This window comes from Lolliginicoccus suaedae, from assembly GCF_008312885.1.
Taxonomy (GTDB): Bacteria; Actinomycetota; Actinomycetes; order Mycobacteriales; family Mycobacteriaceae; genus Lolliginicoccus; species Lolliginicoccus suaedae.
This window is the reverse complement of sequence record NZ_VSSO01000003.1, coordinates 171,476-228,435: the sequence shown is the minus strand read 5'-3', so window position 1 is coordinate 228,435 and position 56,960 is coordinate 171,476. Positions and strand designations below refer to the sequence as shown.

Genomic DNA, 56,960 nt, shown 5'->3' with positions numbered 1-56,960 from the left:
CTTCCTTGGCGCCGCAGTTCGCGAGCCGCTCGGAGGCCGGATCGGACAGCACCCCGTGGGTCGTGGCGATGACGACATCGCCGGCGCCGGAATCCTTGAGCAGGCCGACGGCGCCTGCGATGGTGCCACCGGTGTCGATCATGTCGTCGATCAGGATGCAGGTGCGCCCCTCGACCTCGCCGACGACACGGTTGGACTTGACCTGGTTGGGCACCAACGGATCACGGGTCTTGTGGATGAACGCCAGCGGCGCGCCGCCGAGCAGGTCGGCCCACTTCTCCGCGACGCGCACGCGCCCCGAATCGGGGGAGACCACCGTGATCTTGTCGAGCGAGTAGTTCTTCGCCACGTGGCCAGCGAGCTGGGGAGCGGCGCGCATGTGATCGACGGGGCCATCGAAGAAGCCCTGGATCTGATCAGTGTGCAGGTCAACGGTGATGATGCGGTCGGCACCAGCGGTCTTGAGCAGGTCCGCCACCAGGCGGGCGGAGATGGGCTCGCGGCCACGATGCTTCTTGTCCTGCCGCGCGTACGGGAAGAACGGCAGCACCGCGGTGATGCGCTTGGCCGAGCCGCGCTTGAGCGCATCGATCATGATCAACTGCTCCATGAGCCAGTTGTTCAGCGGATAGGGGTGCGATTGGATGACAAAGGCATCGCAGCCGCGCACCGACTCCTCGAACCGCACGAAGATCTCGCCATTGGCGAAGTCCCGCGCGGTCTGGGGGGTGACGTGGGTGTCGAGTTCCTTCGCAACCTCTTCGGCCAGCTCCGGGTGTGCTCGCCCGGAGAACAGCATCAGGTTCTTCTGGTTGTCAACGGAAAATGCGCTCACTCGATCCCGCCATCCTCGATCGGTTGTGTTGGGTTGTTCGTTTCATGCCGTGCCTTCGCCGCAGCCTTCGCCGCGCCGGTTCCCGGTCGATTCTGCTCGACCCAGCCTTCGATATTGCGCTGCCTGCCACCCGACACCGCGAGCGCCCCGGGCGGGACATCGTCCTTCACTACAGTACCGGCGCCCGTATAGGCGCCATCACCAATGCGTACCGGGGCGACGAACATCGTGTCAGACCCCGCGCGGACATGCGAGCCCACCACGGTGCGGCTCTTGCTCACGCCGTCATAGTTGACGAACACGCTCGAAGCGCCGATGTTCGTGTGCTCGCCAATGGTGGCATCACCCACGTAGGTCAGGTGCGGCACCTTCGAGTGCGCCCCGATATCCACATGCTTGGTCTCGACGTAGGCGCCGATCTTGCAATGATCCCCGATCACCGACTTCGGCCGCAGGTAGGAGAACGGCCCGACGACCGTGGCAGCGCCAACGATCGCGCGCTCCCCGTGCGAGCGGATGATCCGAGCGCCCTCGCCGACCTGCACATCAGTGAGCGTCGAGTCCGGGCCCACCTCGGCGCGATCCCCGATCACCGTGCTGCCGCGCAGCTGCACGCCAGGCTCGATCGTCACATCGCGCCCGATCCGCACCTCCACATCCACCCACGTCGTATCGGGATCGATCACATCGACGCCCGCGCGCATCCAGTCCTCGAGGATGCGCCGGTTGAGCTCCTTGCGCAGCGCAGCGAGCTGCACGCGATCATTCGCCCCCGCCACCAGGTGCGGATCGTCGAGGACCATGCCGCGGACGATGCGACCAGCGCTGCGAGCAATGGCGATCACATCGGTCAGGTACAGCTCGCCCTGCGCGTTATCGGAGCCCAGCTCGGCGAGCGCGGACCGCAGCACCTGTGCATCGAAGGCATAGACGCCCGAGTTGACCTCGGTGATGCGGCGCTGCTCCTCGGTGGCATCGGCCTCCTCGACGATCCGCGCGACCAGGCCCTCTTCGTCGCGCACGATGCGACCATAGCCCCGTGGTCGCGGCGCCTCGAACGACATCACTGTCACCGCGGCGTCCGTGCCATGCGCCGCCAGCAGATCAGCCAGCGCGGACGACGTCAGCAGCGGCACGTCCCCCGCAGTGACCAGGACCGTTCCCTGGAAATCCTGGGGCAGTGCGGCGAGGCCGCATTCCACGGCATGGCCGGTGCCGTTCTGCTCCTCCTGCACAGCGGTGGCGATCTCCCGGTCGATTTCCTCCGAGAGCCCCTTGACCTCAGCGATGACCTTGTCCCGCTGGTGGCCGACCACCGCGATGATCGACTCGGGCCGCACCCCGGCAGCCGCGTGCACCGCGTGCCCCACCATGCTGCGGCCACCAATGCGGTGCAGCACCTTCGGCAGATCCGACTTCATCCGCGTCCCTGCCCCGGCCGCGAGGACGATCACAGCGGTGCCGGCCCTCGCTTCCTGGCCCGGTGGAACGACGGACACTCGGGGGGTCTGCGGCATTGGTCTCCCTTGCTCGCTGCGAAACCGGACACGCGCGGACTGGGCCATCGAGCACCTCTCCGGCTGCCCAGGGAACCGCAGCACCCGTGCAGGCACCATTCCGGGGTGGACCAGTCGCGCCGAACGTCGATAATACGCAGGATATGCCCCAAGCTCGAACGGCGTGCCAGGAACCACGAGGATCACCGCTCGCAGGCCGTGGCCCGCCAAGCAGGAACCCAGCGGGGAACAGAGTGTCGCCAACCTGTCAATCTCCGGCTCCGCGCGCACGCTGCGGGAATAGACTGGAAGGACCAGGCACAACGCCGTCCAGCCCGCGGCAACGAACATGGAAACCCAACCGATCGGCCAAGCACGACAGCCCCAACCAGCTCAATGGCGAGGTGGATGGAAATGAACCTGCATCACTCGACCGTGCCACTCATCGCGATCGCGGCCCTCGCGCTCGGTGGCCTCGCAACTACCAGCCCGCAAGCCGGACCGCCCGGCGCGCCGGGAACCAGCGATACCGAGATCGTCCTCGCCTATCACCAGCATGAAGACGAGGACGACGACGATGACGATGACGACCTCAGCAGGACCCAGCTGCGCCGCGAGCTCCGCAAGATAGAACGCCAGCTCGAACGGATGCGTGGCAGCGACGAGGACCGCGCCCCACATGCCGTGGAGCCAGGGCCGCCGCCGGTGACGAACGAGGACATCATCCGCCAGTTCCTCGCGGAGTTCTTCGGCATCTACCTCTAGGCCGGGCCACGAAGACTGCTACCGCGCTCGGTCGCTGCTAGGACGGCGCTGGACGCTGCGCCAACGTCGTCGAGATCGCTCGCGCAGCACCATCCCGCGAGACCTGGATACGCCAGTCCAGGCCATGAGTGCTGCGCACCCGCCACTGGTCATACTGCACCACGGCCAGGCGCGCGTTGTGTCTGAACCGCCGGTCCGGGCTGCCATCCTTGTTGACGTGCTGCCACGTGGAGCCCGTCTCGCGGGCATCACCCGGAACAGCACTCGGCTGCTCGATGAATGTCGTCGTCCCGGCCATGCTCGCGAGATGCTCGTACGCGACATCGGTGTAGTGCTTTCCATCGCGGACCAGCACCCGGTCCGGCAGGAAGTACAAGGCGGAACTGCCCGCGGCGAGCGTCGGCACCACCACATTGCTCGTGAGATGCCGCGGCCCCGCCAGGCTTGCCCGCGCCGGCTCGCGGTCGATAAGGCTCGTGGCGCCCGCGCGCGACTTCCATTGCCCTGCCGAGGCAACAGCACCCTCCGCGACCACGCGCCAGATCCTCTCGCTGCCCGTCAACCACGCCCAATTGCCAACCAGCGCATCGAACCACTCATCGAGCTCGTCCTCGACGTCGTACATCACCACCGCGGTGCCACGGGCCCGATCGCGCTGCCACAACCACCAGCACACCGGTATCGCCACCAGCCATGCCAGCAGCCCCAGCGGCACCGTCACCAGGCCGACGATGGCGAACAACGCGACCGCGGGCCAGAACCAGCCCCGCCTCGCGGCTGCCTCGTTGAGCTGATCAACCACGTCACCACCGCCGGTCGGCTCGAGGCGCAACGCCTCCACGCCTGTGGCATCGCGCAACGACGGCCCCGGCGCCCCGGCTGCTCGCGGAGAACCTTGCTGGGAGTCGGCCCGACCCGTCCCGCGCCGCTTGGAACGGGTGCCGCCCCCACCCAGGGACTTGCGGTAGTAGACGCCATGACGGCCCGCATGGACGTAGTTGCCGCGCGGGCCCGAGCCCACCCGGAAGCCGGGCACTCCGGTGCTCACGCCGATGCCTGACTTGCTGAGGTTGAACCGGAACGGTCCCGCCTTCACGCTCTTCCTGATGTAGAAACCCACTCGTGCGCCTCCTCGATCCCCATGATTATCGCGTACGAGGTGGTGGGTCGTCCGTCGGGGTTGGCCAGCGCCGGGGTCGACGGGGTCGGGAGCCGGGGTTGGCGGGGTTGGCGGCAAAAGCACCGGAAAACTGCAAACGCGATAGAAGCGGCGGTGTTTTACTCGCGGCTTCTATCGCGTTTGCGGGGCCTCGCTCGGGGCCAGCTAGTGGGCTCGGCTTGGATTCCCTGCTCAGGAACTAGCCGAGCTCCCAGCGGACGGTCACCCGGACCTCCACATCCTGGCTGCCCGGCTCGATCGGCACCGCGTTCTCCGCGCTCCTCGACATGGTGTCGGCGAAGAATGGCTGCGGCGACGGAGCCTGGTCCTCCACGATGCTCACCACCTCGCCAAGGTCGCTCCCGGCAAGCTCGGCGTACTGCTCCGCGCGCTGCCGCGCATCCTCGAACGCCCGCTCCCGCGCCTGGCGCAGCAGCTCCGCATTGTCCTCGAGCATGAAGCCCACGCCATTGACCACGGCATCATCGCCGCCCGCTCGCGCGATCGCATCCAGTGTGGAACCCGAGCTATCGATGTCGCGGATCTTGATCGTCAACTGGTTCGCCACCTCGTACCCGGCGATCCGGCGCGTCCGCGGCCCCTCGTCGAACTCGTACCGAGGATTGATCGAGAACCGCTCCGTCTGGATATCCTCATCCGCCACGCCGCCCTCGCGGACCGCGTCGATCACCCGCTGCGCAGCCTCGTTCGCCGCATCCAGGGCCTCCTGCACCGAACCGCGCTCCACCTGCACCCCGACCGTCGCACGCAATGTGTCCGGCGTGCCCGAGACGATCCCCGAGCCGCTCATCGAGATGCCCACCTGCTCGCCATCCTCCCCGGAACCATTACCGATCGCGCACCCCGCCGCGCCCATAGCGCCCACCAGCACCATCGACAGGGCGGCCGTGCCCCGCGTGAAACGACTTCCCAAGCGACCCATAGCGATCCTTCCCTCGACCATCTGGCTGAGAACCAGCGTACGCATGCGGGCGGTGCGCGGTGAGGGATGACAGGGCCGGCCCGGATTCCAGCTCCGGTTGTGCGAGGTTTTGCACCCTGATCCGCGCCAGGCAGGGTGCAGAAGCTCGCACAACCGCGCGTGGCTCCAGGGAACCGCCGAGCACGCCCGAAACCTGTCGGACACAGCCGCTATCGTCCTCGCCATGATCGATTTTCAGAACGGATCCGTGTTCAAGCTAGGTCCCGCCAATCCAGCCGACGTCCAGGCCGAGATCGCGCCGATACTCGTGGAAGGCGAACGCATCTACCTCGCGTTCCGGGGTGTCCGCGACTCGGTGCTGTTCACGAGCAAGCGGCTGATCGCGATCAACGTCCAGGGAATCACCGGCAAGAAGCGGGACTACACGTCGCTCCCATACTCGCGGATACAGGCATTCAGCATCGAGACAGCCGGCAGCTTCGATCTCGACGCCGAGGTCGATCTGTGGTTCAGCGGCCTCGGCAAGGTGCGGCTCGAGTTCAAGGGCCAGGTCGACGTCCGATCCATCGGCAGGCTGCTCGGCGATCACGTGCTGTAGCGGTGCGGGGGCGTCGCGCAGAAGCAGTATCGGCGCAACCACGAGAGCCGCGAGGCACAAATTCGCCACAAGGCCAATTGGAGCAGTCCACGGATAGTGGGCGTTTATGCGGGTCTACCTGCTGTGATGCTCCGCCGCCAGGACTCGAACCTGAACTGTCTGAACCAAAATCAGAAGTGCTGCCTATTACACCACGGCGGATTGGTGCTGCGATCCGATGGGCGAGTCTGGGTGACGCGCGGGCCGGTATGCGAAATGATACTGACATATCTGTGGTGTTTAGTCGACTCAGCGCGGCGGTGTTCCCTGCGGGCGGGGATGGTGGCTGGCGCGGGCATTGATGAGGGGATTGATCAGGTGACTCGGGCACGCATGACGGGGTCGCAGCGGCGGGATCAGTTGATCGAGGTAGGTCGATCGTTGTTCGCCGAGCGGGGATACGAGGCGACGTCGATCGAGGAGATCGCGCAGCGCGCCCAAGTGTCGAAGCCGGTGGTGTACGAGCATTTCGGCGGCAAGGAGGGCTTGTACGCGGTGGTGGTGGACCGCGAGATGGCGGATCTGCTGCAGCGGATCACCTCGTCGTTGTCGTCGCACCGGTCGAGGGAGCGGGTCGAGCAGGTGACGCTGGCGTTCCTCACCTATATCGAGGAGTGCACGGATGGCTTCCGGATCCTGGTGCGGGATTCTCCGGTGGGTGCCAGCTCGGGGACCTACTCGAGCTTGCTGAACGATGCGACCACGCAGGTGGAGCATTTGCTGGCGAGTGATTTCGAGCGGCGCGGCCTGGAGACGGAGTTCGCGGGCCTGTACGCGCAGGCGCTGGTGGGAATGGTGTCGGTGACGGCGCAGTGGTGGCTGGACGAGCGGGAGCCACCGAAGGAGATCGTGGCCGCTCACCTGGTGAACCTGTGCTGGAACGGGTTGATGCATCTGGAGCGGTTGCCGCAGCTGGAGGCGGAGCGCTCGCGGGAGGATCCGGAGGGGGAGTCAGCGGCGTCGGCTGGTTGATGCGGTCCGGACGGTCGTGGTGCCGCGCGCCCGGATGGTTTGTGTCGGTGTCGGGTCCTAGACTCGGGGTCGTTCGTTGGTCGAGGATGCGGCCGTGCGCGAGGGTTTCGTGCGCATGGTGGTGCGGTGGTGAGGAGCGCGGTCGGGGTGTCGGCGGAGCAGTCGGGGAGCGGTGCGGGGTCGATGCTGCTGGAGGCGGCTGCCACTGACGAGGCGTTGCGGCTGGTGGCGCGCGCGGTGGGGGAGCCACAGCGGCGGTGGGTCGCGCCGCCGGGAGCCCGGTGGCTGGTGGCGGCGACGATGGCACGGTCGGCTCCGGTGCTCATGGTGACCACCACGACCCGGGAGGCTGAGGACCTGCTGGCGGAACTGCGCAGCGTGCTGGGAGGCGCTGCCGCGCTGCTGCCGTCGTGGGAGACATTGCCGCATGAGCGCCTGTCGCCGAGCGCGGACACGGTGGGGCAGCGGATGCTCGTGCTGCGCAGGCTCGCGCGGCCAGACGATGCGGTGCTCGGTGTGCCGCTGCGGGTCGTGGTCGCGCCAGTGCGCGCGCTCGTGCAGCCACTCGCGGGCGGGCTGGCCGATGTCGAGCCGGTCGTGCTGCGCGCCGGTGCGGACGTGGTGTTCGACGAGGTCATCGAGCAACTCGTGGCTTTCGCGTACAAGCGTGTCGATATGGTGGCGCGGCGCGGTGAATTCGCCGTGCGCGGCGGCATCCTCGATATCTTCCCGCCGACCGCGGATCATCCGGTGCGCGTGGAGTTCTGGGGCGATGAGGTCAGTGAGATCCGCGAGTTCTCGGTGGCCGACCAGCGCTCGATCGACGGCCCGGCGGTCACGGAGGTAGTGGCAGTCGCATGCCGCGAGCTGCTGCTCACCGATGGGGTCCGGGAGCGCGCGGCACGCCTCGCGGAGACCCACGCGGGGCATGAGGTCCTCGCCCCGATGCTCGACAAGATCGGTTCGGGCATTCCCGCGGACGGCATGGAGGCGCTGACCGCCGTGCTGACCGATCGCCCCCTCGAGTTGGTCACCGATGTGATGCCACGCGGCGCGCATGTGCTGGTGTGCGACCCGGAGAAGGCGTCGATGCGGGCCGCGGACCTGAGGCGGTCGAGCTCGGAGTTCCTCGAGGCATCCTGGTCGGCGGCATCCTTCGGGGGAGCGGCACCGCTGGACGTGGAGGCACTCGACCTGCAGGCGCTGGCTTTCCGGCCATTCGATCTGGTCGCCCAGGGTGTCCTGGACTCGGGTCGCAGCTGGTGGACGCTCTCTCCCTTCGCCAGTGGTGCCGGTGATGAGACGGAATTGCCCGTGGAGCCCGCGCCCGCGTTGCACGGCGGCGAGGCGGAGATCGAGCAGTTGTTCGCGATGCTGCGCGGGCATGCGGCCACCGGTGGGCGCGCCGCCATTGCTGTGGCCGGCGCGGGCACGGTCACCCGGTTCCTCGAGCGGCTCAAGGAGCATGGCGTGCCCGCCCGCCAGGTCCTCGCGCGCCAAGAATCGGAAAACGCCGCGGCGGAGGAGCTCGCCAAGGGCCTCGTCACGGTGGTGCGGGCGCCATTGTCCACCGGCCTGATCCTGCCCCAGGCTCAGTTGATCATCCTGTCCGAGGCGGACCTCACGGGCAACCGCGTCGCAGCCACCCCGGGCCGCAAGCTCGCCTCGAAGCGCCGCAACCAGGTCGATCCCCTCGCGCTCAAGTCTGGCGATCTCGTCGTCCATGACCAGCACGGCATCGGCCGGTTCGTCGAGATGGCCGAGCGCACCGTCGGTGGCGCGCGTCGCGAGTACCTCGTCCTCGAGTACGCCTCGAGCAAGCGTGGCCATCCCGGTGACCGGCTCTTCGTGCCCATGGAATCGCTCGACCAGCTCTCCCGCTACGTCGGCGGCGAGGCCCCGTCGCTGTCGAAGATGGGTGGCTCCGACTGGCAGAACACCAAGCGCAAGGCACGCCAGGCGGTGCGTGAGATCGCCGGGGAGCTCGTCCAGCTCTACGCCAAGCGGCAGGCTTCCCCGGGCCACGCGTTCGCGCAGGACACGCCCTGGCAGCATGAGCTCGAGGATGCGTTCGCGTTCGCCGAGACGGAGGACCAGCTCACCGCGATCGCCGACGTCAAGGCCGACATGGAGCGCCCCGTCCCGATGGATCGCGTCGTCTGCGGCGATGTGGGATTCGGCAAGACCGAGATCGCGGTGCGCGCCGCGTTCAAGGCCGTGCAGGACGGCAAGCAGGTCGCGGTTCTCGTGCCCACCACGCTGCTCGCCCAGCAGCACACCGACACGTTCACCGAGCGCATGACAGGCTTCCCCATCAAGGTGCGGCAGCTCTCCCGCTTCACTGATCCCGCTGAGTCCCGCGAGGTCATCAATGGGCTCGCCGACGGCAGCATCGACATCGTCATCGGCACGCACCGCCTGCTGCAGACCGGCGTGCGATGGAAGGACCTCGGCCTCGTCATCGTCGACGAGGAGCAACGCTTCGGCGTCGAGCACAAGGAACACATCAAGGCGCTCCGCACCCACGTCGACATGCTCACCATGTCCGCCACGCCCATCCCGCGCACCCTCGAGATGTCGCTCGCCGGGATCCGCGAGATGTCGACCATCCTCACCCCGCCCGAGGAACGGCTGCCCGTGCTCACCTACGTCGGCGCGCACGAGGACAAGCACATTGCCGCCGCGATCCGCCGCGAGCTGTTGCGCGACGGCCAGGTCTTCTACGTCCACAACCGGGTCAGCACCATCGACAAGACCGCCAAGCAACTGCGCGAGCTCGTCCCCGAGGCGCGCATCGTCGTCGCGCACGGCCAGATGAACGAGGAGACCCTCGAGCAAACCGTCGAGGGCTTCTGGAACCGCGAGTACGACGTGCTCGTCTGCACCACCATCATCGAGACCGGGCTCGACATCTCCAACGCCAACACCCTCATCGTCGAGCGCGCCGACCAGCTCGGCCTGTCCCAGCTGCACCAGCTCCGTGGCCGCGTGGGCCGGGGCCGCGACCGGGGCTACGCCTACTTCCTGTACCCCGCCAACCGGATCCTCACCGAGACCGCGTATGACCGCCTCGCCACCATCTCCCAGAACTCCGAGCTCGGCGCGGGCATGGCCGTCGCCATGAAGGACCTCGAGATCCGCGGTGCCGGCAACGTCCTCGGCGCCGAGCAGTCCGGCCACGTCGCCGGCGTCGGCTTCGACCTCTACATCCGGCTCGTCGGGGAAGCCGTCGAAGCATTCAAGGCCATCGCCGATGGCAAGCCTGTCGAGGCGACCGAAGAGCGCAAGGACATCAAGATCGATCTCCCTGTGGACGCGCACATCCCCACGGACTATGTCGCTAGCGACCGCCTCCGGCTCGAGGCATACCGCAAGCTCGCCGCCGCCACCGACAGCACCGGCATCGAACGCGTCATCGACGAGCTCATCGACCGCTACGGGCCACTGCCCGAGGAGGCCAAGCGCCTCATCTCGATCGCGCGACTGCGCCTGCTCTGCCGCGAGAAGGGCATCACCGACATCACGATGGCAGGGACCCAGGTGCGCATCGCGCCGCTCGAGCTCCCCGACTCCAAGCAGGTCCGGCTCAAGCGGCTCCAGCCCTCCGCCCAGTACCGGGCCACCACCTCCACGATCCTCATGCCGCTCCCGCGCGCTGGCCGCGGCACACCCGCCGACCCCCGCGTCCGCGACAACGAGGTCATCGCCTTTGTCGCGGACTTCCTCACCGCGCTCGATGGGCAACCACAAGCCTCGCCCACCCTGGTCCAGGCATGACCACCACCATCCTGCTCGACCCCCAGCGGCCCAGCCTCATCCCCGCGGCAGCGCTGCCGCACCTCGCCCGGCCCACTTTTCTCGCCGACGACCTCACCGGTGGGGTTCGCGCGCAGCTCGCCGCGATCGCCAAGCCCGCCACCAGCTCCGAGCACGCCGTCACGCTCGTCACCACTGACCCGTGCCATCCACTGCGCGCCCGTCACACTGCGACGATCGCTCTCGCTGACGAGCAGTTCCCCGGGCACCAGGTGCTTGCCGCCATCGACATCATGGACACCATGCGCACGCACGGGCCGTGGGAGCAGCAGCAAACCCACCACAGCCTGCTGCGCTACCTGCTCGAGGAAACCTACGAGCTGCTCGACGCCGCCCACGGCAACGACCGCGACGAACTGCGCTCCGAGCTCGGCGACCTCCTCCTCCAGGTCCTCTTCCACGCCCGCATCGCCCACGACGACCCCGCCGACCCGTTCACCATCGACGACATCGCCCGCGCCCTCACCACCAAGCTGCTGCACCGCAACCCCCTCGAGCACCTCCAGCCCGGCAGCACGCTCGACGTCGACGAGCAAGACCGGCGCTGGCAGCAGCGCAAGGCCACCGAGAAGCCTCGCGTCTCCCTGCTCGACGGCATCCCGCGCGCCCAGCCCGCGCTAGCGCTCGCCGAGAAGATCCTCGAGCGTGCCACCGGTGCGGGAATGCCCGCCGATCTCATCCCCGCGGGGCTGGGAACCATCACGCTCGTGCCCGGCGGCGACACCGAGATCATCCTCCGCCGCGCCGTCTCGGACCTCGTCAGCGCCATCGAAACGGTCGAGAACACGCTCGGCCGCGCACCATGCATACCGGACGAATGGCGCGCGCACTGGCCCGGGGTCGCTAGCTGCTAGGCCTGCTGCAAGATCACGAACACAGCACGGTTGTCGAAAGCCTCGGAAACGACTGGTGCACACCGCAGCCCGCGGCACCACAGTGGGACGGGTGACACCCACCCGACGGAACACGCCGCCCCGAAAGCCGCGCCGCATCATCGCCGCCGCAGCCGCCGTTGCGGCACTGCCGCTCGGCACCGCGATAGCGCTCACCGACCCGCACGCAGTCGGTATCACACCAGCCTCGGTCATCGACGTCGCCGACGTAGCCGACATCGCCCCGCATCTCCTCGCGCCCTACCCGGGCACCCCCGTGCCGCCCATCGACGTCAACGCGCCCGGCCGCACCGCCTGGCAGCTCGACAGCTGGGCACGCGCCCACAGCGACGCCCTCGGCATCCCGCACCAAGCGATGATGGCCTACGGCAACGCCGCCCGGCTCCTCCAGGTGACCAACCCCGGCTGCGGCATCACCTGGACCACCCTCGCCGGCATCGGCGCTATCGAGAGCTGGCACGGCACCTACGAGGGCACCCCCATCGACGGCAACGGCTACTCCCTGCCGCCCATCCGCGGCATCGCGCTCGACGGCCGGCCGGGCATCGCCGAGATCCGCGACACCGACGGCGGCGAGCTCGACGGCGACCCCGAGTTCGACCGCGCCATGGGGCCCATGCAGTTCATCCCCGCCACCTGGCGCATCTGGGGAAGCGACGCCGACGGCGACGGCATCGCCAACCCCGACGGCCTCGACGACGCCACATACTCCGCAGCCCGTTACCTGTGTGCATCCGGTGGCGATCTCCGGTCCCCGATCGGCTGGCGCAGCGCCGTCCTCGCTTACAACTACTCCGAGGACTACCTCAAGTCCGTCCACCTCAAGGCCACCCAGTACGGCCGCGACGAGGTCTTCGTGCCCGCTCCTCCGCCGCCACCTCCACCGCCGGAACCGGCACCCGCTCCGCCCGCGGGCGAGGTGCCTCCGCCACCGCCGGGGGACGTGCCTCCTGGTGACGTGCCTCCACCGCCCGCTGAGGTGCCGCCACCCCCGCCGCCAGCAGACGCTCCACCACCACCACCACCGCCACCGGAGACCCAGGCCGGGGCCGTGGTTCCCGCCACGAGCGAGCTCACCGAGGCGGAGCGCCAGGCCCGCGCCGAGCAAGCGCTGCGCCGGCTCGGCGCGCACGTCCGCAACATGCTGGAGTTCGTCGAGGAGCAGCAGGCAACCGCGCAATAGGCCGGTTTGCGGCTCGCGCGGTCCGTGGCGCTGGCTGCGACGCCTCGGTTGTGTGAGCTTTCGCCCCCTCTCGGAGCGATGGAGGGGGGCAAAACCTCACACAACTCGAGCGGTGGCCCGGGCTCGTTCCAGCAAGCCCGATTCCCCCTGCGCGCCTGAAACGAGGAGGCCGCTGCGGCGGCTACCCTCGAGGCTGGCAAGATTGGTCATTGCGGAGCGTGCCGCCCCGTACGTTGTTGTCAGCTGCCAAAGGAGTGAGTCGTGGCCGTCATTGAACAGGTCGGAGCGCGCGAGATTCTCGATTCCCGGGGCAACCCCACCGTGGAGGTGGAGGTTGCGCTCGATGACGGGACCGTGACGCGGGCCGCCGTTCCCTCAGGTGCATCCACCGGGGAGCATGAAGCCGTCGAGCTGCGCGATGGCGGTGATCGCTACCTCGGCAAGGGCGTGCAGCAGGCTGTCAACGCGGTGCTCGATGAGATCGCTCCCGCGCTGATCGGCCTCGACGCCATCGAGCAGCGGGCCGTGGACCAGGCGATGCTCGATCTTGATGGCACGCCCGACAAGTCGCGGCTGGGCGCGAACTCCATCCTTGGTGTTTCGCTGGCAGTGGCGCGCGCGGCCGCCGAGTCCTCGGGCCTCGAGCTGTTCCGCTACGTCGGCGGCCCGAACTCGCACGTGCTGCCCGTGCCGATGATGAACATCCTCAACGGTGGCGCGCATGCCGATACTGGCGTGGACGTGCAGGAATTCATGATCGCGCCGATCGGCGCCCCGTCGTTCCGGGAGTCCCTGCGCTGGGGCACCGAGGTCTATCATTCGCTCAAGTCAGTGCTGAAGTCGAAGGGCCTGGGCACGGGCCTCGGCGACGAGGGTGGCTTCGCGCCGGACGTGGCAGGCACCAAGGAAGCGCTCGACCTCATCATCGAGGCCGTCGACAAGGCGGGGCTCAAGCTCGGCAGCGATGTCGCGCTGGCCCTGGATGTGGCCGCCACCGAGTTCTACGAGGACGGCACCGGCTACCGCTTCGAGGGCACCGTGCGCAGCGCCAACGAGATGGCCGAGTTCTACCGCGACCTCATCGGCGCCTACCCGCTGGTATCGGTGGAGGACCCACTGAGCGAGGACGACTGGGACGGGTGGAAGACCCTCACCGATGCGGTTGGTTCCTCGCTGCAGCTCGTCGGTGATGATCTGTTCGTCACGAACCCGGAGCGCTTGCAGATCGGCATCGACCGGGGCATCGCCAACGCGCTGCTCGTCAAGGTCAACCAGATCGGCACGCTGACCGAGACGCTCGACGCGGTCGATCTCGCGCACCGCAACGGGTACCGGACGATGATGAGCCACCGTTCCGGCGAGACCGAGGACACCACCATCGCGGATCTCGCCGTCGCTGTCGGCAGCGGCCAGATCAAGACTGGTGCCCCGGCCCGCAGCGAGCGCGTCGCCAAGTACAACCAGTTGCTGCGCATCGAGGAAGCCCTCGGCGATGCGGCTCGCTTCGCGGGTGCCGGCGCGTTCCCGCGATTCAACTGGAGCAGCTAGACACACCCATGGTCCGGGAACGCGGAACCACCTCTTCGGCAGCGGCCCGCCCGGGCAGGGAAGCGCGACGCAGCGCTGATCCCCGGCCCGGGCGGTCCGCGTTGCCGCGTCGCTCCGGTGCTTTGCACGGTCCGGACTCCCGGGCACGGGGCACGCAAGCAGCGGCGCAGCGCGCGGCCGCGCGCTCCAGCAGCAAGCGCACCACCATCACAAGCAACAAGGCGCCGCGCACGGGATGGTCGACGCGGCAGACATTCATCCTCGCGCTGGTCGTGGGCGCGCTCGTGCTCACCTTCGTCATGCCGCTGCGCACGTACTTCTCGCAGTGGAGCGAGGCCCGCCAGATCGCGGCCGAGCAGGAGCACCTGCGTGCGGATGTGGCAGCGCTGCGGGCCGAGAAGGAATTGCAGGACGATCCCGCGTACATCAAGGAACAGGCGCGGGAGCGGTTGCGATACGTGTTCCCGGGCGAGACGCCGTACCGGGTACAGTTCTTCGACGAGCGGGATCAGGGCCGATCCGGTGAGCAGCTCCTGCCGGGCAGCCGCGACCCCTGGTACACCCAGCTCTGGCGCGAGATGTCAGTGCAGCGAGACGAAGGACCACAGCGCGAGATGAACATGCCGATCGCCCCCATCGAACAGGATCCCGCGGAGTGAGCGTGCCCGAAGTCCCGCCCGCCGACCTCGCAGCGGTCTCCGCGCAACTAGGCCGTGAGCCCCGGGGAGTCCTTGCCATCGCCTACCGCTGCCCGAGCGGCGAGCCCGGCGTGGTCAAGACCGCCCCGCGCCTGCCTGACGGCACACCGTTCCCGACGCTGTACTACCTCACGCATCCGCGGCTGACCGCAGCGGCGAGCCGCCTCGAGTCCGGCGGCATCATGAAGGAGATGAGCGACCGGATCGCCGCGGACACCAGTCTCGCCGCCGCCTATCGTGCCGCGCACGAGGACTACCTGCGCGAGCGCGACAGCATCGAGTCCCTCGGCACGGACTTCTCCGGCGGGGGAATGCCCGACCGCGTCAAGTGCCTGCATGTGCTCGTCGCGCACGCCCTCGCCAAGGGACCTGGAACCAACCCGCTCGGGGACGAGACCGTGGTGCTGATGGCCCGCGACGAGCCTGACCTGATCGGCACCGTGCTGCCCCGCGACTGGCCGGGCATCCACGCCGACCAGGAAGCGGACCGGGAAGAAGCCCAGTGACGAGGGTCGCCGCCATTGACTGCGGCACCAACTCGCTGCGCCTTCTTATCGCCGACATCACCGAGGACACTGACGGTTCCCGCGTCCTCGGTGATGTGGATCGCCGCATGACGGTCGTCCGGCTGGGACAAGGCATCGACGCCACGGGGGAGTTCCACCCCGACGCGCTCGCGCGAACCCGGAGCTGCCTCAACGACTACGCAAGCCTCATCAAGGACGCCGGTGCTGAGCAGATCCGCATGGTCGCCACCTCCGCTACCCGTGATGCCCGCAACCGCGACGAGTTCTTCGACATGACCGAGGAAGTCCTGGGCGCCGTCATCCCCGGCACCCGCGCCGAGGTCATCACCGGCGACGAGGAAGCCCGGCTCTCCTTCATCGGAGCCGTCAATGATCTTCCCGCTGGCGACGGCCCCTTCATCGTCGTTGACCTCGGCGGAGGCTCGACCGAGGTGGTGTACGGAACCAGAACGGTCGAGGCCGCCCGCTCCGTCAACATCGGCTGCGTCCGGCTCACCGAGCGCTGCCTGCACAGCGACCCACCCACCACCGGCGAGATCGCGCAAGCCCGCGCCACCGCCCGAAGCATCCTCCGCGATGCCTTCAACAGCGTGCCCCTCGCGCCCGCGCGCACCTGGATCGGTGTCGCTGGCACCATGACCACCCTCGCCGCGCTCGCGCACCGCCACCCCACCTACGACTCCGCGCGCATCCACCTCTCCACCGTCCCCTTCGACAGGCTCCGCGAGGTCTGCGACGAACTGCTCGCCATGACCCGCGAGCAGCGGCTCGCGCTCGGCCCCATGCATCCCGGCCGGGCCGACGTCATCGGCGGCGGAGCGCTCGTCACCCAGATCCTCGCCGAGGAGATCGCCGCCGTCTCGCCCATCCGCGACCTCACCGTCAGCGAGCACGACATCCTTGACGGAATCGCCTGGTCCCTCGTCGGCGGCACCTGAGAGATGTGGTCGCCCTGCACGCCCCCGTAGCCCAATTGGCAGAGGCAAGCGGCTTAAAACCGCTCCAGGTGTGGGTTCGAGTCCCACCGGGGGCACCAATGTGACCTCTCCGTGCCGCACCCTCTAGGGTCGAGGGCAGGCGATCCGGCAGTACCGTCGAACAGGAGGAATCCCCCGCATGGCCACCAGCGAAGAAGCCTCCACCAACGTGCCTGCCGGTGCGACCGAAAAGTCTCGGGCCGCCGAGCTCGAATGCCGCGACCTTTTCCGCAGGGCGTTTCGCCGCCAACCGGCCGGGCTGGCCATCATCTCCGCGAGCAGCCCAGACGGGCCCGTAGGGATCCTGTCCTCGTCGGTCGCCTCCGTCGGCATCGATCCGCCGGCCCTGTCATTCACCATCTCCACGCTCTCGGCCAACGCGCAGGCAGTGCGGCACGCGCAAACAATGGTGGTGCACCTCCTCGACGCGGGCGATCTCGCGCTCGCGCAGGTGTTCGCCACCCCCGGCAGCACGCGCTTCGGGCCAGACATGAAGTGGGACCGCCTTTCCAGCGGCGAGCCGTACCTCACCGACGTCGCCATCCGAATGCACTGCCGCGCCATCGGGCACATGGAGGTGGGCGAATCCGTGATCGTCGCGGCAGAGGTCATCGACGTCGCGCACAACGACTCCCACGCCCTGCCGCTGGTGTACACCAACCGGGCGTTTCACGTCTTCCACGAGTTCCCCATCCGCTGAGCCCGTGTGGCCGGCGGGGTTCGCGGGGTGCGGGGTGCTTCGGTGCGGTGGGCTCGCCCAGCCCTGCCCAGCCCCACCTAGCCCCACCAGTGTGCGAAGAACGACAGCTCCCGGCGGAATTGCTGTCGCTTTTCGCACACTCGCGGGGCAAGCGCACACTCGCGGGCGGGGGCGCACACTCGCGGCCGGAACGCGCACCACGATCCTGCATCGACGCGAGCATGTGCCTGGTCTCACCCCTGCCTTCGGGTGTTGGCGCAGGTAAAGTAGGAGCTGTCCGATTTGTCGTTGGACCGTTCGCCCATGGTGGAACTTCCGCTGCGGGTTGTTCGTTATCACGGCAAGATCAGGAATGATCCTCGGGCACCGAGCCAGTGGCTAGCCCGACAGCCTAGACGAAAGGAACTCACGGTGCGCACCAGCAGCAACCCGGTGTTCAAGAACTTGCCGAAGAGCCCCGGCGGATACGCGACGTTCGGCAGCGGCGCCGCAGGTGGCGCCCAGGCCGCCTACCAGCACGGGCAGACCCAGCATCGTGACCAGTACCAGCCTGTCACGCCGGACCGTGCCATGACGGTCGATGACGTGGTCACCAAGACCGGCGCGACCCTTGGCGTGCTCGTTGTCGCCGCAGTGCTGTCGTACTTCCTCACCAACAGCAACCCCGGTCTTGCCCCGCTCCTCGTTTTCGGCGGCATGATCGTTGGCCTCGTGCTCGTGCTCGTGGCCGTGTTCGCGAAGAAGATGGACAACCCGGCGATCGTGCTCAGCTATGGCGCGGCCGAGGGCGTGTTCCTGGGTGCGCTCTCCTGGATTTTCGCGGGTGGTACATCAACGATCATCGTCCAGGCGGTGCTTGGCACGATCGGCGTGTTCTTCGGCATGCTGGTCGTCTACAAGACGGGCGCCATCCGGGTCACTCCGCGCCTAACCCGCATGATCGTCGCCGGCATGATCGGTGCGCTCATCCTCATGGTCGCCAACCTGGTTGCCAGCTTCTTCATGGCGGATGGCCTCGGCCTGCGCGACGGTGGCCCGCTCGCCATCCTCTTCTCCCTGTTCGTCATCGGGCTCGCTGCGTTCAGCTTCCTGCTTGATTTCGACCAGGCCGATCAGCTCATCCGCATGGGCGCGCCCGAGAAGGCCGCCTGGGGCGTGGCGCTCGGCCTCACCATCACCCTGGTGTGGCTGTACATCGAGATCCTGCGCCTGCTCAGCTACTTCCAGGAATGATGACGTAGCTGGTCCATCAGCGAGAAACGACCCCCGGCAGGGATTCCCCGCCGGGGGTCGTTGCTTTGTTGGGCCGGTGGTGGCCCGCGCTGCTGCCCTGTGTGGTGGCCGGGTAGCTCGTCGATGGCAATCCGCACTCTTGCGCAGGCTATCTGCCACCCATCGTGTGCTCTACCCACCCTTCGCGCACAGCAGCCACGGAAATATCCGTGGCTGCTGGATGCTAGGCGTGGCAGCTACGCGCTAAGGGTGTTGGATTCGCTCTATCACGCCCACCGAGCAACGCGGCAGCCACCGCGCCAAGGCAGCCACTGGGAAGCAGCTACCGCACCTGCGTCAGCTGAGGCGCTCGAGGATGATCGCCATGCCCTGTCCGCCGCCGACGCACATGGTCTCGAGGCCGAACTGCTTGTCGTGGGTGGAGAGGTTGTTCAGCAGTGTGGTGGTGATGCGGGCACCGGTCATGCCGAACGGGTGGCCGAGGGCAATGGCGCCACCGGAGACGTTCAGCTTGTCCTCGTCGATGCCGAGGTCGCGCGCGGAACCGAGGACCTGCACGGCGAACGCCTCGTTGATCTCGAACAGGTCGATGTCGGAGATCGACATTCCGGCGGTGGCGAGGGCGCGCTTGGTCGATTCGATGGGGCCGAGGCCCATGATCTCGGGCGACAGGCCGGAGACACCGGTGGCGACGATGCGGGCGAGGGGAGTGAGGCCGAGCTCCTTGGCCTTGGTGTCGGACATGATGACCAGCGCTGCGGCTCCGTCGTTGAGCGGGCAGGCGTTTCCGGCGGTGATGGTGCCGTCGGGGCGGAAGACGGGCTTGAGCTGCGACACGGCCTCGTAGGTGGTGCCAGCGCGCGGTCCGTCATCGGTGGTGACGACGGTTCCGTCGGGCAGGGTGACGGGGGTGATCTCGCGCTCGAAGAATCCGGAGTTGATGGCTTCCTCGGCGCGGTTCTGGGAGCGCACGCCCCAGCGGTCCTGCTCCTCGCGGCTGATGCCGGTCAGCTGGGCGACGTTCTCGGCGGTCTGGCCCATGGCGATGTAGGCGTCGGGCAGCAGGCCGTCCTCGCGGGGGTCATGCCAGGTGGTGCCGCCCTGCGCGGCTGCGGCGGTGCGCTCCTCGGCCTCGGCGAACAAGGGGTTCTTGGTGTCGGGCAGGGAGTCGGAGTTGCCGCGGAGGAAGCTGGAGACGCTCTCCACGCCCGCGGAGATGAACACGTCGCCCTCGCCGGCCTTGATGGCGTGCAGGGCCATGCGGGTGGTCTGCACCGATGACGCGCAGTAGCGGGTGATGGTGGTGCCGGGGAGGTTGTCGTAGCCCAGCATGATCGACAGGTTGCGCGCCATGTTGAAGCCCTGCTGGCCGCCGGGGAGGCCGCAGCCGAGCATCAGGTCGTCGATCTCGGTCGGGTCGAGCTCGGGCACCTTCGCGAGCGCGGCGGCGACCATCTGGGCGGCGAGGTCGTCCGGCCGGATCCCCTTGAGGGAGCCTTTCATGGCCCGCCCGATGGGGGAACGGGCGGTGGAGACGATGACTGCCTCGGGCATGGGAACTCCTCGATCGATGGGTTGAGATGTGGGGCGTGTTCTTACAGGCTAGTCCGGCAGGGGGGAGCGCTTGCCATGGCGGTGCTGCCGCGCGACACGGCGCAGGTTCGCCGCGGGAGCGACACCGAAGGGGTTTCGCCGGCCGCGGATTCCAGTCTCGCGCGGACGAGGGGGCTGGCGGTGCCGGAACCAGGCGCGGTTGAGCGCGTTCCAGGCACGCACGGTGGGACGCCGGGCCTCCACGGCCGCGGAGACCTCGGGCAGGTCCTCGAGCGGGCCGCCGTGCCAGATCCCGAGCGCGGTGCACATCACGGGCAGGATGTTGCGGGCGGCGAGCTCGTAGCCAGCAGGGGAGGGGTGGAACCGGTCGGTGGAGAACATGCGGTCCGGTGATGCCAGGAACTCAGGGGTGAGCAGGTCCGCGAGCGGCACGGGGTGCCCGCCCTCGGCGCGGGTCACGGCGGCCTGGGCGCGGGCGAGGCGCAGGCCCCAGCGGCGGATGACCGCGCGCAGCGGCTGCGGCACATCGGTGACGATGCCGAGGTCGGGGCAGGTGCCGACGATCACCACCGAGCCGGCGGCATGGAGGCGGCGAACGGCGTCGCGCAATCTCCGCGCGGCCGCCCGGACGGATTGGCGGGCGGTCACGTCATTGGCGCCGATGAGGATGACGGCCACGTCGGGTGGGCTTCCCGCGACGAACGACGCGTCGACCTGCCCGGACAGGCCCTTGGAGGTGGCGCCGCTGATCGCTTTGGTGCTCAGCCGGACTCGCTTGCCGGATTCCTCGGCGAGGCCTCGGGCGAGCCGCACGCCGGGTGTCTCGTCGGCGAAGGTGCAGCCGAGCCCTGCCGCGGTGGAGTCGCCGAAGATCATCAGGTGGAAGTCGGCGGACTTCTGGGAGCCCCATCGCTCCGGCCGTCCGCCGTTGGGCGAGTAGACACCATCCGCCTCGGGCGGGTAGGGCGGTAGCTTGCCGATGCGCAATCGCGCGATGCGGGCCTGCGCGGCGAGGAAGTGGTAGGTGCCCCAGCTGGCCGCAGCGGCGGTGGAGGCACCGATGATGGCGGCGGCGGCGGTCTTCGTGGAGACCGCCGAGAACGACGACTCGCTACCGATCACGGTGGTGTCGTCCTGTTCTGGCGGCATTCTCGTGACTCCTTCGGCCAATGCTCGGGGCGCGTTGGGGCTGCTCCACAAATCTATACGTGGGATGGGCGGCACGGACACTCCGGCGCACCAGGACGGTCACGGTTTCCCCCGCGTTTCCCCGCGCCGCGACTATCTGGAACGATAGGGGCATGCGCATTGCGAATCACGTGGTCGACCTCATCGGTGACACCCCGCTGGTGAAGCTGAACTCTGTCGCCGAAGGCCTCCCCGGCATTGTCGCCGCCAAGATCGAGTACCTCAATCCAGGGGGCAGCTCGAAGGATCGTATCGCGGTGAAGATGATCGACGCGGCGGAGGAATCGGGGGCATTGCAGCCTGGTGGCACGATCGTCGAGCCCACGTCCGGCAACACCGGCATCGGCCTCGCCCTCGTCGCCCAGCAGCGTGGCTACAAGTGCGTGTTCGTGTGCCCGGACAAGGTCAGCGAGGACAAGCGGAACGTCCTCAAGGCGTACGGCGCGGAGGTCGTGGTGTGCCCCACCGCGGTGCCGCCCGAGCATCCCGACAGCTACTACAGCGTCTCCGACCGGCTGGCGCGCGAGCTGCCGGGCGGCTGGAAGCCCGATCAGTACTCGAACCCGGCAGGCCCCGAGAGCCACTACGAGACCACGGGCCCGGAGATCTGGCGCGACACCGAGGGCAAGGTCACGCACTTCGTGGCTGGCGTCGGCACCGGCGGCACCATCACGGGCACGGGCCGGTACCTCAAGGAGGTCTCCGGCGGCGCGGTGAAGGTCATCGGCGTCGATCCCGAGGGCTCGGTGTATTCCGGTGGCACGGGACGCCCGTACCTCGTGGAGGGCGTGGGCGAAGACTTCTGGCCAAGCGCCTACGATCCCGCCATCCCCGATGAGATCATCGCGGTCTCCGACGCGGATTCGTTCGACATGACCCGCCGCCTCGCGCGCGAGGAAGGGCTGCTCGTCGGCGGCTCCTGCGGCATGGCCGTGGTCGGTGCGCTCGAGGTGGCCCGCAAGGCCGGGCCGGACGCAGTCGTCGTGGTGCTGCTCCCGGACGGTGGTCGTGGCTACCTGTCGAAGATCTTCAACGACGCGTGGATGTCGTCGTACGGGTTCCTCCGCAGCCGCCTCGACGGCTCCTCGAAGGTCGCTTACGTCGGGGACGTGCTGCGTGGCAAGTCGGGCAAGCTGCCTGACCTCGTGCATACCCATCCGCAGGAGACGCTGCGCGATGCCATCGAGATCATGCGCGAGTATGGCGTTTCCCAGATGCCCGTGGTGGGGGCGGAGCCTCCGATCACTGCTGGCGAGGTGCAGGGCAGCCTCAACGAGCGGGACCTGCTCAGCGCCGTGTTCGAGGGCCGCGCCAACCTTGCAGATCCCGTGAGCTCCATCATGGGCAAGCCGCTGCCGCTGATCGGTACGGGCGAGACCGTCGAGGACGCGCAGAAGGCGTTCGCTGATATCGACGCGCTGATGGTGGTCGAGGATGGCAAGCCGGTCGGCGTGATAACCCGCTATGACCTGCTCCATTTCCACAACTCTGGCCTCGGATAGCTGACAGCGGAAAGCCCCGGACCAGGGGGGATGGTCCGGGGCTTTCCTTGCGCGCCGGGCGCTGCGTTCCGGGGGCGGGGGTGACCGGGGGGAGGTCAGCCGCGCTCGAGGGGGTATCCGGAGCGCGCCCAGGCGGCGGTCCCGCCGGCGACGGACACTGCGTCGTGGCCGGCTTGCGCGAGGATCATCGAGCCCATCTGGCTGCGGTTCCCCGAGGCGCAGATGACGAACACCCGACCCGCTCTGGGGACCTCGTGGACGCGGTCGGCGAGCTCGCCGAGGGGGATGAGCGTGGCACCGGGGACGCGGCCGCGAGCGTACTCGAAGTCCTCGCGGACGTCGATGACGGTGGCGTTGTCGGTCCATGCGGTGTTGAGGGTGTGTACGTCGACTTCGCGCATCAGGTGCCTCCTTCAGGCTCTCTCATATACCCCCTGGGGTATTGTCTGGACCCAGGATAGCGCGCGATCGACCATCTGGGAAGAGGGAGGCCTCCAGCGCGAGGGCGGTGCCGTCGGTGCGCTCCGTGCCCACCGACGGCACGCTCTGTGCCCCCCGACGGCAAAAGCACCGGAAACTGCTAAACGCGATAGAAATCGACCTGGCTTCCCGACAGCTTCTATCGCGTTTGCGAGACGTGCGCGGCACCGTCCCCGAGACGTGCGTGGCAGCCCCTACGCGGCCGCCAGCTACCGGAAGGCGTTCTCGCCGGTGAGCGCCTGCCCGAGCACGAGCTGGTGCACCTCCGACGTCCCCTCGTAGGTGATCACGGTCTCGAGGTTCGCCGCATGCCGCATCACCGGATACTCCAGCGTGATGCCGTTGGCGCCGAGGATCGTCCGGCACTCCCGAGCGATGGCGAGTGCCTCGCGGGTGTTGTTGAGCTTGCCCGCGCTCACCTGCTCCGGGGTAATCCGTCCCGCGTCCTTCAGTCGCCCGAGGTGCAGCGCGAGGAGCATGCCCTTGCCGTACTCGACGGCCCCGTCGGCGATCTTCGCCTGGGTGAGCTGGTACCCGGCGAGCGGCTTGTCGAACACCTCGCGCGACTTCGCGTAATCGATAGCGGTCTCCAGGCAGGTTCGCGCGGCACCCATCGAGCCGAACACGATGCCGAACCGTGCCTCGCCCAGACAGCCCAGCGGTGCCCGCAGGCCCCGTGCCCCCGGCAGCAGGGCATCCGCGGGCAGCCGCACGCCATCGAAGGAGAGCTCCGCAGTGACCGAGGCCCGCAGCGACAGCTTGCGTCGCATCACCCGTGCCTCGAGCCCCGGAGTCCCGGCGGGCACGAGGAATCCGCGCACTCCGTCGTCGGTGCGCGCCCACACCACCGCCACGTCCGCGACGGTGCCGTTGGTGATCCACATCTTCGAGCCATCCAGGATCCAGTCCTTCCCATCGCGGCGCGCACGGGTACGCATGCCGCCCGGGTTGGAGCCGAAATCGGGCTCGGTCAGCCCGAAGCAGCCGATCAGCTCGCCAGCGGCCATGCCTGGCAGCCATTGCTGCTTCTGCTCCTCGGAGCCGTAGGCGTGGATCGCGTGCATCGCCAGCGATCCCTGTACTGACATGAGGCTGCGCAGCCCGGAGTCCACGGCTTCGATCTCGTGACACGCGAGGCCATACTCGGTCGCGGAGGTTCCGGCGCAGCCGTAGCCGTCGAGGTGCATGCCGAGAAGGCCGAGGCGACCGAACTCCCGCGCCACCTCCCGCACGGGCAGCGTGCCAGCGTCGTACCATTCCGCGATGTGCGGGCGAAGCTCCCGGTCAGCGAACGCGCGAGCCGTGGCGCGCACGTCCAGTTCCTCCCCGGCCAGCAGTCCCTCGATGGCGAACAGTTCATCCACAGACGTCATGGTCCATGTCTACCGCACGGACCGCCGCCTCGTGCTCTCTGGCCGGATCGGTGCGACGACAGGTCCGGAAGGGCCGGGCAGGATCCGTACGGAGGCGCCGTAGTGCTCCTCGATGATCGGGGCCGTCAGGATCTCGCTGGGGCGGCCGGTGGCGGCAACGATCCCGCGGGCGAGCAGGACCATGCGGTCGGCGTACTGCGCGGCGATGGACAGGTCATGCATGGTGGAGACGACGGTGAGCCCGCGCTGGCGGCGCAGCTCGTCGACAAGCTCGAGCACATCCTGCTGGTGGCTGATGTCGAGTGCTGTGGTGGGCTCGTCGAGCAGCAGCAGCGGTGCATCCTGGGCGAGCGCGCGGGCGAGGAAAGCGCGCTGCCGCTCGCCACCGGAGAGCTGGTCGAGGCGGCGGTCGGCGAACGCTGCGAGATCCAGCATCGCGATGGCGTCCTCGGCAGCGGCCTGGTCGCGGGTGGTCTCGGCGCGCAGCAGCGGGATGTGCGGGGTGCGCCCGAGCAGCACGTAGTCCCGCACGAGCATGCCTGGCGGGATGATGGGGCTCTGCGCGACGGTAGCGATGAGGCGGGCCCGTTGCCGCGTGGAGAGTCCGGCCGCGAGTCGGCCATCGATGCGAACCTCGCCGCTATGACGAACCAGGCCGGTGATCACGCGCAGCAGCGTGGACTTGCCCGCGCCGTTGGGCCCGATGATCGTCACCCATTCGCCACGCTCGACGTCGAGGCTCACGCTGTGGAGGACCTCGCGCCCACCGAGGCGGGCGGTGGCCCCGGCGATGGACAGCATTGGCACGGTTCCCGGTGCGGTCATGGTCCGGTCCGCCTCGTCGCCCGCAGCACCAGCACGAAGAACGGTGCGCCAAGAAAGGCCGTCACCACACCGATGGGTACTTCGCGGGGCATGTCCACGGTGCGGGCAGCAAGGTCGGCGAGCACCAGGAAGGCCGCGCCGAGCAGCATCGACATCGGCAGGATCATGCGATAGGACGTGCCCAGCAGCATCCGAACCAGGTGGGGAACGATGATGCCGACGAACCCGATGAGCCCGGAGACCGACACCGCGGCGGCTGTTCCCAGCGACGCGGCGGCGAGCAGCGCGATCCGGACGAACCGGGGGTCGAGTCCCAGCCCGGCTGCCTCATCGTCGCCCACCGACAGGACATCGAGCGGGCGGGCGAGCAGCAGGATCACCACTGCGGAGATGATGGCGTAGGGCAGCAGCATCCGCACATCGCCCCAGGTGGCACCGCCGAGCCTGCCGAGCAGCCACGTATAGACCTGTCGGATCACCTCGACGTGGCGCTGCAGGACGTAGGTCTGCAGCGCGGTGAGGAATGCCGACACCGCGACGCCCGCGAGGATCAACGCTTCGGTCGAGCGGGCCCGTCCGCCTGCCGCGCCGAGCAAGTAGGTGGCGGTGACCGCACCGAGCGCTCCGGTGAACGCGGCGAGGGGAGCGGTCACGGGCAACCCTGCCGCCATGCTGGGCTGCAGCGCTATCACCACGGTCACCCCGAGCCCGGCCCCGGCGGCAACGCCAAGCAGGTAGGGCTCGGCGAGCGGATTGCGGAACACGCCCTGGTAGGCGGCCCCGGCGAGGGCCAGCATGGCGCCGACGAGCATGCCGAGAACGACACGGGGAAGCCGGATCCGGGTCACGATGGCGGCCTCGCGCTCGGTGAGCCCCGACTCGATGCCGACGCCAGGCAGGAGGTTCAGCACTTCCAGGGTGACGCCGCGCAATGGCAGGCCCGCCGCTCCCAGCGCGAGGCCCGAGATGCCCGCGATGGCAAGGACCACGATGCCTCCCGCGATCCACCAGGCGCGCCCGCGCTGCCGCCTCACTGGAGGGTGTCGGTGGCCCGCGCTACCTCGGCGACGAGATCCACGGTGCGCGGTCCCCACCGCGAGGCTATATCCGCGTCGAGCGGGAAGATCGCACCGTCACGGACCGCGGTGATGGTGCCCCACCCTGGCCGCGCCGCGACTGCTTCCGCATCCACCCCGAAGCCCGAGTTCATCAGGAAGATGACGTCGGGATCGGCGGCGACGATCGCTTCCGCCGAGAGCTGCGTGGACACGGATGCCTCGTCATCGGCGATGTTGCGCAGGCCCAGCTGCTCGAGCAGGGAACCGACAAGGCTGCCCGCCGTGTAGGTCCAGTAGGTGTCGTCGATCTCGATGTAGTAGGTCAGCGGCTCGTCGCGCTGCGGCGCATCCTCGATGAGCTTGCCGAGATCAGCGCGCATGCGCTCGACCAGGTCCCTGGCCTCGGGGGCATTGCCGGTGAGCGTGCCGAGGCCGGTGATCTGCTCGTACACGTTGTCGATGACGGTGGGATCATCGGGGGCGACGAAGGTCGTGATGCCGAGCGCACCGAGCTGGGGCACGATCTCGTCGCCGTACGCGGAGACGATCACGAGGTCAGGATCATACGATGCGATCGCCTCGATGTTGGGCGAGAATCCCGAGAGATCCGTGACCGGGGCGTCGGAGGGATAGTTGGAGTACTCATCGACGGCCACCACCTGGTCGCCCGCGTCGATGGCGAAGAGCATCTCGGTCACTGCGGGGGAGAGGGAGACGATGCGCTCGGGCTCCGACTCGACGGTCGTGCCGTCCACCGTCACGGGGAACGGCCCGCCGCCGCTCGCCTCGCTTGCATCGCCCTCGCCGGGCGCACTGGTGCCGCAGCCGACGAGCAGCAGGAGCGATCCTGCCGCTGCGACCATCCTCAAGGTTCTCATCGCGCGCCTTCCTCCCCGTTGCTCGATGGTGCGCGTCGCTGCGCGCGAGCCTCGATCAGCCTACCGGTGGGGGCGGGGCACCGCGTCTACCCGGTTTCGCGGCTACGAGCCCCACGACGGCGCCGGAGGGGGATCGGTGTTCAGCGTGGTGCGCATCAGCATCACGTTGTACTCCGACCACAGCGACACCGCGAAGTACAACTGGTCACCGCTCGACCAGGGGTGGATGTACGGGGCGTAGAGGCCGCCGGGGAATGCCTGCGCCGTCATGATGGCCTCGGGCGCGCTCCAGGGACCCTGCGGCTGGCTGGCCGTGCGGATCACCACGCTGCCCACATCATTGGTGTAGAGGGCGATGAACTTCCCGAGGTGCTCGTTCCACGCCACCGACATCTCGCTGACCGGCGCGGGGAACACGTTTGCGGCAGCGCCGGGATCCCCGCTCGTCCAGGCATCGCCATCCCAGTACTCGTACTCGGCGAGATCCAGGATGTCGGCCTCGGCCACGCGCGCCACCCGTGCCGCGCCGAACCGGCCCGACGGGGTGCCGAAGGTGTAGACGTAGCCGTCACGCTTCGCGTAGGCGGTCATCTGGAAGTTCTGGTTGCCCTCGATCAACTCGATTCCATCGAGATCGCCCTCGGTGTTCTCGCGGATAGTGGCGACATCGACCTCCCAGTTCTCCCCGTTGTCCTCGGAGACGGCGATCGCGGAGAAGTTGGTGGTCCACCGGCTCGGCGGGCCCCACTGCTTCACGGACATGAAGTTGATGTACTGCACGCCATCCACAGCGATGCCGGCCGTGGGGATGACAGTGAACTCCTCCGGCGCGAGGCCGAGCTTGTCGATGATCTGCTTCGCGAAGCCCGGCTTGTCGACCGTGACGGGCGAGCCGCCGTAGAGGTGGTCGTCCTCCTCCTCGGTGAGCGGATCCGGGATATCCAGTCCGTCGCCAAGGGCGGTGTCGGAGGTGCGCATCAAGGTGTTGTAGCGCCATTCCTGGTCCGGCTTGGAGCAGTCGCCGAAGGTGTCGCCGTAGGCGAAGAGCACCTGGCGCTCGGCTCCGGTCCCGCCGTTGTCCCACATGATGCCCAGATCGGTGCCAGAGATCGAGAAGCGCGACGACGTCTGGTTGGCGCTGCGGGGCCCGGTCAGCCACTGCACGAGCCGGGCAGGCGAGGCAATGCGGGCGCCGACGCGATCGCTCAGCGGCTCCACGCCTACCGGCCCGTCCGCAGTGATCGGCTTGCGCCCGAGCGGCGTTCCCATGACAGCGCGGTCCTCGTCGGACTCGATGTTCGCGCCGCCCGAGGAACCGCATGGCTCGGCCATCGCGCTCATCGGCGACACGGCCTGCAAGCCCGCTCCGATCGCTAGCGCCAGCCCCAGGGACACTGCCTTGCTCGTTCGCACACCTGCTCCTCATGTTCGCGCGCGCAAAAACGTTCTGCGCGAAAGCATGTGCGCCACAACGCGGCACTGCCCATCGAATGGACCGCACCGTCACCGAAGCGTGACTGCCTGGTTGCCGCGGCTCGATGCGGGGCCCGGTGCCGTGCTCAGCGCCGCGACACCGGGCGGCGCGGCCTAGGACCAGCCATGCTGCTCGCGCAGCACCGCCGCGACCGCATCGAACCGTCCCCGGCCGAGGATCGCGCCCTCCCGCCGGATCCCCTCCTCGGGCACATCGAGAACCCGGTCCAGCCGCACCCAGCTATCCCGGCCGCGCGAGTCCCACGCGCCACTGCCGATGGGCAGCCAGTCCCGGTCGCCGTCGTGATCCTGGCTCGACAGCATCAGGCCGAGCAGTGTCGCACCCTCTCGGCCCACCACGAGAACCGGGCGATCCTTGCCCTGGCTGGCATCCTCCTCGTACTCCACCCACGTCCACACGACCTCGCCCGGATCGGCATGCCCATCGAGCTCCGGCGCATAGGCCACCTGGCGGGCGCGCTCCCGCGTGGGCCGCGATCGGCGCGGCATGCTCGACGGGGACGGGGACGGGGACGCCGGGGCGGGGGCGGTTGGCCTCGCGGCTCGCGGCGGCGCAGGCGTGGTCGAGCGAGCAGTGCCATTCTTCTGCGCATTGAGCTGCTGCAGCAGCCGTGGCGCCTCCCGCACCACGGCACGACCGAGCTGGCGGACGACGGGGTTCTTCCAGAATCGACTCATGGCGGAAGAGTCTAGGCGGCGATCGATGGAGCGCGGGTCTGGCGGCGTGGCGGCCGGGGCGATTCCGAGCCAGCCCCCCGCCCCACCGTCACACCATCCCCTTCGCGGTGAGCCAGTGCATCGTCGGCCACCCCAGGAACACGGGAAGCCACGTGGTGAGCACCCGGTACAGCAGCACGGCGGGCACCGCTGTCGCCGCGGGCAGCCCGAAGGCGACCAGGCCACCGATGAGCACGGCTTCCACCGCGCCGACGCCGCCGGGGGTGGGCGCCGCCGAGGCGAGCGTGCCTCCGACCATCGTCACCACGGTCACGGTGACGAACGTCGTCCCGCCACCGAACGCCTCGACGCTCGCCCACAGGGCCAGCGCCATGCCGAGCGTGGTCATCGCGGAGCCGAGGAAGATGATCCCGAACCGCTGCGGGTCCCGCGCCAGGTCGCTCAGCTCCCCGGAGACATCACGCAATTGCGGCAGGATCTCCCGCCCGAGCCACCGCCGCAGCGCCGGTACCAGCATGGAGGTGCCGATGATGCCCAGAGCGGCACCGATGATCAAATAGATGATGGTGGGGTCCGGAACGATCTGCTGGATCTGCGCCGTGGTGCCCGCGACGACCGCGAAGAGCACGAGCAGCGAGACGTGGGTGATCACCTGCACGGACTGCTGCAAGGCCACCGCAGCGGTTGCCCGCACGCCGCCGAGGCCGCCCTTCTGCAGGAAACGGACGCTGAGCGCGAGGCCACCCACGCCTGCGGGCGTCGTGGTCGCGGCGAAGGTATTGGCTACTTGCATCACGGTGAGGCTGCGGAAGCTCACGAGTCCGTTCGCGCATGCCCATAGGGCCGCGGCCGCTCCCAGGTAGGTCAGCGCGGACACTCCGAGCCCGATCAGCGCCCAGCCCCAGTCGACCGAGCGGAGCTGCTCGTAGAACGTGGGCACCGCGCTGATGAAGGGATACGCGACATAGACCAGCGCGACGAGCAGCACGAGCTGGATGGCCTGGTTGCGCGTGAACCGGGTGACCTGCTCGGGCTTGATCTGGTCCGCGCCTGTTTGCCGCAGGATCTCCTCCCGCGCGCTGGCCATCGCGGCCGAGGCGTCGGGAACCGAGCGTCGTAGGCCGAACGGGATCGCGGTGCGTGTCAATCTCGATGATGCCGCCAGTACTTGCTGCGCACCCATCTCGGCGATCGCGCTGCGCACCGCTGCTTGCTGGCCTGCCAAAGCTGTGGTCGTGATGAGGAGCTGGGCGACGTCGGAGTAGAGCTGCTGCTCGGTCGCTCCGAATTCCGCCGCGCCGAATCCCCCGAACAACGCGCCGTCGCCATCCATGCGGATCTGCGAGGCGCGCAGGTCGCCGTGCGCGATCCGGTGCTCGTGGAGCAGGCGCAGCGAGCGCCATGCGCCCGCGATGGACTCCTCGCTCGTGCTCTGCTCGAGGGGGGTGCCGCGCATCCGTGTCCGCGAGTACAGCACCCAGCCACGATCGAGGGTGGCGACGACCAGCGGTCGCGAGCTCGCTAGTTCCAGGTCGTCGATGGCGATGCCCATCAGCGCGCGATGCTCCACCGCCCGCTGCAATGACGCATGCAGCGGCGCCGTCTCCTCCTCGCGGAACGAGAGCCACCGCCACACCTGGCGCAGGGCGCGGCTCGATCCCTGGTAGGGGCCGTACAGCTCGACGATCACTTCCTCTTCCAGGCCTGATCCCGTCGAGGAGAGCACCAGCGGGCCCGTTCCGGCCGGGCGCAGCACCGTGAACCGCGTCGTCGAGTGCCCGTGCCGGGCGAGCACCTTCGCTGCCGTCGCCAGCGGCACCTCCAGGGCGGGGGTGCCCACCAGCAGCACTGTCACCGCACCGACGGCCCAGCCCACAGCCAGTCCTAGCACCGTGCGCGCGGGCACCACTGTGCTCACGACGAGATGGATGGGGACGAACGCCAGCAGCAACGCCCACCACCAGCGGCGCCACAGCTTGGGCAGCCAGGGGCCAGCCACCGTCAGCACGGCTGCGAGGCCCGCGATCCAGCGCGAGTCGATGAGGAATTGCGAGAGGAAGGAGTTCAGCTCGAGCTCGGTGGCTCCCTCGAAGCTCAGTCGCGATGTCGTCAATCCCTGCGGAGTGATCGACAGCAGCAGTCCCGCGATGTTCCCTGCCAGGAAGTACGCCACCACGAGCTTCCACTGCATGCTCGCGAGCACACCGATGAGGATCGCGAACGGCAAAGCCAGGATGACCAGCCCATAGAGCAGGTACACCAGGTTCGCCTGCTCGGGCGACAGCACGCCGACGATGTTCGAGACCGATCGCTCGAGGTCGTGCCACTTGTTGCGGGTGATCTCGGATGCCGCGATGACCAGCGAGACGAGCACGATCGATGCGACCACCCGCACGATGTCGGTGGTCCGGCGGGAGCGCGGCTGCAGCAAGTTGCCCGCAACCGGGATCTCCCGACCCTTGACGCGCATCAGCTCGGCTCCTGCTCGTTCGTCGACCGCGGACACGGTTCACCCGTCAACATATCGCGCCGCCTCGGCCCTCCACGGACTAACCACGAGCGCTGGGCGAAATGCGTTGGTTTGGTGGAAGGTTCGTGATCCGCTGGGCGCTAGCCCTGAGGCGCCTCGATTGGTGCGGCCCCGATGTGATCATGCGCTGTGAGGTGAGACACAATAGACTGAGCGGGCGCGGTGCGGACGGTGCCGTGGCGCTTCGTGAGCAGAGGAGTCGATCATGCGGCGGAAGCTAGCTGTAGTGGCAGCATCGGTGATGATGGCGTCGGGCGTGTCGCTCGTGGCGGCGCCGGCGGCGTCGGCCCATCCCGGGGTGGGCTTCGAGGTCCACCAGACGCAGGAGCAGTGCTTGCAGAGCCTGTTCAACCATGTGGTGGCGGGGCAGTGGCGGATCAATTGCATCGGGTTCCTGCGGTCGCCGTACATCTTGTTCCACTACTGATCGCGGTTGGTCGGGGGTGGCGGGCGCAGGCCGGTCCGCCGCCCGCGAGCCTCGCGCGCTACCGCCAGAAGGTGGCGGCGTTCTCGGCGAGCACGAGCAGCGGCCCCGGCAGGATGCCGAGCGCGAGCGCTAGCGCTGCGGTGACCCCGACGACGGCGTAGAGCGCGGGCCGCGGCGCGATCTCGGCCAAGGGCGGGGCGACCGCGGTCGCGGTACGGCCTGGGCTTTCCCCGCTGTCGGCACCAGTCCGGGCAGCGGCATGATCCTCCTCGGACCCATGCTCGTCCCCGGCGAGGTTCTCCCCGGAGAGGTAGAGCACCGTGATGACGCGCAGGTAGAAGATCGCCGCGAGCGCGCTGGCGAGCACGCCGATCACGACGATACTGAGGTATCCGCTGGTCGCCGCGGCCTGGAAAACGGTCAGCTTGCCGATGAACCCACTGGTCAGCGGTATTCCGGCGAACGAGAGCAAGAAGATGGCGAGCGCTGCGGCGAGCAGTGGCGCGCGGCGGCCGAGGCCTGCCCATTGCGCGAGGGCAGTGGCGTCCCCGGTGTGGCGGCGCAGTAGCGCGAGCGTGGTGAACGCGCCGATGGTGCTCGCGCCGTAGGTGGCGAGATAGAACAGCGTGGCGGCGGTGCCCGCGGGGCTCGCGGCCAGGACTCCGGTGAGCAGGAATCCGGCATGGGCGATCGCCGAGTAGGCGAGCATGCGCTTGAGGTTGGTCTGGGTGATGGCAGCGAGCGTGCCGACGGCCATGGTGAGCGCGGCAACGGCCCAGAGCAGCGTGAGCCACTGATCGTGCAGGGCCGGCAGCGCGATGGTGGTCAGGCGCAGCAGCGCGACGAACGCGGCGACCTTGGTGGTGGCGGCCATGAATCCGGTGAGCGGGGTGGGGGCGCCCTGGTAGACGTCGGGGGTCCAGGAGTGGAAGGGCGCGGCGCTGATCTTGAACAGCAGGCCGACGGCGAGCAGCCCGGCGCCGATGAGCGCTAGCGCGCTGCTCTCGGTGGCCGCTAGGGACGCAGCGATCCCGGTGAGGTCGACCGTTCCGGCGTGCCCGTAGATCAGCGCGATGCCGTAGAGCAGGATCGCGGAGGAGAACGCGCCGAGCAGGAAGTACTTGACCGCGGCCTCGTGGGAGAGCAGCCGCTGGTGGCGGGCGAGCCCGCACATCACGTAGAGCGGCAGGGACAGGATCTCGAGGGCGAGGAACAGCGTGATCAGATCGCCCGCCGCGGGCAGGATCATCATGCCGCCGAGGCTGAACAGCAGCATGGGGAAGATTTCGGTGTGGCTGGCGGCCACGCGGTCCGCCGCGCGCTCGGCGGAGCTGCCGGGCACCGACGAGCCTTGCGGGGTGAAGGCATGCAGGCTACCGCCCGGGACGCGCTCGGCGAGGGCGGGCAGCGCGAGCGCGGCGAGAACGAGCAGTGTTCCTTGCGCGAACAGGGCGGGCCCGTCGATGTGGACGGAGCCGATGGCGGTGCTGGTGGACGTCTCGGCGAGCAGGACGGTGGCGAGCAGCGCGGACGCGAGCGCGGCGACGGCGAGCCCGAGCTGAGCGGCATAGCGGGTGGTCCGGGGCAGGAATGCCTCGAGGAGCACGCCGAGGATGGCGGCGCCGAGGATGATCAGCAGCGGGGCCAGCGCTGCGTAGTCGATGCTGGGTGCGTTCATCAACGCTCGCCTCCCGCTTCGAGCCCGGTCGGGGTGCTAGTGGTGTGGGCGACGGCCGGGGTGATGGCATCGAGCAGCGGTGCGGGGTAGGCGCCGAGCACGATGAGGGCGGCGAGCAGTGGCGCGATCGCTGCTGCCTCGCGGGGCCGCAGGTCGGGCAGGGTAGCGGTGTGGCTGGTGGTGGGGCCGGTCATGATGCGCTGGTAGGTCCACAGGACGTAGAGCGCGGCGAGCACGAGAGCGCCGGAGGCGAGGATCGCCGCCACTGGGTAGGGGCCGTAGGTGCCGATGAGCACGAGAAACTCCGAGACGAACGGGGCGAGGCCCGGCAGCGAGAGGGTGGCCAGCCCGGCGATGAGGAAACTGCCAGCGAGTAGTGGCGCGACCTTCTGCACGCCGCCGTAATCGGCGATGGCCCGGCTGCCGCGGCGGTGGATGAGGTATCCGGCGGCGAGCATCAGCGCGGCGGTAGCGAGGCCGTGGTTGACCATGTAGAGCGTGGCGCCGGCCTGGCTCTGGCTGGTCATCGCGAAGACGCCGAGGATGATGAACCCGAAGTGGGAGATCGAGGCGTAGGCGATGAGCCGGATGAGATCGGTCTGGGCGAGGGCGAGGATCGCGCCGTAGAGGATGCTGGTGACCGCGAGCCCGATGATGACGGGCGCGAAGGTGGCCGAGGCGTCGGGGAACAAGGTCAGGCAGTAGCGCAGCATCGCGAAGGTGCCGACCTTGTCGACGATGGCCATCATCATGATCGCAGCAGTGGGCGTGGCGTGCTTCGCGGCGTCGGGCAGCCAGGTGTGGAACGGCCACAAGGGTGCCTTGATGGCGAACGCGAGGAAGAATCCGAGGAACAGCAGGTTCGCGAGCGCGGGGTCGAGGTCGAGGGCTCCGGCCTCGACGGCGCGGGCGAGAGTGCGCAGGTCGAAGGTGGGCAGGCCCTGACGGGCTGCGGCGGCGTAGAGCCCGATGACCGCGGCGAGCATCACGAGCCCGCCGAAGAGGTTGTAGAGCAGGAACCGGCCCGCAGCGGTGGTGCGGGCGGCGCGCTCGTCGTCGCGCGTGGTGGCGCGGCCGCGCTGGGCGAGCAGGAAGTACAGCGGGATGAGCATGGCCTCGAACAGCACGTAGAACAGCAGCACGTCGAGCGCAACGAAGGCCGCGAGAGCCATCGCCTCGGTGGTGAGCAGCAGAGCGATGGTGGAGCGCGAGTGGCGGGCGGCGAGAACGAGCAGCGGGGCGAGGGCGGCGGTCAGGGCGATGAGCGCGAGGCTGATGCCGTCGAGCCCGAGCGTGTAGCGGGCGCCGAGGGCGGGGATCCACGGCTGCGACTCGACGAACTGGTAGCGGTCACCGGGGCTGGTCGCCTCGAACCCGGTGGCGACGACGATGACGATCGCGAGCGGGGCGAGCGAGGCGACGGCGGTGATGGTGCGCGCCCCCCAGCCTCGGCCGAGGATGAGCAATGCCGCTCCGGCGGCGGGGACGAGCCACAGCAGGGTCAGCCAGGGGATGGCGCTCATCGGGGGCCTCCGATCCAGAACGCGGCGAGGATGAGCGCGGAGCCGGCGAGCATCGCGAGCGCGTAGCTGCGCGCGTAGCCGGTCTGGGTGGCGCGCATCATCCGGCTGGCTGCGGCGGACAGGGAGCCGACGGCGATGACTGCGCGCCCTAGCTGGTTATCGGCGGCGGCGAGGCCTCGCGCGAGGTGCCGGCCGGGCCGCTCGAAGATGGTCTCGTTGATCGTGTCGCCGTGCAGGTCCCGGCGCGCGGCGCGGGTGAGCGGCGATACGTCGGCGGGCGCGGTGGTGGGCACGCCGCGGGCCGCGTGCTGCCGGTAGGCGATGAGCACACCGATCGCGACGGCGGCGAGCGCGAGCGTGGTGGTGGCCCAGATGGGGATGCGCGGCTCGGGGTGCTCGCTGCCGATGACGGGCTCGAGCCAGTGGGCGAAGCGATCGCCGAGGGCGAGGAACCCGCCCGCCGCGACGGAGCCGATGGCGAGGAGGATCATGGGTCCGGTCATGCTGGGCGACGCCTCGTGCGGATGCTGGTCCTCGGCCCAGCGGGCCTTCCCGAGGAACGTCATGAGCATCACCCGTGTCATGTAGTAGGCGGTCAGGGCCGCGCCGAGCAGCGTCACGCTGCCGAGGATGATGCCGCTAGCGCCCTCCGCGGCGAACGCGGCCTCGATGATCTTGTCCTTGGAGAAGAACCCGGCGAACGGTGGGACGCCGATGATCGCGAGGTAGCCCGCGCCGAACGTGAGGAACGTGATGGGCATGGCGGCCCGGAGCCCGCCGTAGCGGCGCATGTCGGTCTCGTCGTTCATCGCGTGCATCACTGATCCGGCGCCGAGGAACAGCCCGGCCTTGAAGAAGCCGTGGGTGATCAGGTGCATCAGGGCGAACGCGTAGCCGATGGGGCCGAGCCCGGCGGCGAGCATCATGTAGCCGATCTGGCTCATGGTGGACGCGGCGAGGACCTTCTTGATGTCGTCCTTCGCGCAGCCGATGATCGCCCCGAACAACAGCGTCACCGCGCCGACGATGACGATGGCATGCCCGGCGATCGGCGCGGGCTCGATCAGCGGCCCGGAGCGGATCACCAGGTACACCCCGGCGGTGACCATGGTGGCGGCGTGTATCAGCGCGGAGACGGGGGTGGGGCCCTCCATCGCGTCGCCCAGCCAGGCTTGCAGCGGCACCTGCGCGGACTTGCCGCACGCGGCGAGCAGCAGCAGCAACCCGATCGCGGTGAGCGTGCTCGTCCCGGCCTCGGGGGCGGTGGCGAACACGACGTCGAAGGCGAGGCTGCCGAAGGTGGCGATGAGGATCATCATGGCGATGGCCAGCCCGGTGTCACCGACGCGGTTGATGATGAAGGCCTTCTTCGCGGCTGTGGCGGCGGTGGGCTTGTGCGCCCAGAAGCCGATGAGCAGGTAGGAGGCGAGGCCGACGCCTTCCCACCCCAGGTAGAGGCCGAGGTAGTTGTCGGCGAGGACGAGCATCAGCATTGCCGCGAGGAAGAGGTTCAGGTAGGCGAAGAAGCGGCGGCGGGCGGGATCGTCGCGCATGTAGCCGAGCGAGTAGATGTGGATGAGCGAGCCGACGCCGGTGATGAGCAGCGCGAAGCTCATCGATAGGGGATCGAGCAGCAGGCCCATGCCGATGCGCAGGTCCGCGACGGGAACCCAGGTGAACACGGTGTGGGTGATCGTGCGATCCTCGGCGGCGCGGCCGAGCAGCTCGATGAGCAGCACCAGCGCCACCGCGAACGAGGAGATCGCGGCAGCGCAGGCCAGAGCCGGGCCCCACCCGGCTTGCCGCTCCTCAGTGGAGGCCGCCCCAGTGGAGACGGCAGGGGCGAGCAGCAGGATGGCAGCACCCAGCAGCGGCAGCAGCGGCAGCGCAGTGAGCAGCGCGGGGCCCAGGGTCATGGATCAGCCCCTCACGAGGTGAGCGTCGTCGACGGAGACGGTCTCGCGGGACCGGAAGATCACCATGATGATCGCCAGGCCGATCACGACCTCGGCGGCCGCCACCACCATTGTCAGGAAGGCGAACACCTGGCCGTGGAGGTGGCCATGCATCCGCGCGAACGTGACGAACGCGAGGTTGGTGGCGTTGAGCATCAGCTCGATGCACATGAACATGATGATGGCGTTGCGGCGCACGAGCACCCCGCCCGCGCCGATGGCGAACAGCAGGGCCGAGAGGAACAGGTAGTTGGCCGGGTTCACGTCTCCTCCTCGGGGTCGCGGGGGCGGAGGATTCGGCTGACCGAGCCGCGCGCATAGCTGCCGTCGGGCAGCCGGGCAGGCATGTCGACGGCATTGTGGCGGGCGTACACGCCGGGCGCGGGCCGGGGCGTGGCGCGGTGGCCTTCCTGGAACCGCTCGATGGACATCTCCCGCTGGGTCTTGCGGCGCTCGTGCAGCTCGCGGTGGGCGAGCAGCATCGCGCCGAGCGTCGCGATGATCAGCAGCGCCCCGGTCAGCTCGAACACCCACACGTAGCGCAGGAACAGCAGCTCGGCGAGGCCGGGCACGTTGCCGTCGCTGTTGGCGTCGTCGAGGCCCACGAAATCCGGAAGCGTGGCGTTGCCGATGCCGGCGATCAGCAGCAGCCCGAAGCCGACGCTGGCGATGATGCCGAGGACGCGATGCCCGCGCAGCGGCTCGTCGAACGAATCGGAGGACTCGACGCCGATGAGCATGAGCACGAACAGGAACAGCATCATGACCGCGCCGGTGTACACCACGATCTGCGCGACACCGAGGAACAGGGCGCCCTGGGCGATGTAGAGGATGGCGAGGGTGATCATGGTGGTGGCGAGGAACAGTGCCGAGTGCACGGGCCGCCGTGAGGCGACCACCCCGATCGCGCCGGTCACGGCGATGGCGGCGAGGACCCAGAACTGCACGGCCTCGCCGGTGGTGGTGCGCAGCAGTGGTTCGGCATCCACCGCGTGAGCGGCAAGGTTCATGCCTGCTCCTCCGTCCCGGTGATGTGCCCGCGGTAGTAGTCCTCGTCAGTGGCACCAGGAGGCATGGGATGCGGGGCCGGGGTCATGCCGGGCTCGAGCGGGGCGAGGAGCTGGTCCTTCTCGTAGATGAGCCCGGCGCGGTTGTCGTCGGCCATCTCGTAGTCGTTGGTCATGGTGAGCGCCCGGGTGGGGCAGGCCTCGATGCACAGCCCGCAGCCGATGCAGCGCAGGAAGTTGATCTGGTACACGCGGCCGTACCGCTCGCCCGGCGAGTAGCGCTCCTCGTCGGTGTTGTCGGCGCCCTCGACATAGATCGCGTCGGCGGGGCACGCCCAGGCGCACAGCTCGCAGCCGATGCATTTCTCGAGGCCGTCGGCGTACCGGTTGAGCTGGTGCCGGCCGTGGTAGCGCGGCGCGGTAGGAACCTTCTCCTCGGGGTACTGCTGGGTGTTGGGCTTGGCGAACATGGTGGCGAAGGTGACGCCGAACCCACGGATCGGTCCGAGGAATGTCTTACTCATGGCGGCCTCCCGGAAGCGGTGGCACTGGAAGCGGTGGTACGGGGAAACCACCAGGGCTCTCGTGGGCGGCGGGCGCGGGCTGCTCCCCGGCAGCGGGGCGATCGATATCGGGGCGCCGGGTCGTGGCGCGGCGGGCCAGCCAGGGGGCCGAGGCCACGATCGCTGCGGCCACGACGATGGTGACCAGCGCGGCGGCGTCGTATCCGGCGGAGGAGAGGCCGCGCACTGTCGCGACGGTCATCACCCACACCAGGGAGATCGGGATGAGCACCTGCCAGCCGAGCCGCATGAACTGGTCGTAGCGCAGGCGCGGCAGGGTGGCGCGCAGCCACACGAACACGAACAGGAACATCCACACCTTGAGGGTGAACCACAGCACGGGCCACCAGCCGGTGTTGGCGCCCTCCCAGATCGACAGCGGCCAGGGCGCTCGCCAGCCACCCAGGAACAAGGTGGTGGCCAGGGCGGAGACGGTGACCATGTTGATGTACTCGGCGAGCATGAACATCGCGAACCGCAGCGACGAGTACTCGGTGTGGAAGCCGCCGACGAGCTCGCCCTCGGCCTCGGGAAGGTCGAACGGTGCCCGGTTGGTCTCGCCGACCATCGCGGTGACGTAGATGAGGAACGACGGCAGCAGCAGCACGATGTACCAGGTGCCTTGCTGCGCGGTGACGATCCCGGAGGTGGACATGGTGCCGGCGAGCAGGAACACCGCGACGAAGGACAATCCCATCGCGATCTCGTACGAGATCACCTGCGCGGTGGCGCGCAGTCCGCCGAGCAGCGGATACGTCGACCCGGATGACCAGCCAGCGAGCACGAGCCCGTACACGCCGACCGAGGTGACGGCGATGATGTAGAGCACGGCGACAGGCAGGTCGGTCAGCTGCAGCGGCGTGGTGGTGCCGAGGATGGAGACGGTGGGGCCGAAGGGGATGACCGCGAACGCGAGGATCGCGGCGGCCAGCGCGATCACCGGCGCGAGGAAGTAGACAGGCTTGTCCGCCTGGGTGGGGAAGATGCCTTCCTTGAGCGCGAGCTTGATGCCATCGGCGAGGCTCTGCAGCATGCCGCGCGGCCCGACCCGGTTGGGGCCGATGCGCATCTGCATCCAGGCGATGATCTTGCGCTCCACGAGCACCATGAACAGCGCGGTGAGCAGCAGGAACACGAAGATGGCCAGGGATTTCGCGATGACCAGCCACAGCGGGTCGATGCCGAACATGCTCAAATCCGCGCTCACGGCTCCACCTCCGCGCGGGCCAAGCGGACCCGGTCACCGGGAAGGGCGTGCAGCTCGGCATGGATGTGGCTGCCGGGGGAGCAGGTGGGCACCCACGCCACCGCATCGGGCATGTCGGTGATCCGCAGCGGCAGGGTGATCGTCCCGTGCGGGGTGCTCACCCGTACCTGGTCGCCGTCGGATGCCCCGAGCTGGCCGGCGGTGGCGGGGGAGAGGCGCGCCACTGCGGGGTGGGCGGTGCCGGCGAGGTGTGGTTCGCCGTCCTGCATGCGGCCGTCGTCGAGCAGCAGGTGCCAGCTCGCGAGGATGGCATCGCCCGGTGCCAGGGCGTGAGCAGCGCGGCGGGGCACCGGGTCGGCAGCTTCCTGCCGCGCGCCCTGCCAGGGTGCCAGCGCATCGAGCTCGGTCCGCACCGCAGCGGTGGTGGCCAGGCCGAGGGGGCGCCGCATCGTCGCGGCGAGCGCGTCGATGATCCGATGGTCGGGCAGCATGCCGGTTTCGCGCAGCGCGGCGCCGAAGACGCGCGGGCGTCCCTCCCAGGTGAGGAACGTCCCCGCTTTCTCCGCCACCACCGCCACGGGCAGCACCACGTCGGCACGGGCGGTGACAGCACTGTGGCGGATCTCGATGCTCGCGAGGAACCCAGTCCGGTCCAGCGCGCTGAGCGCCGCGGCAGGATCAGGCAGGTCGTAAGGATCGACACCGCCGACGAGCAGGCCGTGCAGGGAGCCTCGCGCGGCCGCGTCCAGGATGCCGCTGGTGTCGCGGCCCGCCTCGCGCGGCAGGTCCGGGACCTTCCACGCGGCAGCGACGGCCTGCCGGGCGCCGGCGTCTCCCACGGGGTGGCCGGCGGGCAGCAGTCCTGGCAGGGCACCGGCCTCGAGCGCGCCCCGTTCCCCAGCGCGCCGGGGGATCCACGCGAGGATCGCGCCGGTCTCGTCGGCCAACCGTGCCGCGGCGGTGAGCGCGCCCGGGATGGTCGCCGCCCGCTCGCCGACGAGGATGACCGCGCCAGGCTGCCGCAGCTGTGCCCCGGCGGCGCCTCCGCGGGCGAGCTCATCGAGCACGGAGGCCTCGTCGCCAGGAATGGTGGGCAGCAGGGTGCCCGAGAGCTTCCGCAGTCCCGGCGAGGCGAATGGGGCGATCGAGAAGACCGGCAGGCCACGGCCGCGCGTGTTGCGGCGCAGCCGCAGGAAGACGATAGGCGATTCCTCCTCGGGCTCGTGAGCCACGAGCAGCACCACCGGTGCGGCATCCAGATCCGCGTAGCTGGCAGTGCCGATGCCCGCGATGCGCTGCGCGAGGAACCCGGCCTCCTCCGGCGAGTGCGGCCGGGCGCGCATGTCGATGTCGTTGGTGCCGAGCACGAGCCGGGCGAGCTTGCTGTAGGCGTAGGCATCCTCGATGGTGGCGCGCCCGCCCACGAGCACCCCGGCCGGTCCGGCAGCGAGCCCCCGCGCGGCCACGGCGAGCGCCTCGGGCCAGGAGACCTCGTGCAGCTCGCCGTCGCTGCCGCGCACCAGGGGACTGGTGATCCGGTCGGCCTCGGTGGCGTAGGTGAACGCGAACCGGCCCTTGTCGCAGTTCCATTCCTCGTTGACGTCGGGATCGTCCCCGGCGAGGCGGCGCATCACGGTGCCGCGGCGATGATCGGTGCGCTGGGCGCAGCCGCTCGCGCAGTGCTCGCACACGCTGGGGGTCGACACCAGGTCGTAGGGGCGGGCCCGGAACCGGTAGGTGGCGCTCGTCAGCGCCCCGACGGGGCAGATCTGGATCGTGTTGCCGGAGAAGTAGGAGTCAAAGGGCTCGCCGCCGCTGATGCCGACCTGCTGCTGGGCGCCGCGCTCCACCATGTCGATCAGTGGATCCCCGGCGATCTGCTGCGAGAAACGGGTGCAGCGGGCGCACAGCACGCACCGCTCGCGGTCGAGCAGCACCTGCTCGGAGAGGGGGATCGGCTTGGGGAAGGTGCGCTTGGTGCCGGTGAAGCGGGTCTCGGAGCGGCCCGCGGACAGCGCCTGGTTCTGCAGCGGGCACTCCCCGCCCTTGTCGCACACCGGGCAGTCGAGCGGATGATTGATCAGCAGCAGCTCCATCACGCCGCGCTGCGCGGAGGCCGCCTCGACCGACGAGTGCTGTGTGTGCACGACCATGCCCTCGGTGACCGGCATGGTGCAGGACGCGACGGGCTTGCGCTGGCCCTCCACCTCCACGATGCACTGCCGGCACGCGCCCGCCGGGTCGAGCAGCGGATGGTCGCAGAACCGGGGGATCGCGACGCCCATCTGCTCCGCGGCCCGGATGATCAGCGTCCCAGGGGGCACATCGACGCCCGTGCCATCGATGGTGACGTGCACGAGCCCCGGGTCGCGGGCGGTGGTCTCCTCGTTCATCCTGGCTTGGGTCATGGTGCTACCGCCTCCGCGAAGAGCGTGGACCGGTGGTGATCGAAGGGGCATCCGCGGTGGCGGAGGTGCTCGAGGTACTCGTCGCGGAACAACCGGACCGACGAGATGATCGGGCTGGTGGCGCCATCGCCGAGCGCGCAGAACGACTTGCCCGCGATGGTGCTGGTGATGTCGAGCAGCAGGTCAACGTCCGCTGGGCTGCCGGTGCCATCCTCGAGCCCGCGCAGCACTTGCACCAGCCAGTAAGTGCCCTCGCGGCAGGGCGTGCACTTGCCGCATGACTCGTGCTTGTAGAACTCGGTCCAGCGCAGCACCGCCCGCACCACGCAGGTGGTGTCGTCGAAGATCTGCAGTGCCTTGGTCCCGAGCATGGAGCCCGCCGCGGCGACGCCCTCGTAGTCGAGCGGCACATCGAGATGCTCCTCGGTGAACAGCGGGGTCGACGAGCCGCCCGGGGTCCAGAACTTGAGCCGGTGCCCAGCGCGGATGCCACCAGCGTGGTCGAGCAGCTCGCGCAGGGTGATGCCGAGCGGTGCTTCGTACTGACCGGGGCGGGTGACATGCCCGGACAGCGAGTACAGGGTGAACCCGGGGGACTTCTCGCTGCCCATCGAGCGGAACCACTCCACGCCGCGGCGCAGGATGGAAGGCACGCTCGCGATGGACTCGGCATTGTTGACCACCGTCGGCGCGGCATACAGCCCCGCGACCGCCGGGAATGGTGGCCGCAGGCGTGGCTGCCCGCGGCGGCCCTCCAGGGAATCGAGCAGGGCGGTCTCCTCGCCGCAGATGTATGCGCCAGCCCCGGCGTGCACCACCAGTTCCATCGGGTAGGCAGCGCCCGGCCCCAGCAGGTCGGCGGCATATGCCTCGGCGACGGCGGCGCGCAGCCGCCGGATCACCGACAGCACCTCGCCGCGCACGTAGATGAACGCGTGGCGGGCGCGGATGGCGTAGGAGGCGATGATGGCGCCCTCGATGAGCACGTGCGGATCGTGCAGCATCAGTGGCATGTCCTTGCACGTCCCCGGCTCGGACTCATCCGCGTTGATGACCAGGTAGTGCGGCTTGTCTGCGGGCGTGGTACCAGCATCATCCTTCTGGGGAGCCTGCGGGATGAACGACCACTTCATGCCGGTGGGGAAGCCCGCTCCGCCGCGCCCGCGCAGGCCCGCCGCCTTGACGGTGGCGATCACCTCGTCCGGGTCCATGGCCAGCGCGGCCGCGAGGCCCTCGTAGCCGCCGTGGCGCCGGTAGGCATCCAGCGTCCAGGAGCGTGGCTCGTCCCAGTGCTCGCTCAGCACCGGCACCAATGGAGTGGGGTTGCTCATCGCTCGTCTCCTCCGTCGCGCCGCGCGGCACGCAATCCCGCGAGAGTGGGGGCGCCGGGCCGGGGTGCCTCGACCGTGCCCGGCTGCTCGTCGTCGAAGCCCGCGAGGATCCGGGCGGCCTGCTTGAACGTGCACACCGTCGCCCCCCGCGCGGGAGTCACGGGCTCGCCCGAGCGCAGCGCGTCGACCAGCTCGCGCGCCGACTCGGGGGTCTGGTTGTCGAGGAACTCCCAGTTGACCATCACCACGGGCGCGTAGTCGCAGGCCGCGTTGCATTCCACATGCTCGAGGGTGACCTTCCCGTCCGGGGTGGTCCCGCCGTCATCGATGCCGAGGTGCTCGCGCAAGGCCTCGTGGATCGCGTCGCCCCCCATCACCGCGCACAGCGTGTTGGTGCACACCCCGACGAGGTACTCGCCGGTGGGCGCGCGGCGGAACATGCTGTAGAACGTCGCTACGGCTGTGACCTCCGCCTCGGTGAGGCCGATCATGCGGGCGCAGAACCCGATGCCGGCGGGGGTGAGGTGGCCGTCCTCGGACTGCACGAGGTGCAGCAGCGGGATCAGCGCGGAACGGGCCTGCGGATAGCGGGAGATGAGGATCGCGGCGTCGCGCTCGAGGCGCTCGATGGTCTCGGCCGGATAGGTGGCGCGCCCGGGCAGGTCGATGGCGGGACGCTGGCCGAGCGGCAGGAGGATCGGATCGGTGCTCATCGGTCCACGCCTCCCATCACTGGGTCGATGCTCGCGACCGAGGCGATGACGTCCGCGACCATGCCGCCCTCGCACATCGCCGAGACTGCCTGGAGGTTGGTGAACGACGGATCGCGATAATGCACCCGGTAGGGGCGGGTGCCGCCGTCGGAGACCATGTGCACGCCGAGCTCCCCGCGCGGTGACTCGACCGCGATATAGGTCTGCCCGGGCGGCACGCGGAAGCCCTCGGTGACGAGCTTGAAGTGGTGGATCAGCGATTCCATGTCCTCGCCCATGATGGTGCGGATGTGCTCGAGCGAGTTGCCGAGACCATCGCGGCCGAGGGAGAGCTGCGCTGGCCAGGCGATCTTCTTGTCCGCCACCATCACCGGACCGGGCCGCAGCTTGTCCAGGCACTGCTCGACGATCTTCAGCGACTCGTGCATCTCGTTGACGCGGATGAGGTACCGGCCGTAGCAGTCGCAGCCGTTCTCGACCATCACGTCGAACTCGTAGTCCTCGTAGCCGCAGTAGGGCTGTGACTTGCGCAGGTCATGCGGCAATCCGGTGGCGCGCAGGATCGGCCCGGTCATGCCGAGCGCCATGCAGCCGGCCAGGTCGAGGTAGCCGATGCCGACGGTGCGGGACCGCCAGATCGGATTGTCGTTGAGCAGCAGCTCGAGGTCGTGCAGCCGCCCGGGCAGGATGCGCAGCAGTTCCCGCACCTTGTCCACCGCGTCCTCCGGCAGGTCCGCGACCAGGCCGCCGGGACGGATGTAGGAGTGGTTCATCCGCAGGCCGGTGATGTGCTCGAACACCTCGAGGATGAGCTCGCGCTCGCGGAAGCTGTAGAGCATCGGTGACATCGCGCCGAGCTCCAGACCGCCGGTGCCGAGCGCCACGAGGTGCGAGGAGATGCGGTTGAGCTCCATCAGCATCACCCGGATCACGCTGGCTCGCTCCGGAATGTCGTCCTCGATGCCGAGCAGCCGCTCCACGCCCAGGCAGTACGCCGTCTCGTTGAAGAACGGGGACAGGTAGTCCATGCGGGTGACGAAGGTGACGCCCTGCGTCCAGGTGCGGTGCTCCAGGTTCTTCTCGATGCCGGTGTGCAGGTAGCCGATGCCGCAGCGCGCATCGGTGACGGTCTCGCCCTCGATCTCGAGGATCAGTCGCAGCACGCCATGCGTCGACGGGTGCTGCGGGCCCATGTTGACGACGATCCGCTCGCCCCCGGCATCGCTGACAGCCTCGACGATGTCATCCCAGTCCTGCCCGGCGGCCACATGCACCGATTCGCCGCCGGTCTCGAAGCCGCCCGTCTCGAAGCTGCCCGTCATGAGTAGGCCCTCCGCTCGTCCGGCGGCGGGATCGTCGCGCCCTTGTACTCGACCGGCACGCCACCGAGCGGATAGTCCTTGCGCTGCGGGTGGCCCTCCCAATCGTCGGGCATCTGGATGCGCACGAGGTCCGGATGGCCCTCGAACACGATGCCGAAGAAGTCATACGTCTCGCGCTCGTGCCAGTCGCACGTCGGATACACCGCGGTCACCGACGGGATGCGCGGGTCCGCGTCCGGCGCCGCCACCTCCACCCGCAAACGGCGATTGTGCGTGATCGATAGCAACGGGTACACCGCATGCAGCTCGCGGCCCGCATCCTCCGGATAGTGCACCCCGCTCACCCCGAGGCTCAGCTCGAAGCGCAGCGCCGGATCATCGCGCAGTGCCCGCACCACCTCCACCAGATGCTCCCGGCGCACCTCCAGCGACAGCTCGCCATGAGCAGTATCGACCCGCTCGACCGCATCGGTCAGCGCCACGCCCTGCTCCGACAGGGCCGACTCGAGGGCATCGACGGTCTCGTCGAACCAGCCGCCGTACGGGCGCTGCGCGCCACCGGGAAGCTCCACCGTCCGCTCGAGCCGCCCATAGCCCGATGTATCGCCGGTGCCGCGCGCGCCGAACATGCCACGCAGGGAACGGATCCGCTCGCCGCCGCTCATCGCAGCATCCCCTTCAGCTCGATCAGCGGGCGCTGGTCCAGCGCCGCCTTCTCCGCCGCCCGGACGGCCTCGGCACGGTTCGCGCCCAGGGGCATCGCGCCGATCTTGTCGTGCAGCGCGATGATCGCGTGCAGCAGCATCTCGGGACGGGGCGGGCAGCCGGGCAAGTAGATGTCGACGGGCACGATGTGGTCCACGCCCTGCACGATTGCGTAGTTGTTGAACATCCCGCCCGATGAGGCGCACACACCCATGGCGAGCACCCACTTCGGCTCGACCATCTGGTCATACACCTGCCGCAGGACCGGGGCCATCTTCTGGCTCACCCGCCCGGCCACGATCATCAGGTCGGCCTGCCGCGGGGATGCGCGGAACGCCTCCATCCCGAACCGGGCGATATCGAACTTGCCGCCCGAGGTGGACATCATCTCGATCGCGCAGCACGCCAGGCCGAACGTCGCCGGCCACAACGAGCCCTTGCGGGCATAGCCAGCGGCCCGCTCGACCGTGGTCAGCAGGAACCCGCCCGGAACCTTCTCCTCCAAGCCCATGCGCCGTACCTCCTCCTGCTTGCCCCTAGTCCCAGCTGAGCCCGCCGCGCCGCCACTCGTACACATAGGCGACCGACACGTTGAACAGGAACAAACCCATCGCGGCGAGCCCGAACAGGCCCAGCGCATCGAAGTGGACCGCCCACGGGTACAGGAACACGATCTCCACGCCGAAGATGATGAACAGCATCGCCGTCAGGTAGTACTTCACCGAGAACCGGCCACGCCCAGGCGTTGCTGGTGGCGGCACCGGCTCGATGCCGCACTCGTAGGCCTCGAGCTTCGCCTGGTTGCGGCGGCTCGGGCCGAGCAGCGAGCCCATGGCCGCAGAGACCACCGCGAAGGCGACCGCCACCGCGCCCAGGACGAGGATCGGGAACAGCGTGCCCATATGCCTGAACTCCCCTCGCCGCGAGCCTGGCCCACGGCGGTGCCTGCCTGGCGCCGCCGTGGAATGTGATCTAGCTCTCAGCGTAGCCGTCGAAGCGGTGACCCTGCATGCTTTTGCGTCGCGCGTTCACCACACTGTGTCACCGACCTCGTTCGGCCACAGCAGGATTGGCGCGCCGATACCAGGGGCGGGGCTTGGTCGCAGGGGCACGTTTCGGGGAAAGCGGCTCTAGCTGGCCTCGGTACCGGCGCGCTTCTTCTCCAGCAGATCGGCCGCCAGTCGTGATAGCTCGAACGGCTCCACCGGCAGCGGCACCGCGCCATCGGCACCGGACCAGCGCGCCAGCCACCGGTCATCGCGGCGGCCGAGCAGCACGATGATCGGCGGGCATGCCTCGATCTCATCGCGCAGTTGCCGGGCCAGCCCCATGCCGCCCAGGGGGGCGGTCTCGCCATCGGCGATCACCAGATCGATGGCTCCGCGCTCCACCTCGGCCACCGCGGCCCCTGCCGTGGCCACCTCCACGTACTCGGTAGCTGCCGCTTCCGGCAGCAGTCGCGGTCCCAGCGCGGCGCGGGCTCGGTCCCGGATCGCGCGATCATCGCTGTAGAGCAGCACGCGCGGACCGGGGGACGAGGAGGCGGGAGTGGTGGGGGTCACAGGAACGAGCCTAATGCCTTGCCGCTCACGGCGTGCCGCCACAATGGGGGGCAAACCTCCGCTAAGGTAACGCTCCGATAACGGTTCGTTTCCCATTCCGGGCCCGATCGCGCACCACACCAGCGATCGGCGCCCACCACCCGGAGGTCCACCCTTGCGCTCCCGCCGCCACTCACGTCCCAGCCGAGCCCTCATCGCCGTCGGCGCCATCCTCATCGGCTCCCTCGCCCCCATCGCCGCAGCAGGCGGCGCCGCCGCGCAATCCCTGCCCTTCGACACTGGTTCCGCAGGAGGCTGGCAGCCCATCTCGCTGCCCTGGGCCGCCCACCCCGCAGCAGGCGTGCTCACCTCCGGATACGGACCCCGCTGGGGACGCTTCCACGAGGGCGTCGACATCGCCGCGCCCATCGGCACCCCCGTCTTCGCCGCCGGCCCCGGCGTCGTCACCGACGTGGGCCCCGCCACCGGATTCGGCCAATGGGTCCGCATCCGCCACATCGACGGCACCAGCACCGTCTACGGCCATATCGACCGCTACTTCGTCGCGCCGGGCCAGCCCGTCTTCTCCGGCCAGCAGATCGCCACCGTCGGCAACCGCGGCGACTCCACCGGCCCCCACCTGCACTTCGAGGTCCGCGACCCGCTCGGCCGCTCCATGGACCCCCAGGGCTGGCTGATCTCGCGCGCCCTGCCGACCTACTGATCGGTCGGGGGTTCTGTCGCCGTGGCTTTCTAGCGCGGGCCACGGTCTCGAGCGCGGTCGCTGGTTGTGGTTGCTGGCTTGGTCGCGGGCATTGCGCCCCGTCCTGCCACCCAAGCTGAGCTCCACACACCCTTGAGGCACTTCAGCCACCGATATTTCGGTGGCTGGAGTGCTGTTTGCGTGGCAGGAATGCCGGTTGGGTGGCTGCTGCGCTGGTGCTGCGGTGCGATCGCGCCCGGCCCCAGTGCTCTGGCGGCGGCCGTCACCCCCGCCCTCCAGTGGAAACTTTTCCCGCTCAGACCGGGAGAAGTTTCCACTAGGGGCGGGGCACCGCGAGAGCCACTAGCGCGCGGGCACTCCGAGAAGCCCGAGCGCCTCGAGGTCACGCGCGTACTTGGTGATCAACGCGTGGTCGAGATGCGGGATCTCCGGCTTGCCGACCACGCGATGCAGGGCAACGGCCTCGCGGAATGCCGTGGTGAGCGCAGCATCCTCGGTGCGGGGCGCGGCGGGCCGCTGGTAGGCGTGCATCAACGGCAGCACGGTGTGCTGGCGCTGCTGCTCGGGGAGGGCCTCCATCGCGGCAGTGATGCGTGCGGCCCATTCCTCATGGTCGTCGAGGCGGGTGATGGCGTGCCCGTCCGCGATGAGCCAGTCGATGAAGGTGTCGAGGCCGATGCCGTCGTCGTGGGTGCTGAGCACGTTGAAAGTCCGGTAGCTGCTACCGGGGGCCTGGCCAAGCTCGCGGACGGCAGCGGCGGTGAAGTCGACGGGGATGCCGTCGTAGTGCGCGCGCCGGGCCGCTGGGCCGCGCCGGTAGAACGATCCAGGGGCGAGGCCGGTGGCGAGGACGCTGAGCAGCAGTCGGGTGAAGTTGTCCGGCACGTTGAGCTGCCCCGAGTACCGGGTGTGAGCGAGGATCATGCCGGAGCGGAACACGGTCACCGGCAGGCCGAGCTGGTCGTGGGCCTCTCGCAGCAGCACCTCGCAGGCCCATTTGCTGGTGGCGTACCCATTGGCGTAGCTGTCGCTGAGGACGCGGGAGGGGCTGGCATAGCGGATGTCCGGCTCCTCGCCCAGGCGGGTGCCCTCGTCGAGATGCGTGACGGCGACGGTGGAGAGGAAGTGCACTGGCTTGCGGGTGGTGGTCGAGGCTAGCTCGATCACGCGGGCGGTGCCGACCACGTTCGGCTCGAACAGCTCGGAGTAGGGCAGCACGTGATTGACGAGCGCGGCGACGTGGACGATCAGCTCGGTGCGTCGCGCGAGGTCGAGCCACTCTGGCCGGTCCAGCCCGAAGCGTGGGGCGGCGGCATCGCCAGCAATGACCTCGAGACTCTCGGCGGCAAGCTCCCGGTAGTGGGCGAGCAACTCAGGATCACCGCTGTCGAAGACGGAGTCGAGCCGGGCGCGGGCATCCGCGTCGTCACGGCCACGCACCAGGCAGATGAGCGTCCCGCCGGTGGTAGCGAGCTGCTTGAGGTAGTCGAGGCACACGAACCTGCCCAGGTATCCGGTCGCGCCGGTGAGCAGCACGGTCCGTGGCTCGTCGGCGGCCAGTGGCAGATCGGTAGCAGGGCGTAGCGTCGCGGCGTCGAGCAGTTCCTCCAAGCGAATGTCGGTGGCATGAGCAACGCCGGGGCTCTGCCCGTGGATGGCGTTGAACAGCGAAGCGCCCGGGCCCGTCGCGCGCTGCTGCTCGATGCGCGCGGCCAGGCTGGCGAGAGTCGCGGTGGGGCTGATGATCTCGTGCACGGCAACGGTGAGGTCGTAGATCTCCTCGATGCCGGTGGCCACGGACATCGCCGCGAGGGAGTCGCCACCCAGATCCGAGAATGGCACATCCGCCTCGGCGGCGCCGATCCGTGCTTGCACTAGCTCCTGGAGGATGTCGAGGACGGGGCGGTGATCCCGCTGCTCCCGCAGCCGCTCCACCTGATCGATCTCGGTGGCGTCGAGCTGCGCGTACAAGTCCTCGAGCCGGGGCCCGTAGTGCTCGGACAACCGCGGTCGTGCCAGCTTGCCGATGCCGGTGAGCAAGCCATTGGTGGTGGTGAAGGGCTCGTCCGCGAGGATGCTCTCTCGGGGCACCTCGTAGGCGGCGAGCTCGTGCCGCTCCGCGACTTCCTGGAAAGCCACGCGCAGGGTCTCGGTGATCGGGCCTGGTAGCGCGCGGGCCTGCTCGCTGAGCTCGACCACGGCAAGCAGGTAGGAACGCGCGCTGTTGCCGTAGAGGAACACCTGGTCGATCAGCGGGCTCGTGGCATACAGCGCCTCGAGGCGGGCGATCGCCACGAACTCGCCCTGCGCCAGCTTGAGCACATTGTTGCGACGGTCGACATACACGAGCCGGTCGGGAGCGATCTCGGCGACGATGTCGCCGGTGCGGTAGAAGCCGTCCTCATCGAAGACCTGCGCGGTCGCGTCCGGGCGGCGGTAGTAGCCGGGGAACACGGTGGTGGCCTTGATCAGCAGCTCGCCCCGCGGATGCGGCTCGTCCGTCGTGAGATAGCCGAGCTCCGGCGCGTCGACAAGCTTGTAGTCGAGCACGGGGGGACGCATCACCACCGTATTGGTGACCACCCCGCCGCTCGTCTCCGTGGAGCCGTAGCCGTCGCGCAGCGGAACCGCGAGGAAGCCCTTGAGGAAGCGGCGCAGCTCCGGGGTGAGCGGCGCGCTGCCCACGACGGCATGCCGCAACCGGTCGCCAAGCATGTCGTGCCTGGTCGCCGTGGCGAGAGCGTCGTCCACGTCGAATGGATCGGTGCTGGTGATCCCTTTTCGGCGCGCGGCGGCCCGGTAGCGCTGGTGCAGCAGCTCCGCAACGCGGGGAACCAGATTGACCGCTGTGGGACGGACGAGCGCGAGGTCCTCGAACAGGGTGGACATGTCCGGGGCCGCGGCGAAGTATCCGGTGCCGCCGAGCGCGAGCCCTTGCACCAGCCACATGCGCCCGTACACGTGGCTCATCGGCATGTAGTGCAGGAAGGCCGGGGGAGCGGGATCGGTCTCCTCATCGACCTCTCCGGCGTCCGGGTCGGCCCAGAGGTGCGCGAGCATGCGGGTGGTGTACATCGCGCCCTTGGGGGTTCCCGTGCTGCCGGAGGTGTAGATCAGCAGGGCGAGCGGCTCCTCGCCCGGCTCGGGCCGGTATGGGGCGGGCTTCGGCAGTCGGGCGCCGGCGGAGATCGCGTCGGTGAGGGCGAGGACGGGGATCGTCGTGGCAGCGCGGAGCCGCGCTATCGCGTGCTGATGGCGGGCGAGCCCGGGCAGGACGTCGAAGACGATCACCTGCTCGATCGAGGGCGTGGCGCCCGCGACCTCGGCGGCCTTGCCGAGGTTGTCAATGCTGGTGGCGAGGATCCGAGGCTCGGTTTCCGCCAGGATCGCGGCCAGCTGCGGCACCGGCGCATCCGCCTGGAGGGGCACGCCCACGGCGCCCAGGTGGGTGATGGAGAGGTCGATGACGGTGTAGTCGACGCTGGCGAACCCGATGACGGCGACCATGTCGCCCGGCCGGAGCGACGGAGTGGCTGTCCAGTGGGCGGCGAGGCTGGTGATGCGTTCGGCGAGCTCGCGGTAGGTGATGGTGGTGAACCGGGGCTGCAGGGTGACGTGCTGCTCGCCGGTGGCGGGGTCGGTGTGGACCGTGCGCTCGCGGTTGCCGAGAGCGGGCCGATCGGCATGCTGGTGGAGGAGCGCGGCGACCGTTTCGGCGGGGCCCGGCACAGTGCTCGCGCCCGTTGTCGGTGGTGCCGTGGTGGCCATGGCGGTGGTTGCTCGTGCGGTCCCTGCCATAGCGGTCCTCCTGTCGCGGCGCGGTTGCCCCTCGCCCCAAGTATAGATAGAGAAGCTATGGATAGATAGGGGGGAGCGGCCCTTGTGTTGCCAACGCAGGAGGCAGTCGACCTGGCATGCTGGGCGCGTGGCCGAGAACCTGACGATCCCGCTGCCCGGCAGAACCGTCTCCGCGCAGGCATGGGGGCCCCTCGACGGACCGATCGCCCTGCTGCTGCACGGGTTCCCGGATTCCCCGCACACCTGGCGCTATCTCGGTCCCGTCCTCGCGGATCGGGGGTGGCGCGCCATCGCTCCTGCCAATCGCGGATACGCCCCCACCGGTCCCGCGCCCGACGGCGACTATGATCTTGCCGTCCTCGTCGACGATATCCTCGGCATCCAGGACGCACTCGTCGCTGGAGGTTCCCCCGAGCAAGGCAAGATCCTGTTGATCGGCCATGACTGGGGGTCCATGATCGCCTCCGCTGCAGCAAGCCTGGCGCCCGAGCGGTTCCACGCCGCGATCCTCCTCGCGGTGCCACCGCTGCCGATGCTGCTCGCGCGCGCCTGGCCGCCCCGTAGCTTCGCCCGCCACGCCACCGTGTGGCTGCGCCAAGCCCCGCGCAGCTGGTACATGCTCGCCGCGCAGGCCCCGCTCGAACGCGTGCCCTGGCTCTGGAGCAGGTTCATCACGAGTATCTGGGCGCGCTGGGCACCGGGATACGACCACGCCGAGGATCTCGCCGCCGCCCGCGCAGCCTTGCCCGACGCCGCTCACCTCCGCGCTGCACTTGGCTACTACCGGGCCCTGCTTGGCCGCCTGCGCTGGGGCGCACGCCGCGCGGCCGAGCGGCACGACATCCTCCGCGAGCACCGGCTGCCCGTCCTCTACCTGCACGGAGAGCGCGATGCCTGCGTGCGGGCCGATCTCGGCACCGGACCCTCTGGTCATGCGCCGCCCGGCATCGAGGCGCGCGTGCTCGCCGGGCTCGGGCATTTCCTGCACCTCGAGGATCCAGCAGCGGTCAACGCCACCATCCTGCGGTTCATCCACGGCTTGCCAGGGGCTGCCCGGGGACGCTAGGGCCGGACTAGCCGGTGAGGACGCCGCCCGCCATCGACATGACGAGCAGGAGCATGACCAGCAGGAACCACACGGCACCGAACCAGCGGCGCCACTCGATGCCGTCGCGCCAGCACCAGATCGTGAAGGCCGCGGCACCCGCCACGCCGAGCAGGAGGATCCCGACGGGTGCGAACAGGATGATGGCGTGCTGCGTGCTCGCGCACGCGTCGGTGATGGCGCATCCGTCGGGGATCGTCGCCGCCGCCGCGACCAGCACACCGATCGCGGCGAGAACCACGGTGCCCACATAGATCGCAATGTTGCGCATTTGCATGGGGTCACCTCGGCAGCGTTGGCGTCTCCCCGCCGAGGTTACCCCGCCCGCGGGGAAGGCGTGCTCGATATTTGTCGTGCTCCCGCATTAGGCTGTCACGCATGAGTGAGCAGCACGGGTTCTCGACGACGGCCATCCACGCGGGCTTCGACCCTGACCCTCAGACCGGTGTGGTGAACGTTCCAATCTATGCAAGCTCGACGTTCGCCCAGGACGGTGTGGGTGGCATGCGCGGCGGGTTCGAGTACGCGCGCACGGGCAACCCGACGCGGCAGGCGCTCGAGGCCAACATGGCGGCGATCGAGGACGGCACGCATGGTCGCGCGTTCTCGTCCGGCATGGCGGCTACTGATGCGGTGCTGCGGGCGGCGCTGCGGCCCGGCGATCACCTGGTGATCCCGAACGACGCCTACGGTGGCACCTTCCGGCTGATCGACAAGGTCTTCACCCAGTGGGGGATCTCCTATACCCCGGCGCCGATCACCGATCTCGATGCGATTCGCGCGGCGATCCGTCCCGAGACCAAGCTGGTGTGGATCGAGACCCCGACGAACCCGCTGCTCAACGTCGGTGACATCGCCGCTATCGCCGAGATCGCTCATGCCGCCGGGGCGAAGCTGGTGGTCGACAACACTTTCGCTTCCCCGTACTTGCAGCAGCCGCTCACCCTCGGCGCCGATGTGGTGCTGCACTCGACCACCAAGTACCTGGGCGGGCATTCCGACGTGGTCGGCGGTGCGATCGTCACCCGTGATGAGGCATTCGATGCCGATGTCGCGTTCCTCCAGAACGGAGCGGGCGGAGTGCCCGGGCCGTTCGATGTGTTCCTGACGATGCGCGGCATCAAGACCCTCGCGGTGCGCATGGACCGGCACAGCGACAATGCCGAGAAGGTCGTCGACTTCCTCGCCGGGCACAGCGCAGTCAGCAGCGTGCTCTACCCGGGCCTGCCCGAGCATCCTGGACACGAGGTCGCGGCGAAGCAGATGCGGCGCTTCGGTGGCATGATCTCCGTCCGGCTCAAGGGTGGCCGCCAGGCAGCGCTCGATCTGTGCTCGCGCACCAAGGTGTTCACCCTCGCGGAGTCGCTTGGCGGTGTCGAAAGCCTCATCGAGCACCCCGGCGCGATGACGCATGCCTCCACTGCCGGCTCCGTGCTCGAGGTTCCCGAGGATCTCGTGCGCCTGTCCGTCGGCATCGAGGATGCCAGCGATCTCCTCGCCGATCTCGAGCAGGCGCTCGGCTAGGCCCTGAGCTGCCGCTCGGCTAGGCCCTGAGCTGCCGCTCGGCTAGGCCCTGACCTGCCGCGACTGTGCGAAAAACGACAGCTCACCGCACGGATCCTGTCGTTTTTCGCACACTAGTCGCGGGCGGACCGGCCCGCTCGTCGCTGGGGAGCCACCACACTCGTCGCGGGCGGACCGGCCCGCCATGCTCGCCGCTGGTAGCGATGGGGCGCTAGGGTCTTGGGCATGGCAGGCGAGATTCTCTTCATCATTGGCAGTGCCCGGCCCGTGCGGGTCGGCGGACAACTCGGGCGGGCGATCCTCGACCAGATCCCGAGCACGAATGGTCCGGAGGTGCGGGTCGCGGACCTGCGTGAGATCGCGCTGCCCATCCTCGATGAGCCGCGCATGGCTGCCACGGGTGATTACCAGCATGAGCACACGCGCAACTGGGCGCGCATGGTGGGCGAGGCCGCCGCTATCGTTGTGCTCACTCCCGAGTACAACTGGGGCTATCCGGCATCGGTGAAGAACGCCATCGACTACCTGTACGCGGAGTGGAAGGACAAGCCGGGCCTGCTGATCAGCTACGGCGGGGGCGGTGGCAAGCGCTCCTACGAGCAGCTCAAGCAGGTGCTCGGCCGGGTCGGGGTGAGCCTCGTCGAGACTCCGGTCAACATCGTGCTGCGTGGCGAGTACGGCGACGATGATCGGCTTGCTGATCCTGCGCGCGTGGTGGCCGACAATGCCGAGGCACTGGGGAAGGCGTGGCAGGAACTGCTGGACAAGGTCGGCACGCCCAGCTAGCGGGAGGTGCGCCTTCTTGCGCGGCGCGGGAAGTGTCGGTGTCGTCGGCTAGTGTCGTGGCACGCGAGGTGGATGGGAGAATGGAGAGCGTCATGGCGGCAGCGCGGCGGTCTGGACCGCAGCAGGGATCGTTGTTCGATGATCCACTGCCAGAAGCCGAGGAGGCCGCGGCGATCCAGCATGCGGCCCCGGTGCGCAGTGGCGCGCAGGCCCCCAGTTTCGTGGCGTTCGACGTGGAGACCGCCAACGGCTCGTGGGGCAGCATCTGTGCCCTTGGCTTCGCCGTGGTGAGGAACGGCGTCGTGGTCCGTTCGGAGAGCCTGCTCTGCCAGCCGCCGCAAGGGCTTGGCCATTTCGATCCGGGCAACATCGAGATCCACGGCATCACCCCGGAGGATGTTGCTCGCCAGCCTTCATTCGTGGAACGCATGGAGCAGTTCCATGAGGTGATCGGCGATCAGCAGGTGGTGTGCCACAACGCGCGATTCGACATGACGGCGCTGCGCGAGGCCTGCGGCGCGTCGGGGATCGGTGTTCCAGAGATCTCGTTCGGCTGCACACTGGTGTGGTCGCGCATCGATCTGCCCGGGCTGGTCAACTACAAGCTTCCCACCATTGCCCAGCATGTCGGTGTGCCGCTCGATCAGCACCACGACGCTGCCGCGGATGCGCTCGCCGCTGCCGGCATCGCGCTGCACCTC

50 protein-coding genes and 2 tRNA genes (2 of these 52 running past the window's edge) are annotated in these 56,960 nt (G+C 69.0%); 20 read left to right on the top strand and 32 right to left on the bottom strand.

The genetic code is table 11. The annotated features are described in order from the left end of the window. Positions 1–835: the 5' portion of a ribose-phosphate diphosphokinase gene (locus FXO18_RS10250; protein ID WP_149361016.1), read on the bottom strand. Its footprint begins 146 nt before the window's first position; only the first 835 of its 981 coding nucleotides appear in the window; the start codon lies at positions 833–835; its stop codon lies beyond the left edge, outside the window. Next, the gene (gene glmU, locus FXO18_RS10245; RefSeq protein ID WP_149361015.1) at positions 832–2,352 is read right to left on the bottom strand and encodes a bifunctional UDP-N-acetylglucosamine diphosphorylase/glucosamine-1-phosphate N-acetyltransferase GlmU; all 1,521 of its coding nucleotides are present in this window, start codon (positions 2,350–2,352) and stop codon (positions 832–834) included. The genes FXO18_RS10250 and glmU overlap by 4 nt, the downstream gene beginning before the upstream one ends. 393 nt (positions 2,353–2,745) lie before the next feature. Here glmU and FXO18_RS10240 point away from each other — a divergent pair, with 393 nt between their 5' ends. Next, positions 2,746–3,096 carry a hypothetical protein gene (locus FXO18_RS10240; protein ID WP_149361014.1) on the top strand — a complete coding sequence of 117 codons (351 nt, stop codon included), beginning with the start codon at positions 2,746–2,748 and terminating at the stop codon, positions 3,094–3,096. A 37-nt stretch (positions 3,097–3,133) separates the two neighbouring features. On the opposite strand, the gene FXO18_RS10235 is transcribed toward FXO18_RS10240, so the two are convergent. Together FXO18_RS10235 and FXO18_RS10230 are read right to left on the bottom strand one after the other, a co-directional pair. Then, the gene (locus tag FXO18_RS10235) at positions 3,134–4,216 is read right to left on the bottom strand and encodes a DUF4236 domain-containing protein (RefSeq protein WP_268884934.1); all 1,083 of its coding nucleotides are present in this window, start codon (positions 4,214–4,216) and stop codon (positions 3,134–3,136) included. A gap of 238 nt (positions 4,217–4,454) precedes the next feature. Beyond that, positions 4,455–5,189 carry an SIMPL domain-containing protein gene (locus FXO18_RS10230; protein ID WP_223114676.1) on the bottom strand — a complete coding sequence of 245 codons (735 nt, stop codon included), beginning with the start codon at positions 5,187–5,189 and terminating at the stop codon, positions 4,455–4,457. A 232-nt stretch (positions 5,190–5,421) separates the two neighbouring features. Here FXO18_RS10230 and FXO18_RS10225 point away from each other — a divergent pair, with 232 nt between their 5' ends. Next, a complete protein-coding gene (locus FXO18_RS10225) occupies positions 5,422–5,796 on the top strand; it encodes a PH domain-containing protein (RefSeq protein WP_149361011.1) in 375 nt (124 codons plus the stop codon). Between the two features lie 129 nt (positions 5,797–5,925). Here FXO18_RS10225 and FXO18_RS10220 read toward each other — a convergent pair. Next, positions 5,926–5,997, bottom strand: a tRNA-Gln gene (locus FXO18_RS10220). 171 nt (positions 5,998–6,168) lie between these two features. Between FXO18_RS10220 and FXO18_RS10215 the strand changes: the two genes are divergently transcribed. The 11 genes from FXO18_RS10215 to FXO18_RS10165 all read left to right on the top strand — a co-directional run bounded on the left by FXO18_RS10215 (position 6,169) and on the right by FXO18_RS10165 (position 18,382). Further along, complete coding sequence (locus tag FXO18_RS10215) at positions 6,169–6,807, top strand: TetR/AcrR family transcriptional regulator (RefSeq protein WP_187774300.1); 639 nt, start codon at positions 6,169–6,171, stop codon at positions 6,805–6,807. 183 nt (positions 6,808–6,990) lie between these two features. Then, positions 6,991–10,584, top strand: coding sequence for a transcription-repair coupling factor (gene mfd / locus FXO18_RS10210; protein ID WP_149361295.1), 3,594 nt, complete (start codon positions 6,991–6,993; stop codon positions 10,582–10,584). Further along, entirely contained in the window at positions 10,581–11,477 is an 897-nt protein-coding gene (locus FXO18_RS10205; protein ID WP_149361010.1) for a MazG family protein, read from the top strand. The genes mfd and FXO18_RS10205 overlap by 4 nt, the downstream gene beginning before the upstream one ends. 91 nt (positions 11,478–11,568) lie before the next feature. Beyond that, positions 11,569–12,699, top strand: coding sequence for a lytic transglycosylase domain-containing protein (locus FXO18_RS15995; protein WP_235900598.1), 1,131 nt, complete (start codon positions 11,569–11,571; stop codon positions 12,697–12,699). A gap of 261 nt (positions 12,700–12,960) precedes the next feature. Further along, entirely contained in the window at positions 12,961–14,247 is a 1,287-nt protein-coding gene (eno, locus tag FXO18_RS10195) for a phosphopyruvate hydratase (protein ID WP_149361009.1), read from the top strand. A gap of 8 nt (positions 14,248–14,255) precedes the next feature. Beyond that, on the top strand, positions 14,256–14,906 hold the full coding sequence (locus tag FXO18_RS10190) for an FtsB family cell division protein (protein WP_149361008.1): 651 nt from the start codon (positions 14,256–14,258) through the stop codon (positions 14,904–14,906). Continuing rightward, positions 14,903–15,451 (top strand): DUF501 domain-containing protein, encoded by a 549-nt coding sequence (locus FXO18_RS10185; RefSeq protein ID WP_149361007.1) that lies wholly within the window; start codon positions 14,903–14,905, stop codon positions 15,449–15,451. Before FXO18_RS10190 ends, FXO18_RS10185 begins: the two co-directional genes overlap by 4 nt. Continuing rightward, entirely contained in the window at positions 15,448–16,410 is a 963-nt protein-coding gene (locus tag FXO18_RS10180) for a Ppx/GppA phosphatase family protein (RefSeq protein ID WP_149361006.1), read from the top strand. The genes FXO18_RS10185 and FXO18_RS10180 overlap by 4 nt, the downstream gene beginning before the upstream one ends. Before the next feature lie 20 nt (positions 16,411–16,430). Further along, a tRNA-Leu gene (locus tag FXO18_RS10175) sits at positions 16,431–16,508 on the top strand. An 80-nt stretch (positions 16,509–16,588) separates the two neighbouring features. Then, positions 16,589–17,149, top strand: a complete 561-nt coding sequence (locus tag FXO18_RS10170) for a flavin reductase family protein (protein WP_149361005.1) — start codon at positions 16,589–16,591, stop codon at positions 17,147–17,149. A gap of 411 nt (positions 17,150–17,560) precedes the next feature. Beyond that, positions 17,561–18,382: a Bax inhibitor-1/YccA family protein gene (locus tag FXO18_RS10165; protein ID WP_187774299.1), complete on the top strand. Its 822-nt coding sequence runs from the start codon at positions 17,561–17,563 to the stop codon at positions 18,380–18,382. 336 nt (positions 18,383–18,718) lie between these two features. Here FXO18_RS10165 and FXO18_RS10160 read toward each other — a convergent pair whose 3' ends face one another. After that, on the bottom strand, positions 18,719–19,936 hold the full coding sequence (locus tag FXO18_RS10160) for an acetyl-CoA C-acetyltransferase (protein WP_149361003.1): 1,218 nt from the start codon (positions 19,934–19,936) through the stop codon (positions 18,719–18,721). Positions 19,937–19,984: 48 nt separating this feature from the next. Beyond that, the gene (locus FXO18_RS10155; protein ID WP_149361002.1) at positions 19,985–21,085 is read right to left on the bottom strand and encodes an SGNH/GDSL hydrolase family protein; all 1,101 of its coding nucleotides are present in this window, start codon (positions 21,083–21,085) and stop codon (positions 19,985–19,987) included. Between the two features lie 152 nt (positions 21,086–21,237). On the opposite strand from FXO18_RS10155, the gene FXO18_RS10150 reads away from it, so the two are divergent. Beyond that, on the top strand, positions 21,238–22,626 hold the full coding sequence (locus FXO18_RS10150) for a cystathionine beta-synthase (RefSeq protein ID WP_149361001.1): 1,389 nt from the start codon (positions 21,238–21,240) through the stop codon (positions 22,624–22,626). A 95-nt stretch (positions 22,627–22,721) separates the two neighbouring features. On the opposite strand, the gene FXO18_RS10145 is transcribed toward FXO18_RS10150, so the two are convergent. The 8 genes from FXO18_RS10145 to FXO18_RS10110 form a co-directional block, all read right to left on the bottom strand. Further along, on the bottom strand, positions 22,722–23,027 hold the full coding sequence (locus FXO18_RS10145; RefSeq protein ID WP_149361000.1) for a rhodanese-like domain-containing protein: 306 nt from the start codon (positions 23,025–23,027) through the stop codon (positions 22,722–22,724). Positions 23,028–23,315: 288 nt separating this feature from the next. Beyond that, positions 23,316–24,479, bottom strand: coding sequence for an acyl-CoA dehydrogenase family protein (locus FXO18_RS10140; RefSeq protein ID WP_149360999.1), 1,164 nt, complete (start codon positions 24,477–24,479; stop codon positions 23,316–23,318). A 9-nt stretch (positions 24,480–24,488) separates the two neighbouring features. Continuing rightward, a complete protein-coding gene (locus FXO18_RS10135) occupies positions 24,489–25,304 on the bottom strand; it encodes an ABC transporter ATP-binding protein (protein ID WP_235900597.1) in 816 nt (271 codons plus the stop codon). Beyond that, complete coding sequence (locus FXO18_RS10130) at positions 25,301–26,338, bottom strand: FecCD family ABC transporter permease (protein WP_149360998.1); 1,038 nt, start codon at positions 26,336–26,338, stop codon at positions 25,301–25,303. The genes FXO18_RS10135 and FXO18_RS10130 overlap by 4 nt, the downstream gene beginning before the upstream one ends. Beyond that, positions 26,335–27,240: an ABC transporter substrate-binding protein gene (locus tag FXO18_RS10125; RefSeq protein WP_149360997.1), complete on the bottom strand. Its 906-nt coding sequence runs from the start codon at positions 27,238–27,240 to the stop codon at positions 26,335–26,337. The genes FXO18_RS10130 and FXO18_RS10125 overlap by 4 nt, the downstream gene beginning before the upstream one ends. A gap of 102 nt (positions 27,241–27,342) precedes the next feature. Then, positions 27,343–28,653 carry a DUF4185 domain-containing protein gene (locus tag FXO18_RS10120; protein WP_235900596.1) on the bottom strand — a complete coding sequence of 437 codons (1,311 nt, stop codon included), beginning with the start codon at positions 28,651–28,653 and terminating at the stop codon, positions 27,343–27,345. A 174-nt stretch (positions 28,654–28,827) separates the two neighbouring features. Then, entirely contained in the window at positions 28,828–29,412 is a 585-nt protein-coding gene (locus FXO18_RS10115; RefSeq protein WP_149360996.1) for a type II toxin-antitoxin system PemK/MazF family toxin, read from the bottom strand. An 88-nt stretch (positions 29,413–29,500) separates the two neighbouring features. Continuing rightward, complete coding sequence (locus tag FXO18_RS10110) at positions 29,501–31,882, bottom strand: lysylphosphatidylglycerol synthase transmembrane domain-containing protein (RefSeq protein WP_149360995.1); 2,382 nt, start codon at positions 31,880–31,882, stop codon at positions 29,501–29,503. Between the two features lie 265 nt (positions 31,883–32,147). On the opposite strand from FXO18_RS10110, the gene FXO18_RS10105 reads away from it, so the two are divergent. Then, the gene (locus FXO18_RS10105) at positions 32,148–32,369 is read left to right on the top strand and encodes a hypothetical protein (protein ID WP_149360994.1); all 222 of its coding nucleotides are present in this window, start codon (positions 32,148–32,150) and stop codon (positions 32,367–32,369) included. A 58-nt stretch (positions 32,370–32,427) separates the two neighbouring features. Here the strand turns inward: FXO18_RS10105 and nuoN are convergent, their stop codons facing one another. The 15 genes from nuoN to FXO18_RS10030 all read right to left on the bottom strand — a co-directional run bounded on the left by nuoN (position 32,428) and on the right by FXO18_RS10030 (position 48,343). Beyond that, positions 32,428–34,047: an NADH-quinone oxidoreductase subunit NuoN gene (nuoN, locus tag FXO18_RS10100; protein WP_149360993.1), complete on the bottom strand. Its 1,620-nt coding sequence runs from the start codon at positions 34,045–34,047 to the stop codon at positions 32,428–32,430. Further along, on the bottom strand, positions 34,047–35,570 hold the full coding sequence (locus tag FXO18_RS10095; protein WP_149360992.1) for an NADH-quinone oxidoreductase subunit M: 1,524 nt from the start codon (positions 35,568–35,570) through the stop codon (positions 34,047–34,049). The genes nuoN and FXO18_RS10095 overlap by 1 nt, the downstream gene beginning before the upstream one ends. Beyond that, a complete protein-coding gene (gene nuoL, locus FXO18_RS10090; RefSeq protein WP_149360991.1) occupies positions 35,567–37,486 on the bottom strand; it encodes an NADH-quinone oxidoreductase subunit L in 1,920 nt (639 codons plus the stop codon). The genes FXO18_RS10095 and nuoL overlap by 4 nt, the downstream gene beginning before the upstream one ends. A 3-nt stretch (positions 37,487–37,489) precedes the next feature. Further along, positions 37,490–37,789, bottom strand: coding sequence for an NADH-quinone oxidoreductase subunit NuoK (nuoK, locus tag FXO18_RS10085; RefSeq protein ID WP_149360990.1), 300 nt, complete (start codon positions 37,787–37,789; stop codon positions 37,490–37,492). Then, positions 37,786–38,535, bottom strand: coding sequence for an NADH-quinone oxidoreductase subunit J (locus FXO18_RS10080; protein WP_149360989.1), 750 nt, complete (start codon positions 38,533–38,535; stop codon positions 37,786–37,788). Before FXO18_RS10080 ends, nuoK begins: the two co-directional genes overlap by 4 nt. After that, positions 38,532–39,056, bottom strand: coding sequence for an NADH-quinone oxidoreductase subunit NuoI (nuoI, locus tag FXO18_RS10075; RefSeq protein ID WP_149360988.1), 525 nt, complete (start codon positions 39,054–39,056; stop codon positions 38,532–38,534). Before nuoI ends, FXO18_RS10080 begins: the two co-directional genes overlap by 4 nt. After that, a complete protein-coding gene (nuoH, locus tag FXO18_RS10070; protein WP_149361291.1) occupies positions 39,049–40,284 on the bottom strand; it encodes an NADH-quinone oxidoreductase subunit NuoH in 1,236 nt (411 codons plus the stop codon). The genes nuoI and nuoH overlap by 8 nt, the downstream gene beginning before the upstream one ends. Before the next feature lie 14 nt (positions 40,285–40,298). Further along, complete coding sequence (locus tag FXO18_RS10065) at positions 40,299–42,710, bottom strand: NADH-quinone oxidoreductase subunit G (RefSeq protein WP_149360987.1); 2,412 nt, start codon at positions 42,708–42,710, stop codon at positions 40,299–40,301. Beyond that, a complete protein-coding gene (nuoF, locus tag FXO18_RS10060; protein ID WP_149360986.1) occupies positions 42,707–44,041 on the bottom strand; it encodes an NADH-quinone oxidoreductase subunit NuoF in 1,335 nt (444 codons plus the stop codon). The genes FXO18_RS10065 and nuoF overlap by 4 nt, the downstream gene beginning before the upstream one ends. Beyond that, a complete protein-coding gene (gene nuoE / locus FXO18_RS10055; RefSeq protein WP_149360985.1) occupies positions 44,038–44,754 on the bottom strand; it encodes an NADH-quinone oxidoreductase subunit NuoE in 717 nt (238 codons plus the stop codon). The genes nuoF and nuoE overlap by 4 nt, the downstream gene beginning before the upstream one ends. Next, positions 44,751–46,076 (bottom strand): NADH dehydrogenase (quinone) subunit D, encoded by a 1,326-nt coding sequence (gene nuoD / locus FXO18_RS10050; RefSeq protein ID WP_149360984.1) that lies wholly within the window; start codon positions 46,074–46,076, stop codon positions 44,751–44,753. The genes nuoE and nuoD overlap by 4 nt, the downstream gene beginning before the upstream one ends. After that, on the bottom strand, positions 46,073–46,741 hold the full coding sequence (locus FXO18_RS10045) for an NADH-quinone oxidoreductase subunit C (protein WP_149360983.1): 669 nt from the start codon (positions 46,739–46,741) through the stop codon (positions 46,073–46,075). The genes nuoD and FXO18_RS10045 overlap by 4 nt, the downstream gene beginning before the upstream one ends. After that, positions 46,738–47,292 carry a NuoB/complex I 20 kDa subunit family protein gene (locus tag FXO18_RS10040; protein ID WP_149360982.1) on the bottom strand — a complete coding sequence of 185 codons (555 nt, stop codon included), beginning with the start codon at positions 47,290–47,292 and terminating at the stop codon, positions 46,738–46,740. The genes FXO18_RS10045 and FXO18_RS10040 overlap by 4 nt, the downstream gene beginning before the upstream one ends. Before the next feature lie 25 nt (positions 47,293–47,317). Further along, entirely contained in the window at positions 47,318–47,683 is a 366-nt protein-coding gene (locus FXO18_RS10035; protein WP_149360981.1) for an NADH-quinone oxidoreductase subunit A, read from the bottom strand. 228 nt (positions 47,684–47,911) lie between these two features. Beyond that, a complete protein-coding gene (locus tag FXO18_RS10030) occupies positions 47,912–48,343 on the bottom strand; it encodes a response regulator transcription factor (protein WP_149360980.1) in 432 nt (143 codons plus the stop codon). Between the two features lie 154 nt (positions 48,344–48,497). Here FXO18_RS10030 and FXO18_RS16080 point away from each other — a divergent pair, with 154 nt between their 5' ends. Further along, entirely contained in the window at positions 48,498–49,046 is a 549-nt protein-coding gene (locus FXO18_RS16080; protein ID WP_407936460.1) for a M23 family metallopeptidase, read from the top strand. A gap of 342 nt (positions 49,047–49,388) precedes the next feature. Here FXO18_RS16080 and car read toward each other — a convergent pair whose 3' ends face one another. Beyond that, positions 49,389–52,844: a carboxylic acid reductase gene (gene car, locus FXO18_RS10020; protein ID WP_149360978.1), complete on the bottom strand. Its 3,456-nt coding sequence runs from the start codon at positions 52,842–52,844 to the stop codon at positions 49,389–49,391. A gap of 127 nt (positions 52,845–52,971) precedes the next feature. Between car and FXO18_RS10015 the strand changes: the two genes are divergently transcribed. Beyond that, entirely contained in the window at positions 52,972–53,910 is a 939-nt protein-coding gene (locus FXO18_RS10015; protein WP_187774298.1) for an alpha/beta fold hydrolase, read from the top strand. A 7-nt stretch (positions 53,911–53,917) separates the two neighbouring features. Here FXO18_RS10015 and FXO18_RS10010 read toward each other — a convergent pair whose 3' ends face one another. Next, positions 53,918–54,220, bottom strand: coding sequence for a hypothetical protein (locus FXO18_RS10010; protein WP_149360976.1), 303 nt, complete (start codon positions 54,218–54,220; stop codon positions 53,918–53,920). A gap of 107 nt (positions 54,221–54,327) precedes the next feature. Between FXO18_RS10010 and FXO18_RS10005 the strand changes: the two genes are divergently transcribed. The 3 genes from FXO18_RS10005 to FXO18_RS09995 form a co-directional block, all read left to right on the top strand. Further along, positions 54,328–55,473: a cystathionine gamma-synthase gene (locus FXO18_RS10005; RefSeq protein WP_149360975.1), complete on the top strand. Its 1,146-nt coding sequence runs from the start codon at positions 54,328–54,330 to the stop codon at positions 55,471–55,473. 225 nt (positions 55,474–55,698) lie between these two features. After that, positions 55,699–56,259 carry an NADPH-dependent FMN reductase gene (locus FXO18_RS10000; protein ID WP_149360974.1) on the top strand — a complete coding sequence of 187 codons (561 nt, stop codon included), beginning with the start codon at positions 55,699–55,701 and terminating at the stop codon, positions 56,257–56,259. A 92-nt stretch (positions 56,260–56,351) separates the two neighbouring features. Then, positions 56,352–56,960: the 5' portion of an exonuclease domain-containing protein gene (locus tag FXO18_RS09995; RefSeq protein ID WP_187774297.1), read on the top strand. It continues 453 nt past the right edge of the window; 609 of the gene's 1,062 nt are visible here — the first part of the coding sequence; its start codon is at positions 56,352–56,354; the stop codon falls past the right edge of the window.

What these genes read in the sequence shown, in the direction of transcription:
- FXO18_RS10095 (WP_149360992.1), bottom strand. Translation starts at nt 35,570, where the DNA reads ATGAGCGCCATCCCCTGGCTGACCCTGCTGTGGCTCGTCCCCGCCGCC.
- FXO18_RS10145 (WP_149361000.1), bottom strand. Translation starts at nt 23,027, where the DNA reads ATGCGCGAAGTCGACGTACACACCCTCAACACCGCATGGACCGACAAC.
- nuoI (WP_149360988.1), bottom strand. Translation starts at nt 39,056, where the DNA reads ATGAGTAAGACATTCCTCGGACCGATCCGTGGGTTCGGCGTCACCTTC.
- FXO18_RS10045 (WP_149360983.1), bottom strand. Translation starts at nt 46,741, where the DNA reads ATGAGCGGCGGCGAGCGGATCCGTTCCCTGCGTGGCATGTTCGGCGCG.
- nuoF (WP_149360986.1), bottom strand. Translation starts at nt 44,041, where the DNA reads ATGAGCAACCCCACTCCATTGGTGCCGGTGCTGAGCGAGCACTGGGAC.
- FXO18_RS10110 (WP_149360995.1), bottom strand. Translation starts at nt 31,882, where the DNA reads ATGCGCGTCAAGGGTCGGGAGATCCCGGTTGCGGGCAACTTGCTGCAG.
- nuoE (WP_149360985.1), bottom strand. Translation starts at nt 44,754, where the DNA reads ATGAGCACCGATCCGATCCTCCTGCCGCTCGGCCAGCGTCCCGCCATC.
- mfd (WP_149361295.1), top strand. Translation starts at nt 6,991, where the DNA reads ATGCTGCTGGAGGCGGCTGCCACTGACGAGGCGTTGCGGCTGGTGGCG.
- FXO18_RS10170 (WP_149361005.1), top strand. Translation starts at nt 16,589, where the DNA reads ATGGCCACCAGCGAAGAAGCCTCCACCAACGTGCCTGCCGGTGCGACC.
- nuoH (WP_149361291.1), bottom strand. Translation starts at nt 40,284, where the DNA reads ATGTTCGGCATCGACCCGCTGTGGCTGGTCATCGCGAAATCCCTGGCC.
- FXO18_RS10240 (WP_149361014.1), top strand. Translation starts at nt 2,746, where the DNA reads ATGAACCTGCATCACTCGACCGTGCCACTCATCGCGATCGCGGCCCTC.
- FXO18_RS10105 (WP_149360994.1), top strand. Translation starts at nt 32,148, where the DNA reads ATGCGGCGGAAGCTAGCTGTAGTGGCAGCATCGGTGATGATGGCGTCG.
- FXO18_RS10035 (WP_149360981.1), bottom strand. Translation starts at nt 47,683, where the DNA reads ATGGGCACGCTGTTCCCGATCCTCGTCCTGGGCGCGGTGGCGGTCGCC.
- FXO18_RS10000 (WP_149360974.1), top strand. Translation starts at nt 55,699, where the DNA reads ATGGCAGGCGAGATTCTCTTCATCATTGGCAGTGCCCGGCCCGTGCGG.
- FXO18_RS10160 (WP_149361003.1), bottom strand. Translation starts at nt 19,936, where the DNA reads ATGCCCGAGGCAGTCATCGTCTCCACCGCCCGTTCCCCCATCGGGCGG.
- FXO18_RS10155 (WP_149361002.1), bottom strand. Translation starts at nt 21,085, where the DNA reads ATGCCGCCAGAACAGGACGACACCACCGTGATCGGTAGCGAGTCGTCG.
- FXO18_RS10205 (WP_149361010.1), top strand. Translation starts at nt 10,581, where the DNA reads ATGACCACCACCATCCTGCTCGACCCCCAGCGGCCCAGCCTCATCCCC.
- FXO18_RS10080 (WP_149360989.1), bottom strand. Translation starts at nt 38,535, where the DNA reads ATGAACCTTGCCGCTCACGCGGTGGATGCCGAACCACTGCTGCGCACC.
- FXO18_RS10135 (WP_235900597.1), bottom strand. Translation starts at nt 25,304, where the DNA reads ATGACCGCACCGGGAACCGTGCCAATGCTGTCCATCGCCGGGGCCACC.
- nuoL (WP_149360991.1), bottom strand. Translation starts at nt 37,486, where the DNA reads ATGACCCTGGGCCCCGCGCTGCTCACTGCGCTGCCGCTGCTGCCGCTG.
- FXO18_RS10225 (WP_149361011.1), top strand. Translation starts at nt 5,422, where the DNA reads ATGATCGATTTTCAGAACGGATCCGTGTTCAAGCTAGGTCCCGCCAAT.
- FXO18_RS10190 (WP_149361008.1), top strand. Translation starts at nt 14,256, where the DNA reads ATGGTCCGGGAACGCGGAACCACCTCTTCGGCAGCGGCCCGCCCGGGC.
- FXO18_RS10140 (WP_149360999.1), bottom strand. Translation starts at nt 24,479, where the DNA reads ATGACGTCTGTGGATGAACTGTTCGCCATCGAGGGACTGCTGGCCGGG.
- FXO18_RS10125 (WP_149360997.1), bottom strand. Translation starts at nt 27,240, where the DNA reads ATGAGAACCTTGAGGATGGTCGCAGCGGCAGGATCGCTCCTGCTGCTC.
- FXO18_RS10115 (WP_149360996.1), bottom strand. Translation starts at nt 29,412, where the DNA reads ATGAGTCGATTCTGGAAGAACCCCGTCGTCCGCCAGCTCGGTCGTGCC.
- FXO18_RS10065 (WP_149360987.1), bottom strand. Translation starts at nt 42,710, where the DNA reads ATGACCCAAGCCAGGATGAACGAGGAGACCACCGCCCGCGACCCGGGG.
- FXO18_RS10040 (WP_149360982.1), bottom strand. Translation starts at nt 47,292, where the DNA reads ATGGGCTTGGAGGAGAAGGTTCCGGGCGGGTTCCTGCTGACCACGGTC.
- nuoN (WP_149360993.1), bottom strand. Translation starts at nt 34,047, where the DNA reads ATGAACGCACCCAGCATCGACTACGCAGCGCTGGCCCCGCTGCTGATC.
- glmU (WP_149361015.1), bottom strand. Translation starts at nt 2,352, where the DNA reads ATGCCGCAGACCCCCCGAGTGTCCGTCGTTCCACCGGGCCAGGAAGCG.
- nuoD (WP_149360984.1), bottom strand. Translation starts at nt 46,076, where the DNA reads ATGACGGGCAGCTTCGAGACGGGCGGCTTCGAGACCGGCGGCGAATCG.
- FXO18_RS10005 (WP_149360975.1), top strand. Translation starts at nt 54,328, where the DNA reads ATGAGTGAGCAGCACGGGTTCTCGACGACGGCCATCCACGCGGGCTTC.
- FXO18_RS10150 (WP_149361001.1), top strand. Translation starts at nt 21,238, where the DNA reads ATGCGCATTGCGAATCACGTGGTCGACCTCATCGGTGACACCCCGCTG.
- car (WP_149360978.1), bottom strand. Translation starts at nt 52,844, where the DNA reads ATGGCAGGGACCGCACGAGCAACCACCGCCATGGCCACCACGGCACCA.
- FXO18_RS10010 (WP_149360976.1), bottom strand. Translation starts at nt 54,220, where the DNA reads ATGCGCAACATTGCGATCTATGTGGGCACCGTGGTTCTCGCCGCGATC.
- FXO18_RS10215 (WP_187774300.1), top strand. Translation starts at nt 6,169, where the DNA reads ATGACGGGGTCGCAGCGGCGGGATCAGTTGATCGAGGTAGGTCGATCG.